Here is a 44819-nt window from a genome sequence, read left to right on the forward strand (position 1 = left end):
GGCCTTGCGCTCGGCGATCTCTTCGACCGCGGCGGCCCGCAGCTTGTCGATCTCGAGCGAGATCGCGGCCAGCTTGGCCCGCTCGGTCTCCTCCAGCTCGGCGGTCCGGCGTTCGAGCTCGGCGCGATTCTCGCCGCGCAGCCGCTCGATCTCGGCGTGTGCCTCGGCGATCTCGATCCGGGCCTTCTCCCGGGCGGCCTCGACCTCGCGCTCGACAGCTGCGCGCAGCTCACCGGCCTCGGTCTCGGCCCGCGCTATCAGCTCGGACTCGTTGCGCACCGCGGCCTGTGAGACCAGGGCGGCCTGCTCGCCGGCATCCGCGACCAACTGCTGGGCCTCGCGGCCGGCGCGGTCGACGGTCTGCTGCGCGGCTTCGCGGGACAGCCGGGCCTCCTCGAGCAGCTCGTCGGCCTCGTCCTTCAGCCGGTTCGCCTCGGCCTCGGCGCTGGCGATGCGGCGATCCGCGGCGGCCTGCGACTCGACCCGCAACCGGTCCGCCGCCGCCTGGGTCTCGCTCCGCAACTTCTCGGCCGCCGCCTCGGAGTCGGTACGGCGCTTGAACACCTCGTCAGCCACCGTGACGCGAAGCCGCTCGGCCTCCGCCTCGGAATCCGCCGTGAGTCGCTCCGCGATCGCGATGGCCTCGGCCTTGACCCGCTCCGCCTCCGCGGTCGAATCGGCCTCCAACTTGTACGCCACGTTCGCGGCATCACGCCGCACCCGCTCGGCCTCGGCGGTGGACTCGGCACGCAGTTGTTCAGCGGCTTCCTCGGCTTCGGCCCGGACTCGCTCGGCCGCGGCCACGGACTCGGTGCGGAGCTGCTCGGCGGCGCGCTCGGCGTCGTTCAGCAACCGTTGGGCCGCGGACATGGCGTCCGTGCGCTGCTTCTGCGCGGCCGCATCGGCCTCGGCTTTCAAACGTTCGCTCTCGACCCGGACCCGGTCGGCTTCCTCGCGGGCGAGGTCGTTCTCGTACTCGGCCTGCTCGCGCAGGGTGTCGGCGATCCGCTGCGCCCGCTCGAGCACGCCGCCCGCTTGCCGCACGCCGAAGGAACCGGTGTCGGCGACCGGTTCCTGGGTCAGGGGCAGACGCGGAGCGTCCATGCGACGAGATGATTCCATCCCTCGCCCCCTTTCGGACAGTCCGGGTCCCATCAGCGTGGTCACAGGGTTACAACGCGATACGTGGGTGGGAAGTAACTCGCTTCTCTTCCACACGCTGCGCAGGACTGTACGACCAACGGGGTGGCAGGGTGTAACTCAAGCGTGTCTCCCTGTACGCACATCGCCGTACGAGTACTCATCCGAAGCGGATGCGGCACCCAGTTGGCGGCCTGAACCGATGCTCGTCCCCCGACTTGTCCGAAGCCTACTTGCCCACGCCGCCCCCAGCACAGGAAACAGCATCTCCAACCACGCTCACCCGACCGCACCACGGCGGATTATCCGGCTCTTGTGTCGGATGTGTGGGTTGAGCTGTGTGGGTTGATTGGTCGCCGCTGCGCGGCGGCTGGTCCGTTTGCCGCCTGCGGGGCAGCTGTTCTGTTGCCGCCTGCGGCGGGGGCGCGGGTGGTGGATTCGCCGGCTCGTGTGGGTGTGCGCGAGGCAACTGTGGTGGCGCGGTCTCCGGGCTGCGTGATGGTGCTGGTCGCAGCTGTCCCGGAGCCGCTCACCCGAGTAGTCGCACGGGCGGGGTGTGGTCACGGGAGTGGACCGTGGTGAGGCTGACGCACTAGGTCCGTGCGGGGTGGGTGTGATCACGGGGGCGGACCGTGGTGAGGGCGGGCTGGGTCTTTCCGGAAGTAAATCTGCGGATAGCGACCAGGAAGTTCCGGAAAGACGGCGGCGGCTGTGGTGGGCGCATCGAGTCGTGGCGAGTGGTTCGGGCCGGGATATCGAGTCGTGGATATCGGCGAAACTCGCCGCCGATTCCTGACCCGGATCCACGACTCGATCACCTGAACCCGGCTCACAACTCCCAAGGGGTCCGGGGACCGCGATGACCACATCGCCGGCACCCGCTGTCACCACCCGGCTCGCGCACACCACCTGAGCACACAACAGCCATCCGCGGCCCCCGCCGAAGGCGGCAAACGGACCAGGCGCCGCGAAGCGCTGTCCGCATCAACCCACACATCCGTCACAAGAGCCGGTTATCCCCTCGTGGTGTGGGTTCTCCCCTCTAACACCAACTGAGAACCCACAATCGGCCTGGATAACCCCTGGTGTGCGACGCGGCGGAGTTGGAGAGCGCCGGCGGACGGGAGAACCTGCGGCGGACGGCAGAGGACCCCGCGCGGAGCGCGGGGTCCTCTGGTGGGTGTCGTGGTTTACGAGTCCTGCAGGCCCGAGGCGCCGCCGGCCGCGAGGTCGGTGAGCTCCAGGTCAGGAGTCGTCGACTTCGGCGTACCGGTGAAGGTGAAGTACTCGGCCAGGCCGTCGCTGTTCACCGTGCCTTCGGGTGCGGCGTCGACCAGGACGATCTGGCCAGGACGCAGCTCCCCGAACAGGATCTTCTCGGCCAGGATGTCCTCCACGTCGCGCTGCAGTGCGCGGCGCAGCGGGCGAGCACCCAGGACCGGGTCGAAGCCACGCTCGGCGACCAAAGCCTTCGCCGCCGGGGTGAGCTCGATGCCCATGTCCTTGTCCTTCAGCCGCTCCTCGACCTGAGCCAGCATCAGGTCGACGATCTTCACGATGTCTTCCTTGGTGTGCTGGTGGAAGACCACGATCTCGTCGACCCGGTTCAGGAACTCGGGACGGAAGTGCTGCTTCAGCTCGTCCGTCACCTTCGCCTTCATCTTCTCGTACGAACCGCCGGTGTCACCGACCTGCGAGAAGCCGAGGCTGACCGCCTTCGCGATGTCCTTGGTGCCCAGGTTCGTGGTCATGATGATGACGGTGTTCTTGAAGTCGACCACGCGGCCCTGGGCGTCGGTCAGACGACCCTCGTCCAGGATCTGCAGCAGCGAGTTGAAGATGTCCGGGTGGGCCTTCTCGACCTCGTCGAACAGCACCACGGAGAACGGCTTGCGGCGGACCTTCTCGGTCAGCTGCCCGCCCTCTTCGTACCCGACGTAGCCAGGAGGCGAACCGAACAGCCGGGACGCCGTGTGCTTCTCGGAGTACTCCGACATGTCGAGGCTGATCAGCGCATTCTGGTCGCCGAACAGGAACTCGGTCAGCACCTTCGACAGCTCGGTCTTACCGACACCGGACGGGCCGGCGAAGATGAACGAGCCGCTCGGGCGGCGCGGGTCCTTCAGACCTGCGCGCGTCCGCCGGATCGAGCGCGACAGCGCCTTCACCGCGTCGGTCTGGCCGATGTAGGACTTGGCCAGGACCTTCTCCATGTCGAGCAGTCGCGAGGACTCCTCCTCGGTCAGCTTGAAGACGGGGATCCCGGTCGCGGTGCTCAGCACCTCCGCGATCAGCTCCTCGTCGACCTCGGCGACGACGTCCATGTCGCCGGCCTTCCACTGCTTCTCCCGCTCGGCCTTCGCGTTGATCAACTTCTTCTCGTCGTCGCGAAGACCCGCGGCGCGCTCGAAGTCCTGCGCGTCGATGGCCGATTCCTTCTCCCGGCGAACGGTCGCGATCTTCTCGTCGAACTCGCGCAGGTCCGGCGGAGCCGTCATCCGGCGGATCCGTAGCCGGGCCCCGGCCTCGTCGATCAGGTCGATCGCCTTGTCCGGCAGGAACCGGTCCGAGATGTACCGGTCGGCCATCTGGGCGGCGTTGACCAGCGCGGCATCGGTGATCGTGACGCGGTGGTGCGCCTCGTACCGGTCGCGCAGGCCCTTGAGGATCTCGATCGTGTGCGCGATCGAGGGCTCGGCCACCTGGATCGGCTGGAACCGGCGCTCCAGCGCGGCGTCCTTCTCGACGTACTTGCGGTACTCGTCGAGGGTGGTGGCACCGATGGTCTGCAGCTCACCACGGGCCAGCATCGGCTTCAGGATGCTCGCCGCGTCGATCGCGCCCTCGGCCGCGCCGGCCCCGACGAGGGTGTGGATCTCGTCGATGAACAGCACGATGTCGCCGCGGGTGCGGATCTCCTTGAGCACCTTCTTCAGGCGCTCCTCGAAGTCACCGCGGTAGCGCGAACCGGCTACCAGGGCACCCAGGTCGAGGGAGTAGATCTGCTTGTCCTTCAGCGTCTCCGGGACGTCACCGCGGACGATCTGCTGGGCCAGACCCTCCACGATCGCCGTCTTGCCGACACCCGGCTCACCGATCAGGACAGGGTTGTTCTTGGTACGGCGGGACAGCACCTGCATGACCCGCTCGATCTCCATCTCGCGCCCGATCACCGGGTCGAGCTTGGCCTCACGAGCCGACTGCGTGTAGTTGCGTCCGAACTGGTCGAGCACCAGGGAGCTGCTGGGTGCGCCCTCGGCGGGTGCTCCCGAGGTCGTCGTCTCCTTGCCCTGGTATCCGCTCAGCAGCTGGATGACCTGCTGCCGGACCTTGTTCAGGTCCGCACCGAGCTTGACCAGGACCTGCGCTGCGACACCCTCACCCTCGCGGATGAGGCCGAGCAGGATGTGCTCGGTGCCGATGTAGTTGTGGCCCAACTGCAGGGCCTCGCGCAGGGAGAGCTCCAGCACCTTCTTGGCGCGGGGGGTGAACGGGATGTGCCCGCTCGGTGCCTGCTGCCCCTGGCCGATGATCTCCTCGACCTGGGAGCGGACGGCCTCGAGCGAGATACCCAGGCTCTCGAGAGCCTTGGCGGCGACCCCTTCACCCTCGTGGATCAGGCCGAGCAGGATGTGCTCGGTCCCGATGTAGTTGTGGCTGAGCATCCTGGCCTCTTCTTGAGCCAGGACGACTACCCGACGGGCGCGGTCCGTAAATCGTTCAAACATCGCCAAAGCGCTCCTTGCCTCAGAGGAGTCGGTTGTGCCGTGGTGGCCGACCCCCGTACATGCATGCTAGTCCCCGGTACCGACAAGCTCGCTCTGGGCGAACACGCCTTCACCGCTTCCGCGGCCGGTCCAGGTGCATCACAAGGGAACAACCTCACCGGACTCCAGCGTGTTCCCGCCTGATGGCCCACGAACAGCATGTTCGCCACCAGCGAATTCCCCGGACTACTTGTCCGGTCAGCCAACACGCCCGGCCAGATCGGTCCACAGTGTGAAACAACCGGAATGCGGACACGGGGAGTGGACCTCCCCCTGACACGCCGAAGCGAGATGGCCCGCGCTTTCGCGGACACATCTCGCCTCGAGAACTCGACTACTTGGCCTCGTTGTACGCCGCGCGCACCTCGGCGGAGATCCGTCCCCGCTCGCTCACGTCGTAGCCGTTCTCCTTGGCCCAGGCCCGGATGTCGGCCGAGTCCGAGGCCGAACGGCCGCGCCCGCGGGCCCGGCCCGCGGCACCGCGGCGGCCGGCGACCCGGCGCCCCGATCCGACATAACCCGCCAGCGCGTCCCGCAGCTTGGCGGCATTCTTCTTGGACAGGTCGATCTCGTACGTCGTGCCGTCCAGCCCGAAGGTCACGGTCTCGTCGGCCTTACCGCCGTCGAGATCGTCCTCGAGAACCACCTGCACCCTTTGTGCCATCGATGACAACCTTTCCGCGCCCGCCATCGGGCACAATCCCCCTGCCGAATTGTTTGCACCTGATTTGTACCGCACAAACCGGCTTCGTGTCATTCACCTCGCGGAATGAGACGGATAGCTGTGACCAAATCCTCGGTCCACCCCGGTTCTGATCGACACAGTGCAGCGATGGTGACCTTGCGTATTCACAGACCCCTGTTCACTGCTGGACCGGAATAAAACGACCCCGGCATTTGCCGGGGTCGTCCGTTGTGCTATGCAACTACCGTAACTACGTCGCCGCCGAATCGGCGAGAATCACTCCGGCCGGAGCAACGGGAACAGAATCGTCTCCCGGATACCGACCCCGGTGAGCAGCATGATCAGCCGGTCCAGGCCCATCCCCAGACCACCGGCCGGCGGCATCCCGAACTCCATCGCCCGGAGGAAGTCCTCGTCCAGCTCCATCGCCTCGGGATCGCCGGCGGCGGCCAGCAACGACTGCGCCACCAGGCGTTCACGCTGGATCACCGGGTCGTTCAGTTCGGAGTAGCCGGTGCCGAGCTCGACCCCGTTGACAATCAGGTCCCAGGCCTCGACCAGTCCCGGAATTTCGCGGTGCGGCTTGGCCAACGGCCGCGCCGACTCCGGATAGTCACGGACAAAGGTGGGCTGGATCAGCGTGTGCTCGACCAGCTTCTCGAACAAGTCGACCGCGATCTCACCGGCATTCCGGCCCGGCTGCAGCTCGACGTCGTGCTGCTCGGCCAACTTCGTCAACCGGGCCAGGTCGGTGCTCTCGTCGACGGTCTCACCAACCGTCGCCGAGACCAGCTCGAAAAGCGTCGCGTGCCGGAACGGCTGCTCCAGATCGATCGTCGATCCGTCGCGCGCGGTGATCGTGGTCCGGCCGACCGCACGACCGGCGTTCCGCATCAGCTCGGTGAACAGTTCGGCGATCGTGTCGTAATCGCCGTACGCCTCATACGCCTCGATCATCGAGAATTCCGCCGAGTGGGTCGAGTCCAGCCCCTCGTTGCGGAACGTACGGCCGATCTCGTAGACCCGGTCGACGCCGCCGATCATCGCGCGCTTGAGGTCCAGCTCGAGCGCGATGCGCAGCTTCATCTCCTGGTCGAACGCGTTCAGGTGCGTACTGAACGGCCGCGCCGCGGCACCGCCGTTGGTCAGCTGCAGCACCGGCGTCTCGACCTCGATGAAGTCCTTGCCGTCGAACGTCGCGCGCAAGGCCTTCAGTACGGCGGCCTTGGCCCGGACCATCTCGCGGGCCTCCTGCCGAACGATCAGGTCGACGTACCGCATCCGGACGCGTGCCTCTTCGCTCAGCGGATTGTGCTCGTTCGGCAACGGGCGCAGCGTCTTTGCGGCCATCTGCCAGGCGGTCGCCTGCACCGACAGCTCACCACGCCGGCTCGTCACGACCTCACCCTGGACGGAGAGCAGGTCGCCGATGTCGACGAGCTGCTTGAACCGGGCCAGCTCCTCCTCGCCGAGGTCGGCGAGGGACAGCATCACCTGCAGCTCGGTCCCGTCGCCTTCCCGCAGCCGGACGAAGCACAGCTTGCCGGTGTTGCGCAGGAAGATCACCCGGCCGGTGACCGCGACCTGCTCGCCGGTCTTGGTGTCGGGCTCCAGGTCCTGGCCGTCGTACGTCGCCCGCAGGTCCTTGAGCAGGTGCGTCCGCGGGACGACGATCGGGTACGGCTGCACGCCTTCGGCCAGGAGCCGCTCACGCTTCTCCAGGCGAACCCGCATCTGCTCGGGCAGGTCGTCCTGCCCGCTGTCGGGGTTCACCGGGTTCACGTGTGCGTCAGTCATACCTCAAGGCTAGTGACTGAGCACCTCTACAGCCGAATCCTTTGTCTCCAGACCCTTGACACGGAGGACCAGCGCGGTCGCGACTCCGGCACCGAGGACGCAGACGAGGCCGGCGCCGACGAAGGTCAGGCGGGGTCCGACCAGTGCGCCGACGAAGCCGCCCAGCAGGAGTGCGATCAGGCTGCAGGCTCTCGCCGTACCGCCCATGGCCGCGACCACACGGCCACGAACCGCGTCCGCCGAGCGGGTCACGACCAGCGTGCTGGTGGCGGCGTTCAGCAGACCGCCGCCGAAGCCCACCGAGATGGCACCGAGCAGCAGGGTGACGACTCCTCCGGCCAGTCCCATGAGAACGCAGGAAGCCCCGATGGCAGCCATCCCGCAGAGAACCGCCCGCGATCGCGAGGTCGCCGTCGTCAGGCGGCCACTGATCCAGGCACCGCCGATCGCCCCGGCACCCTGTGCCGCCATCACCCAGCCATAGCCGGCCGCGTTGAGCCCGATTTCGTCGGTGACCAGGAACACCTCCACCACGTTGACGGACTCGCCGACCAGGACCAACGTCCACAGACAGACGATCAAGACGCGCAGCAGAGGATCGCCGAAGAGACTGCGCAGACCCGCTGTCATCGCACCCCGCTCGCGGATCGCGCCCGGCTCCGGGCAGCGCCGGGTGATGACGAGACGGGCCACGACAGCAAGGATCAGGAACGTCGAAGCATCGGTCAGCAAGGCGCCGCGATCACCGGACCAGCTGACCAGCAGACCACCGGCGGCCGAGCCGGCGAGCGTCGCGACCCCGATCAGCGCCTGGCTGGTTCCGGTTGCGCGGCCGACCAGTTCCTCGCCGACGATGCGTGGGATCAACGCACCCCAGGCCGGACCGGCGACGGCCTGACCCAACTGCAGCACGCAGACCAGGGCGAGCGTCTCGGCCAACCCATGGCTGAAGGCGAGACCGATGCCGGCGGCGCCCTGCAGCAACCCCGACCAGACCAGGACCTTGCGCGAGTCGTAGGCGTCCACGATCCGCCCGGCGAACGGGATCATCACCACGGTCGGTACGGCGAAGGCCAGCAGCAGGGCCGTGATCGCGCCCGGTCCGCCGTCCGCGGAGACCCGCAGCATCAGCGCTACCAGGGCGATCGAATCACCGGCGTAGGACAGTGCCCGGGCGGGCAGGACCAGCCGGATGTCACGGTGGGACCAGAGCGAAGTCTGAAGGGTTTGCTTCATAGATATGAAGTTAGTGCTTCACATTTACTCGCGTCAAGGGCTTCGCTACGCTGAGGTTCGTGGCCACCAAGAAGGATCAGCAGAAGTCCCGGAACGTGCTGATCACCGATCCCCGGGCGATCCGCGCCCTGGCCCACCCGGCCCGGCAGCTGATCATCGACGAGCTCTACAGCGGGCGCGTGCTGACCGCGACCGAGTGCGCGGAGATCGCCGGTCTGACTCCGTCCGCGATCAGCTACCACCTGCGCGCCCTGGAGAAGTGGGGCATCGTCGAGCGGGCGGAGGCCTCGGGCGACGGCCGGGAGCGACCATGGCGAGCCCTGGGCACCGGTCTGCAGATCTCCTCCCAATCGACCGGGTCCGGGCGGGTGGCCGGCCAGGCGATGCTGCGAACCAACCTGGACCGCGTCGGCGATCAGTTCGAGCAGTTGGCGCCGGACGACCCGTGGGACGAGCTCAGCAAGCTCAACCGCAGCCGGCTCTGGCTGACCCGCGCGGAGACGGCCGAGCTCGGGCAGGAGCTGAGCGACGTGATCGAGAAGTTCCGCCAGGGCCGGACCGCGACCGAGCACCCGGACGGCACTCGTGCGGTCACGACGCTGATCGCCCTCGTACCGACCGGAACGCCGCCGGCCGACAGAAGAAAGCCGAACCGTTAGGTCCAGACCAGCGGATCCGGAGGTACCGTCGAAGCAGAGGTGCCGCCATGCAGTCATGGATTCTGTGGTTAATCGTCGCCGCCATCCTCGGCACGGCCGAGTTGATGACAGCGACCCTTGATCTGCTCCTGCTCGCCGTCGCCGCGCTGGCCGCAGCCGGGGCGGCCGGGCTCGGGCTCGGGATCGCCTTTCAGGTCCTCGCGTTCGCCGTCACGGCCGCCGCGATGATCGCGCTGGTCCGTCCCGTCGCGCGCCGGCACCTGACCTCGTCGTACCCGCAACTGCGGACGGGCGTGTCCGCGCTGATCGGGCGGGAGGCCGTCGTACTGACGCCCTGCGGCCGCGAGCCGGGTCGGGTCAAGATCGGCGGCGAGGAGTGGAGCGCGCGGTCCTACGACCCGCATCTGGTCATCCCGGCGGGCACCACGGTCGACGTCTTCGCCATCGAGGGCGCTACCGCCCTCGTCCATCCCCAGGAGGATCCATGGCCGAACTGATCATCGGGCTGGTCGTCGCGGTACTCGCCGTCGTCCTCGTCCTGCGGACCGTGCGGATCGTGCCGCAGGCGCGGGCCAGCAACGTCGAACGACTCGGCCGGTACCTGCGCACGCTCGAGCCCGGGCTGAACATCGTGATCCCGTTCATCGACCGGCCCCGGCAGCTGATCGATCTGCGCGAGCAGGTGGTCTCGTTCGAGCCGCGGTCCGTCATCACCGAGGACAACCTGGTCGTCGACATCGACACCGTGCTGTATTTCCAGGTCACCGATCCGCGGGCGGCGGCGTACGAGATCTTCAACTACATCCAGGCGATCGAGCAGTTGACCGTCACGACCCTGCGCAACGTGATCGGCTCGATGGACCTGGAGAAGACCCTAACCTCGCGTGAGCACATCAACTCCCAGCTCCGCGGCGTACTCGACGAAGCCTCGGGCAAGTGGGGGATCCGGGTGAACCGGGTCGAGCTGAAGGCGATCGATCCACCGCCGTCGATCAAGGAGTCGATGGAGAAGCAGATGCGGGCCGACCGGGAGAAGCGGGCCGCGATCCTCACCGCCGAGGGCCAGCGGCAGTCCCGGATCCTGACCGCGGAAGGCGACCGGCAGGCGGCGATCCTGCGGGCCGAGGGTCAGGCGAAGGCGATCGACACGGTCTTCGAGGCGATCCACCGCAACGATCCGGACCCGAAACTGCTCGCGTACCAGTACCTGCAGATGCTGCCCGAGCTGGCCAAGGGACCCGGGAACACGTTCTGGGTGATCCCGTCCGAGGTCACGTCGGCGTTGCAGAGTGTCACCAAGGCGTTCAACGGGCCGCTCGCCGACCTGACCAGGACCCAGGCCGCCGAGGTCCCCAACGGTCACGTCCCTGAGATTCCCCCCAAATAGGTGCCCGGTCACGTAACTGGTTGCCCAACGATGTCACTATGGGTGCATGGGGGAACCTTTGCTCGCGCTCGCGATCACGATCCCGACAGGGGTCGCGGTGCTGGCGTATCTCGTGGTGGGGCTGGTCATCGGTGTCGAGAGCATGGGAGTGCCGTTACCGGGTGAGACCACGCTGATCGCGGCGGCACTGCTCGCCTCGCAGGGCCACCTGCGGATCGAGTTCGTGATCGCCGCGGCGGCGGCCGGTGCGATCGTCGGCGACTCGATCGGGTACTTCATCGGCCGGAAGGCGGGCCGCAGCATCTTCGAGCGGCTCGGCCGGCGCTTCCACCACTTCTCGCCGGAGCGGATGGACAAGGCCGAGAACTACTTCCACAAGTACGGCGTCTGGACCGTGTTCTTCGGCCGGTTCGTCGCGCTGCTGCGGATCTTCGCCGGTCCGATGGCGGGCATGCTGCGGATGCACTACCCGCGGTTCCTGGCCGCCAACGCGGCCGGCGGCATCGCCTGGTCGACCACGATCGGCCTGGTCGCGTACAACATCGGCGACAACGCGGGCAAGATCTTCGGCAAGGTGTCGGTCTGGGCGCTGGTCGCGATCGCCGTCGTCGCGGTCGCGGCGTACGTCATCCACAAGCTCCGGCGGCGCCGGCACACCGCCCGCACCGAGAAGGCCGCGGACTCAGCGCACGTGTAGGGCCATCGGCTTCGTCGTGGTCCCGCTCATCGGCCGGCCCAGGAACGACGCGCCGGGGACGACGTACCGGAAGGTGAAGTCGCCCGGGGACTTCCCGGTGAGGAACGCGTACGACGCCTGGCCCTTGCGCATCGGCACTGTCTTCACGTACGTCCACTTCCGGGTCTGCGGGTTCCAGACCTGCAGGACCACGGACGTGTTCATGGCCGGGCTCACACCGACGACAGCGGTGACGCTCGTACGGACCTTCTTCGACGTCTCTCCGCCGAGGAAACCGGCCGAGGTGACCCGGGCCACCGTCTTGGTGTAGCCGAGCTTGCTGACCGACGTCCCGGTGATGAGTCCGGCCTTCGTGTACGGCGGGACGGTCGCCAGGTAGGGACGACTCGCACCAGCCGGTACGCCGATGTCGTAGTAGCCACCGCCTGAGGTGGCGCCACGTGCCACCTGGGTCCAGCGTGAGGTGGGGGTGATCTGGGTCCGTACGGTCACCGGCACACCGGCCGGAGTGGCCCGCCGGAGCGCGCACTTGGTCTCGGGGTCGCAGACGGTCTCCTGCAGGATCACGCGTCCGCGGGCCCGCATCACCACGCCGAACTGGGCCAGCGTCGGCACGATCACATTGACCGAGCTGGTCAGGCCGAGCACCTGTGCGCCGTTCCGGCTGGTCCACTCGTTCTGGGTCCGCAACTGGAACAGGTACGGCGGTTTGATGCTTTTGACCACCTGTTTGGTCGAGGTGGTGGCCGGACCGATCACCTTCATGATTTGTCCGGGCCGGCCGATCATCGGCACGTAGCTCTGCGTACGCCGGCCCTTCACGTCCAGAGGGTCGTTCGGGGTGAAGTCCTGCGGCGTCCGCGGCAGCGACCAGTTGACCTGGATACCACGGCCCTTCGGGACCGCATTGGCGGAGTTCGGCAGGATCGGGCCGTCGGTGTCGAACACCTCGGAGTGGGCCAGCTTGCTGCTGACACCGCCCTGCGACGTCCCCGTGCCCACTGCGACCTTGTAGTTCCCGTCCGGCGGGAACGCCGAGGTCGGGATCTCCCAGTGGTTCGGATCGCCGGCCGGGATGTACTTCACGTACCCCGGGCTCTCACTGAGCACGCCCTCGATGGTGACCCGGTTCGGCTGGTCGTTGTCCTTCCACGTCACCAGCACCGCAGGCCGCCCCTTCGGAGCCCAGGCGACCTTCACGTCGGTCGGCGTCGGGTCGGACGAGCAGGCGGTGAGCACAGTTGCCCCCACCAGCAACGCCAGCGCCACGGAAAGGGCGCGTCGCACCTCGACCACCTCGTCTCAGTTGCCTCACAACCGACCGGGTGAACCATACCCAGTCCCAGGCACCTGTCCAGCCGTCCCGTTGCCGGATCGGTATCCGCCCGCACGTGGCGGCAACCGATTCACGCAGGGTGATTGCGGGCGAAGGCTTGTTGCAGGCCGTGCAACGTGAGCAGGGGCTCGTGGCGGATCGTCGTCGACAGGTCGTCCGCGAGTAGCGGAGCCAGCGCGCCGGTGAGGACGACCGGGGTTTCTGCGGTGAGGGACTGTTCGGTCCGGATGCGGTCGACCAGGCCGTCGACCAGCGCGGCGAAGCCGTGGATCGCGCCGGACTGCAGGGCTTCGACGGTGTTCTTGGCGACCACCGCACGCGGCCTGACCAACTCGACCCGGCGTAGCTGGGCTGCCGCCGTACCGAGTGCGTCCGTCGAGGTTTCGATGCCTGGGGCAATCACTCCACCGATGAACGCACCGGCCGGGTTGACCACGTCGATCGTGATCGCCGTACCGACGTCGACGACGAGGCAAGGAGCGCCGTACCGGTTCACCGCCGCGAGCGCGTTCGCGATCCGGTCGGTGCCGACCTCGCGCGGATTGTCCACCAGCACAGGCAATCCGGTCTTCACGCCCGGCTCGACGACAACACTCGGCACGCTCTGGTAATACCGCGCGACCACGTCCCGTAACTCGTGCAGCACATGCGGTACGGCGGAACACACCGCGATCCCCGACACCGGTGACTCACCCGTGAGCAGCCCCTGCAACAGGACCGCCCACTCGTCCGCCGTACGACGGGGATCCGTGCCGACCCACCAATGCCGCTTCACCGTGCCCTCGAACACCAGTCCGACCAGCGTCCTGGTGTTCTCGACGGCAACGGCGAGCAGCATCAGGCCTCCCGCAGGTCCAACGCGATGTCGAGCACCGGCGCCGAATGCGTGAGCGCGCCGACCGACAGGAAGTCGACCCCGGTCTCGGCGACCTCGCGAGCACGTTCGAGCGTGAGCCCACCGGACGCCTCGAGCCGTGCCCGGCCGGCCACCTTCTCGACGGCCTCGCGCAGCATCGGGATGTCCATGTTGTCCAGCAGGATCAGGTCGGCGCCGGACTCGAGCGCGATCACCGCGTCGTCGACCGAATCCACCTCGACCTCGACCGCGATGTCCGGATAAGCCTTACGGACAAGGCGAAACGCCTCGGCGACACCACCGGCCGCGACCACATGGTTGTCCTTGATCAGCGCCGCGTCGGACAGGCCCATCCGGTGGTTCTTGCCGCCACCGCACCGAACGGCGTACTTCTCCAGCGACCGCAGCAACGGCATCGTCTTGCGGGTATCGCGGATCACCGCGCCCGTGCCCTCGACCGCCTCGACCCAGCGCCGGGTCAACGTGGCGACACCACTCAGGTGACAGAGCAGGTTGAGCGTCGTCCGCTCGGCCGTGAGCAGCTGCCGGGTCTTGCCGCGGATCGTCATCAGGATGTCGCCCGCGCGGACGAACGCGCCGTCCCTGACCGAGTACTCGAGCTCGAGCTGGTCCGGCGCCGCGACCTGCCGCAGCACCAACTCCGCAATCTCGAGCCCGGCCACGACACCATCGGCCCGGGCGACCAGCTCGGCGACCGAGATCTGCTCCGGATCGACCGTCGCGGTCGTGGTGACGTCCACACCACCGGCCAGGTCCTCCTCGATCGTGGCCCGCACGAGGTCACCGACCCACTGCCGGTCGATAGTCTCATCCATGCTGGTGGTTCTCCTCGGTTTCAAGCGGGACGAACGTCGTACGCGGTCTCGCTGATTCGCCCTCGGACGGGAGGGTCAGGTCCAGATTGCCCGACCACCGAGCGTCGTCGCGATCGGGGTGGTCCTCACGCCAGTGCGAGCCCCGGCTCTCCTCGCGCTCGGTCGCCGCGGCGATCAGCGCGGACGCCACGGTGACCAGGTTGGTCGCCTCCCAGCCCGGCGTACCCGGCTCGTCGGCCGGTTGGTCGATCAGCTTGCCGAGCGCGGCACCTGCCTCGTCGAGTCCGGCGGCGCTGCGGATCACCCCCGCACCGACCGTCATCACCCGCTGCAGCTCGGGTACGACGTCGGCGTCGACGAGACCCGGGACCCGGGTGTCCTCGGCCGGCTCCCGCAGTTCGGGCAGTTCCTTGGCCAACTGCCCGGCGATGCGCCGGGCGAAGACGAGCCCTTCGAGCAACGAGTTCGAAGCCAGCCGGTTGGCTCCGTGGACGCCGGTGCATGCGACCTCACCACAGGCGTACAGCCCGGGCACCGAGGTCTGGCCGAACAGATCGGTCCACACTCCCCCGGACGAGTAGTGACAAGCCGGTGCGACCGGGATCAGCTCGCGGACCGGATCGATACCGTGCGAACGGCAGGACGCCAGAATCGTCGGGAACCGGACCCGCCACTTCTCGTCGCCGAAGTGCCGCGCGTCCAGGTAGACATGATCCTTGCCAGTGGCAAGCATCTGCCGCATGATCGCCTTCGCCACGATGTCGCGCGGCGCGAGGTCCGCCAGCTCGTGCTGGCCCTGCATGAACCGGTTGCCCTGGTAGTCGACCAGGAACGCACCTTCGCCCCGGACGGCCTCGGACACCAACGGTTGCTGGCCTTTCGCGCTCTTGCCCAGCCACAACACCGTCGGGTGGAACTGCACGAACTCCAGGTCCCGCACCTTCGCACCCGCCCGCAACGCCAGCGCCATACCGTCGCCGGTCGACACACTCGGGTTCGTGGTCGCGGCGTACAGCTGACCGATGCCCCCGGAGGCGAGGATTACCGCACGGCTGCGGATCGCGCCGATCCCGTCGAGCTGTCCCTCACCCATCACGTGCAGGGTGACGCCCGCGACCGCGCCGTCGGCGGCGATCAGCAGGTCGATCACCAGTGCATGCTCGATCAGGCGGATGTCCGGGGCGCGCTTGACCGCGGCGACGAGCGCTCGCTCGATCTCCGCGCCGGTCGCGTCACCGCCCGAGTGCGCGATCCGGTTGCGGTGATGCCCGCCTTCGCGGGTCAGCGAAAGTTCGCCGTCCACGGTGTCGAACCGCGCGCCCAGCTCGATCAGGTCCCGAACAGCGTCCGGTCCCTCGGTCACCAGGACGCGGACGGCCTCCGGATCGCTGAGCCCCGCGCCCGCGACCAGCGTGTCCTGCAGGTGGTCCTCGGGTGAGTCCTCGGGGTCGAGGGCGGCAGCGATCCCACCCTGGGCCCACTGGGTCGAGCCGGAGGCGACGACGTCCTTCGTCACCACGAGCACGGAACCGAGCTCACGAGCCTTGAGCGCGGCGGTCAGCCCGGCGATCCCGGACCCGATCACCACCACGTCGACAGTCTCGGTCCAGCCAGGCTCCGCAGCGGCCAGGCGCTGCGGTACAGCAGGAGCAGTCATCCAGCGACCGTATCAATCGATTTCATCGCAGTGTGATGGAAATGTTGTCAATGAGACGAGTACTACCCACCCGGGCGGCGATCAGCATGCGGGCCTCGCCTGGTCCGATGACCGGACCGAGGTCGGGTGCGCGGAGGGCGAGGTAGTCGATCTGCACCGACGGGACGGCCTCGAGCTCGGCGTGCGCGGCGGCCATCACGGCGTCCGGACCGTTCATCCCGGCCTTCGCGCAAGCGGTCAACGCGCGGTAGAGCACGAGAGCCTCGTCACGCTCGGTCTCGTCGAGGTAGCGGTTGCGGGACGACAGGGCCAGCCCGTCAGGCTCGCGAACCGTCGGCACCGGCACGATGTCGACGTCCCAGTCGAGATCGCACACCATCTCGCGAATCAGCGTGATCTGCTGATAGTCCTTCTCGCCGAACAAAGCCAGGTCCGGTGCGGTCAGGTGCAGCATCTTCGCCACCACAGTCAGGACGCCGGCGAAGTGACCCGGTCGGACCGTCCCCTCGAGCTCGTCGGCCAGTGGGCCCGGATGCACGGTGATGGACGGCTCGTTCGGATAGAGCTCGTCGCGGGACGGGTTGAAGACCAGGTCGACGCCCTCGTTCTTGGCGATCGCCAGGTCACTGGCCAGCGTGCGTGGATAGCGGTCGAAGTCCTCGGCCGGTCCGAACTGCAGTGGATTCACGAAAATCGTCAGTACGACGCTGCCGTCCGGTCCGACCCGTTCACGAGCCTCGGCGAGCAATGCGGCATGCCCTTCGTGCAGGGCGCCCATCGTCATCACCACCGCCCGTGGCCGGATCGCCGCGGCCGCTCGCAGCTCCGCCTTCGTCTGGGTGAGTCTCATCGCGGTGCCTCCCCTGTCCGATCGCGCTCCAGCACCTCGCCTGCGTCCCCCGCGGGGTGCTCGCTCAGCACCTCGCCGAACCGGGCCGCCGTGTCCGGGTCCAGCCGTCCGTCCGCCGCTGCCATCTCCACGGTCGCGCGGGCCAGCTCGGCGTACGTGCTCGCCGTCCGATTCCGCAGTACCGCGAGATGTGCTGCCACCGTGTCGACATCGCCCCGGGCGATCGGCCCGGTGAGCGCATGATGACCGGATCGCAGCGTGTTGTCGAGTGTTGCGGTCAGGAGCGGCCGGAGTGTCGCGACCGGATCCGCTACGCCGGCGTCCCGCAGTACGCCGATCGCCTGCGTCAGCAACGTGGTCAAGTGGTTCGCGCCATGCACCAGACCCGCGTGATAGCGAACACGCTGCTCGTCGGCCACCCACTGCACCTGGGCTCCCAACGACTTGATGAGCCGCTCGACCAACGCCCGTGCATCGTCCGGCGCGGTCGCCGTGAACATCACCCCGTCCAGCTGGGCCACGTGCACGCCGGTGAATGTCATCGCCGGGTGCAAAGCGACCGGCACGGCAGCCACACCGGCAAGCGGTGCAAGCCCGTGCGCTCCGGACAGATGTACGACGTACTGCTCCTCGCTCAGTGGCAATGAGTGGGCCACGTCGGCGATTGCGTCATCGGGCACGGCGATCAGTACGACGTCAGCGCGGGCGGTGACCTCGTCTGGTGGCAGCACTGGCACGTGCGGAAGAAGGCCGGCGGCGCGCACGCGGGACGCGCTCGACCGAGCGCTGACTCCGACCAACCGATGCCCAGCGGCCACCAAGGCTGCTCCCAAGGCGGTCCCGGCCCGGCCGGCCCCGATCAAGCCGATCCGTTCCATCACTCAACTCTCTTCGTTCCAGTCCCGCAGGGGTACCAGACGATCTTTCAGTAAGCCTAGGCGATGAAAGGATGTCGCAGTGAACGAACGCTGGGCGGGCCGGACCGAGTTGAGCGCAATTCTGATCACAGTCCCGGAGTTGGCGCCGTACACGGATCGGTGGCGTTCGGTGTCGCGGTCGTCGGCTCGGCCGCACGTCCCGTTGAGTGAGCTGATCCCGCCGCACATCACCGTGCTGGTGCCTTGGGTCGCTGAGCCCACGGAGGCGGATGTGCAGCGGCTGACGGAGGCGGTCTCGCCGTTCAAGCCGTTCGAGCTGACCTTCCCGACCGCAGGTCAGTTTCCGAACGGGACTGCGTGGCTGAAGCCCGAGCCGTTCGGCACTGTCGTCTCGCTGCTGTTCTCGGTGTTCCAGGCCTTTCCGGAGTGCCCGCCGTACGGTGGTGAGTTCCCGGACCCCCAACCACACCTGACGATCTCGTCATCCACGCAGGGCGGTCCGGCGGTCGTGGCTGAGGCTCAGGCGCAGCTCAAGGCCACCCCAGCCCCAACTGTCGAGCTCACTGAGCTTGGGCTGTGGCGAGAGGGCGACGACGGCGTGTGGCGCCAGTTCGGCAGCGCACCGCTCGGCCACTAGCGCTACTTGGTGACCTGGAAGCCGATCGACACGATCTTCTCGCTCGGCCGCCAGTCCGTCGGTAGATCCTCGAGTGTCAGCTGGCGGACCCGCTCGACATCCGGATCGGTGAGCGCAGTGATCCGGACCGCCTGCCGGGACACCGTCTCCTCGAACAGATTCCGTACGTCGCGCCCGTTGCCGAAGGCTTCCTTCGTACGAGCGCCGTCCAGCAACCGCCCGACCCGATCCAGGACTCCGTCGGCCAGCAGGTAGCCGGCCTTGCGAGTGAGGTGGGCGAAGATCTCCTGCAGCTCCGGCAACGAGTAGTCCGGGAAGACGACCGTCGTCGGCACCCGTGACTTCAAACCGCTGTTCGCGGCGAACAACTTCTCCATCGGCTCGGTATACCCGGCCAGGACGACGACGAGATCGTCGCGATGATCCTCCATCGCCTTGATCAGCGTGGCGATCGCGTCCAGCCCGTAGTCGCTCAGATCGGCCAGGACATACGCCTCGTCGATGAACAGCACTCCGCCGAGCGCCTGGTCCACTAGCTTGCGGACAATCGGCGCGGTCTTGCCATAGCTCTCACCGACAAGCTCGTTGCCGGTGGTCTCGATCAGCTGACCCGCTCCGAGCAGACCGAGGTCGCGGTAGATCTCGGCGAGCAGCCGCGCCACGGAGGTCTTTCCGGTTCCCGGGTTGCCGACGAACATCATGTGTCGGGACCGTTCGGCCGGCGGCATCCCGGCCTTCGCCCGCAACACGTCCGCGGCAGCCTCCGCGGCGAGCCGCTCGACCGTCGCCTTCACCTCGGTCAGTCCGATCATCGAGGCGAGCTCCGCACGCGGGTTCTCATGCCGTCCCAGGTCGCCCAGACCGCCGGCGGCGACTGCGGGGATGTCGGCAAGCTCCAGACGCCGTACGTCGTCCATACTCGGCGACTCCACCGCCGCCAGCCGGACCGCCTGCTTGGTGGCGATCTGCTCCAGGTACGACCGGACCGCCCGGGCATTGCCGAACCCCGGAGCGCGCGGGATCTTCCGCAGGATCGCGAGCACGGTCTCGGAGACCTCCGGGCTCACCTCGAAACCCACGTCGGCCGCAGCCGACAGGAAGATCTGGTGCAGCTCGGTGTCGAGGAAGTCCGGGAAGTTGAGGAAGCTGCGGAACCGCGAGCGCAGTCCCGGGTTGCTGTCGAGCAGGTTGTACATCTCGTTGGGGTATCCGGCCATCACGACGACCAGATTGTCGCGGTGCGTCTCCATCAGCTTGATCAGCGTGGCGATCGCCTCGCGCCCGAAGTCGCGGCCCGATTGGTTGACCAGCGCGTACGCCTCGTCGATGAACAGGACGCCGCCCAGCGCTCGCTGCACCAGCTCGGTCACCCTCGGTCCGGTCTGGCCGATGTATTCGCCGACCAGATCGGACCGGCCGACCTCGATCAGATGACCGGACGAGAGCATGCCCAGGTCACGGTAGATCTGACCGAGCATCCGGGCGACGGTGGTCTTGCCGGTCCCCGGGTTGCCGCTGAAGACCAGGTGCCCCATGGGTTTCGGCAACCGCAGCCCGGCGTCGGCCCGGAGCTTGGCCAGCTTGGCCTCGGCAACCAGCTCGTGGACCCGGGTCTTCACCGGGCCCAGGCCGATCATCGCGTCCAACTCGGCCACTGGATCGGTGGCCACGCCAGGCTCGCCCTGCTGCTGATCAGGTCCGGCTCCGTCGGCGCCGGCCGCACTGGATCGGGACCGGTGGGCATACACGTCGCGCATCCCCCGGAGGAAGCCTCCGACCAGATGCAGCTCGCTCGACGACTTGGGCTTGTCCGGCAAACCGTTCAGGACCGCTCCGACCAGAAAATTCGCCGCGAGCCACTCCCGGGCTTCGAACGCCGCCCCGGCCTCGACCGCACGGTTGAGCCAGGCCTGCCGCCGGCGTCGCCACTCGTCCGTGTCGATCTTGGCCTTCGTCTTGTCGAGCGCTCGCTGCACTTCCGCCGTCCCGGCCGGACCCAGCACGGTGAAGGACAGACCGGCCGGCAGATCGGTGCGGCCGATCTGACGCACCAGCCCGGCGATCTCCTCGGCGAACGGTCGCTCCGACTCCGGGGTCGCGGCCGAGATCGCGTCGTACGACGTCCGCAGCCGATCCATCCCCCACACCAGCACGTCCAACGGATTGCCGGACATGTCGGGGAACGGCGCCCGCACCTCGTTGTCGGTGAACTCGTCGGACCACCGTCGCGTCAGCACACTCCGCGACTGGGTCCGGTGGGCTTCGAGAAGCTCGGGGTCGGCCAGGATGCGGTCCAGGATCGTGCTGAGCGCCGTACGCCTGGCCTCGAGGCCGGGGATGCCGGCGAGCAGGTCCATCGCCTCCCGGACGAACCTGATCACTTCCTCCTGGCCCTCACCCTTCACCAGCGCGAACGGCAGCGCGAAGGTCGCACCGGTCTCTCGCCAGTTGGTGAGGCCGTTGTCGGAGCTGATCGGCTCGAGCAGGTGGTCCTCGACGAGCAAGAGGTGCAGGTTGCGGGCGGCGCCCGTCAGAATCCCCACCGGCGGCCACAGCGTCCGGAACGCCCAGTAGAACGTGTCCACCAGGACCGGAGTGCCCTGCTTGAAGGTGGTGTTCTTCGCGGTGACCGTACTCAGGTCGGGGCGGTCGGTCAGCTCGGCGATGCGGGCCTTCGTCGCGTCCAGCCACTCCTGCGACACCACGAACGGTGGCTGCCGGCTGACGACGTCGAAGACGGCCTGCCCGGTGAAGAGGACCGCGAGCTGCTCGGGAAGGTTCGCCATGATGTCCTCATCCTAGAATCTCTTCGAGTTCATGAATGGTGCTTATGACTTTCCGGACCGCTTGGTACGACGCCCTGTACGGGCCGGACGGGTTCTACCGGCGCGAGCGACCGGCCGCACACTTCCGTACGTCGGTGCACGCGTCACCGCTGTTCGGCCAGGCGATCGCCCGACTGGCCCGTGCGGTCGCCGCTGACCAGGTGGTGGACATCGGCGCCGGATCCGGAGAGCTCGGCAAGGTCTTGCGCGATGAGGGACTCACAGTGGTCGAGATCGAGCTGGACGACGAGCTGCCTTCCACACTGAGCGGCCTGGTCATTGCCAACGAGTGGCTCGACAACGTCCCGTGCGAGCTCGTGGAGTGGGACGACGACGGCACACCGCATTATCTGTCCGCGGACCTGACGCCAGGTGACGTTGTCCAGGGCAATGACCTGGAGTGGCTGCGGCAGTGGTGGTCCGGTGAGCCTGGCGACCGGGGTGAGATCGGTCTGGCCCGGGACGAGGCGTGGGGTGAGGTAGTCGGTCGCCTAACGGACGGTGCGGTCGCGGTGGCGATCGACTACGGGCATGTGCGGGCCGGGCGTCCGCCGTACGGGACTGTGACTGGCTTTCGGGGCGGACGTGAGTGTGACCCTGTGCTGGACGGCTCGTGCGATGTGACCGCGCACGTGGCGTTGGACTCGCTGGGCGGATCGCTTGTGTCGCAGCGGGACGCCTTGCGGGCTTTGGGGGTCAGTGCGACCCGTCCGAGCCTCGAGCTGGCTCAGACGGACGCAATGCGCTACCTGGCCGAGTTGTCGTCCGCCGGCGAAGCCGCCGAGTTGCTGGACCCCTCTGGGCTCGGTGGGTTCGGCTGGGTCTGGACCGCGGTCGGCGCGGACGCCGAACGGCGTGCCTCACGCGCTCTGTCGGCCTGAGCCTGCACCAGCGCCGCAGCATCGTCCTGGTCGCGGTGCAAGGCGATCGCGTCGGTCGGTCCCAGTGGGGTGTCGACATGGACGTCAGCAAGGCGAAGGCGGCGCTGGATCGGCCCCTGCTTGAGGCGGACCGACTGAGTCTTGTGGTGCAGGACGACCGACGTACGACGATTCACCCAGCCGCGCGTGGTCACCATGACCTGGTCGTCGACGCCGTACGTCAGGTAGCGCCAGCCGATCGGACGCAGCCACTTCGCGCGTTCGGGTGCAACGTGCAGCTGGATGGCACGGAGGTCGAAGCCGGGGAGGATCTGGTTGAGGACGTACGCAACCTCTTCGCGATCGCCGACGGGGAGCAACTGCGCGCCCTCCCGCTCGTCGTCGCCGTCTTCCTTCTGGCCGGCGATGCCCGCGATGTCCAGCTCGACCCGCGCCCAGCCGAGCAGCCGCCAGATCAGCGGCTCGTTGATCAGCAGGCCCTGTACACGGCCGGGCGGAATGGTCTGTCGCTGGATGTCGAACAGGCCGCGCTTGGTCCGCAGCCCGTGGCTGGTCTCCGACAGCGTGAACCCGTGGTTGCCGACGACCTGCTTCCAGATCGGCTGCAACACACCCAGCGCGGGCACGATGCCCGCGACCAGGCCGATCTGGAAGTCGAACACCACGGCTCCGACGATCAGCCAGAACAGGGCGCCGACGCTACCGACGACTGTGGACGACAGCAGCGTCGCCCCGAGCAGCCGACCGGTCGGAACCACCAGCAGCGGCGCTGCCTCGGCCTCAGCCTGCTCCACCTGCTCGTGCTGCTCGGTCGTGGTCTCATTGCCCTTGGCCCGGACCAAGAGCGTGGTGCGCAGCCGCTGTGCCTCGTCGTATCGGAAATAGCTCAGCTTGCCGTCGCTCTTGCCACCGCCGGCCACGTCCATCCGTAGCTCGGCCATGCCGAACAGTCGCGCCACGAGCGGTTGTCCTACGTCGATCGCCTGGATCCGGTCGAACCGGATGATCCGAGTCCGGCGGAAGAGGAACCCACTGTCCACCCGGATCGCGTCGTCGGTCAGCTGCCATTTGGTGAACCACCACGACAGCGTCCCGAGCAGGATGCCGCCGATCAGGACAGCGATCAGCACGAGACCGACCAGCTTCAGGTTGTGGCGGAGGTCCGCGTCGTTCGCCAGCTGCTGAGCGCCCGCGATCGCCGCGGCGACGAACCAGCCCCAGCCCTTCACGAACGGGGTCAGCGGATGCAGCCGCGCCCCCGCCTGCTCGACGACGGCGGTCTGCCGAGAAGAGGGTCCAGGAGCCGACTCGGTCACAGGCCCCACGCCTGCGCCTGCCCGAGGGCGGAGAGCCGGTCACGCAGCCGGGCCGCCTCGTCCGGGTGCAGCCCGGGGATCTTGGCGTCCGTCGCGGGCGTCGCGGTGTGCAGCTCCACGGTCGCGATCCCGTACGCACGCTCCAGCGGTCCGGCGGCCACGTCGACGAACTGCATCCGCCCGTACGGTACGACGACCAGCTCGCGGAACAGGATGCCGTGGCTGACCATCAGCTCGTCCTCGCGTTCGGCGTACTTCCAGGACCGCTGGTTGCGGCCGATCAGGATCCAGGCCCAGGCGAAGAGGATCGCGATCACGATCACCGCGAGAACGCCGTACAGCCAGCCGAGCGTCAGCCCGAGCACGGACAGCAGCACGACCGCGGTGACGCCGGCCAGGATCGACGCGGTCACCCGGCGGACCGAGGCCAGCTGCGGCGAGACCGGCGTCCAGCTGACATCCGAGGGTGCGAAGAGGTCATCCACAGGGCCAGCCTGTCACGATAGGGGTCATGAGCGTGGAAAAGGTGGTCGGTGTCGGCGCGGGAGCGGCCGGATTCGACCCTGCCTACGAGCGGGGTGGGACCGGAGCGGGCTCCGAGCTTGCGACCTCCGACATGGTGCTCAACATCGGTCCTCAGCACCCGGCGACGCACGGCGTCCTGCGGCTGCGGCTGACGCTGGACGGCGAGCGGATCGTCGGCTGCGAGCCCATCATCGGCTACATGCACCGCGGCGCCGAGAAGCTGTTCGAGGTTCGCGACTACCGGCAGATCATCGTGCTGGCGAACCGGCACGACTGGCTGTCCGCGTTCGCCAACGAGCTCGGTGTCGTGCTCGCGGTCGAGCGGATGATGGGCCTGGAGGTCCCGGTCCGGGCTGTCTGGCTGCGCACCTTGCTGGCCGAGCTCAATCGGATCCTCAACCACCTGATGTTCCTCGGCTCGTACCCACTCGAGCTCGGCGCGATCACGCCGGTCTTCTACGCGTTCCGCGAGCGGGAGACGATCCAGGCCGGGATGGAGGAGCTGTCCGGCGGCCGGATGCACTACATGTTCAACCGGGTCGGAGGACTGAAGGAAGACCTGCCGTACGGCTGGCTCGGCCGCGCCTCCGCTGCTTCGGCCGCGGTCCGCAAACGCCTGCCCGACATCGAGAACATCATCCTGGGCAACGAGATCTTCCGCGCCCGCACGGTCGGCGTCGGCAAGCTCTCCCCCGAGCTGATCGCCCAGTACGGCGTCTCCGGCCCGATCGCCCGCGCCTCCGGCGTCGACGCGGACCTCCGCCGCGACGAGCCCTATCTCGCGTACGACGAGTTGCAGCACGACGGCGTACTCCGGATCGTCAGCCGGACCGACGGGGATTGTTTCGGGCGCTTCGCCGTACTGCTCGAGCAGGTGAAGGTCTCGCTCGACCTCGTCGACGCCTGCCTGGACAAGCTCTCCACCCTGCCGGCCGGCCCGATCAACGTCCGGCTGCCGAAGATCCTGAAGGTCCCCGAAGGCCAGACCTACGCCTGGACCGAAAGCCCCCTGGGCATCAACGGCTACTACTTGGTCTCCCGCGGCGACAAAACCCCGTGGCGCCTCAAACTCCGCTCAGCCAGCTTCAACAACATCTCGGTCCTGCCCGCCCTCCTCCCCGGCACCATGATCCCCGACATGATCGCCATCCTCGGCAGCATGTTCTTCGTCGTCGGCGACATCGACAAATAACAAGCCCCGGATCCGGCCTCCGGCGGTTAGGGGTGGGGTGGGTGGGTCAGAACGTTCTGTCTGCTACGGGTGGGCGGTGGGCGTTGTCCAGTAGGGCTTTCAGGGCGGTGGCGGCGAGGGGCTTGCCTGGGTCGTTGTGGCCGGCGGCTCGCTCCTCGGAGGTGCTGACCTTCGACATGTACGGCGTGACGTAGGCGGGCGTCTCCGCCTCGAAGCGCCAGCTCTCGGTCAACGGACCAGCGTCGACGACGTCGTACCCCAACGCGTCGATCAGGGTTGCGGCTACGGCCTTCGCGTCGGCATCGTCACCCGCGATCGGCAACGCACTCCGGTCTGCGGCATCGGTAGGCCGGGCCAAGATCGGGATCGTCTGCGCGTTGATGTTGTTGAACGCCTTGACCGTGTGGGATCGCGGCAGGTGCCGCTGCAGCAGCTCGGCCGCCGTGATCGTCTCAGCGTCAAGCTCTTCGAGCCGGCCGTCCCGGAACGGGTAGTAGTTCATCGTGTCGATCACGACCTTGCCCACCAGCGGTTCGACCGGGATCTCGGCGTACGCGAACAGCGGGATCGTGACCACGACCCAGTCCCCGGCCTCGGCTGCCTCGACGGCCGTGCCGGCCCGGACGCCCAGCTCCGCCGCTTTCTCCCGCAAGCTCTCCGGCCCGCGCGAGTTGGCGAGTACGACGTCGATCCCCGCTGCGACCGCCAGCTTGGCCAGCGCGGTCCCGATGTTCCCGCTTCCGATGATGCCCAGTGTCGCCATGCGTTCCTCCTCGAGTTAATATGTACGTTACAACCATACATATTAACTCGGACGGCGGAGATGGCGGATCTACGATTCACGACCGCGCTGCAGGCGATGCTGCTGCTGGGCAATGCCGTTCGGAAGGGCGAGCCACTGGTCAGCTCAGCGCAGTTAGGCGAGTGCCTGCGGGCCAATCCGAGCCTGATCCGTGCACTCCTCACCCCGCTGTTCCAGGCCGGGCTGATCGAGACCGTCCGCGGGCGCAACGGCGGTGTCCGGCTAGCGCGGGATGAGGCCGGGATCACCCTCTGGGATGTCTATCAGGCTTCTGGATGCGACAAACCGGTCTGGGAGTCTCGTCCGGAGGTCGGCGACCATCCCGCGGCGCTGCGGGCCAACGACTACTTCGACCGGCTGAACGACGAGGCTGCCGCCGCGATCGCCGCCGTACTCGCAGGTCAGACGCTGGCCGAAGCCCTCGACGCGGTCGTGGGTCAGAGGCCGGACTGAGCGATCAGGTCGAGGAACGGTTCGGCCAGGGCGGGGGCGGCGACGACGATGCCGCGTGAGGCTGTTGAGTGGGGAGAGCCGTCGAGGTCGAGAACCTCGAGTCCGGCCTCCCGGCAGATGGCCGCGCCGGCCATGGTGTCCCACGGTTTGTTGGAGTACAGGACCATCGCGTCCAGGAACCCGTTGGCGGCGAAGGTCAGCGCCGCGGTCGCCGCGCCGAGCATGCGCAGCCGCTGCACCCGCGGCACCAGCAGTTGGGCGAACGCGCTCCGGATCGCATTGTCCGAGGCCGCCTCGCCGACCCCGAAGTCCCCGATCGCCACGAGCGCCGAGCGAAGGTCGGTGCACTCGCTCCCACGGATCCGCTGCCCGTCCCGGAACGCGCCGAGCCCGTCGGCTCCGACGTACCTGGTCCCGAGCGCCGGGTGGTCGATCACGCCGGCCGCGGCACGGTCGTCGACGACCAACCCGAGCGAGATCGCCCACAGTGGCATGCCGTGGATGAAGTTCACCGTCCCGTCGATCGGGTCGAGCACCCACCGATCGCCTTCGGTGGCGCCGCCCTCTTCCTCGCCCTGGATGGCGATCTCCGGCGTCTCCCGGCCCAGGAACTCCCGGACGGCCCGCTCCACCGCATAGTCGACCTCGGAGGCCATGTCCCGGTCGCCCTTGAACGTGAGCTCCCCCGGGCCACGCGTATCCGTCACCGTCCGGCCACGATCGACGGCGGCTTCGGCAACCTTCAGCAGCTTCGCGAGATCCACACCCCAGAACCTACAGGGCGGCTAGGACGCGGCGAGGCCTCGCAGCTTGAGGTCCACAACTGTTGGGGCATCGGCCTGCGAATGTTTGTCGCCTGCGGCAACGACCGTGGCGACCTCTTCGTCGATCTTGTCCAGCCGGGCGTCGATCTTGTCGAGGCGGCGTTGCATCAGGTCCACGAACTCGGCGTTCTCGACCACGCGGGCGCTGGTGATGCGCGAGTACTCCTGGGCCACGTGCGCCCGCTCGTCGGAGTGGGCCAGGCGTTCGACCAGCAGCTGGTGCCGGAACAGCACCGTGGCCGCGATCGCGACCAGCACGGCGGCCACCGCGGCAGCCCTGAGAATCCAGGCGTTCTGGGTGAACAGAGCGACGCTCACACCCAGGCACACAACGATCAGCAGACCATTGGCGACGGTGAGGACGGTGGTCCTGGTTCGACGGCGGCTACCCCTTGACCCCATGGGTCGCCATGTTAGGGGGTCTCGTCGGGGTCCTCGGGAATGCGACACGCGCGTTCGAGCAACAATCCGGCCGTGACGACCAGCACCGAGACCACCGCCGCGGCACCGGCCATGATCACCCTGTTCCGCGGTCCGGACGAGCCCACCGCCTGCAGGAAGGATAACGCGAACCCTGCGTACACACCGGTACACAACGCGCCGACGAACGCGCTCGCCTTCCCGATCAGCAGCAGGAAGACCGCGCGCGACGGCTCCATCCGCTCCCGCCGGACCTGGATCCGCTGATGGGTGTTGCGGGCCGCGGCGAACAGCAGCGCGGCCAGGAATCCCCAGGCGACCAGGGTCAGCCAGGAGACCGCCGGCGCCACACCGCCGCCGGACTCGATCGCCTTGACCATGGTCACGCCGACCGCCGCACCGAGAACGCCGATCACGATCAACAGCCGGCGCGAGGTCGGCCGGACCGAGCCGGGTCGCGGCTCCTTGCCAGGCTGCCCGCCGGACCCTCTGCCTGGCTCTCTGCCCGACTCTCTGCCTGACTCTGGGCCAGGCGCCTGGCCCGGATCCGGACCGCCGGATGCCACTACTGCAGCTCGAGGTCGAGCTTGGTCACGCCGTCCGTGCCGACCTTGGCGAGCAGCTCCGTGACGGGACCGCGCCCCGGCAGCACCGCGTCGGGCTCGATGTCGAGCCACGGCGCGAGCACGAACGCACGCTCGTGCGCCCGCGGGTGCGGAACCGTCAGCTCCTCGGACTCGATCGTCTTCTGGCCGTAGGTGATCAGGTCGACGTCCAGCGTCCGCGGCGCGCCCGGCACACTGCGCTCCCGGCCGAACGCCTGCTCGATCGCGTGCGCGCGGTCCAGCAACAGGTCCACCGGCAGCGTCGTGTCAGCGAGCAGTACGACGTTCAGGTACGGACCGGACTCGTCGGGACCGCCGATCGGCTCGGTCTCGTAGATCGGCGAGACGTCGACCACCACGACATCCGGGGTGTCCCGCAGCGCATCGACCGCGCCCTGCAGGTTGGCCTCACGGTCGCCGAGATTGCTACCGAGCGACAGGATCACCTGGCGGATGGGCTTGAGGCCTCCGCTCAGGGTGTCCGCGTCGATGACGTGGGGACTTGGGGTCTCAGTCACGAGGATTCTCCGGCTCTGCGCTGCACGGTCAGGACAACGTCGTCGAACGGCACCTTGATCGGTGCCGAGGGTTTGTGGATCGTCACCGCGGTCGCGGTCACCCGCCGGTCGGCGAGGCACACGTCCGCGATGCGCTGGGCGAGGGTCTCGATCAGGTCGACCGGATCGTTCTCGATCGCGGCGTGCACCTGCTCGGCCACCACCCCGTAGTTCACGGTGTCGGCCAGGTCGTCGGAGGCCGCAGCGGACCGGGTGTCCAGCTCGAGGCGAACGTCGACGATGAACTCCTGCCCGTCGGTGCGCTCGTGCTCGAAGACGCCATGACGCCCGAAACCCCGGATACCCCGGATCTCGATCACGTCAGAGGTCGTTGCGGGACCGGTCATTCCGCCTCCTCCTGTCGGCCCCCAGACGACAGTACCGGGGAGGCATGGTGGATCCACAACCGCCAGCCGGAGGAAGTTCTGCGGAAAACGTTCGTGGCCAGCGCCTTGCCACCCGCGAATCCCTCTTCGGGCGCACCCTCACCCGACGACAGGACATTCTCCGTACACGTGACGTATGCCACGTCTTCATCCACACGGACCTGCACATCGGTCAGGAAGAACTGGATGTACGGCGTGTTCGCGAAGATCATCGCCCAGGCCCGCATCATCTCGGCGTACCCGGAGATCGCCGCGTTGCCCGGATGGATGCAGACCGGGTCGGGCTCCGGCAGCCAGACCGCCGCCATCAGATCCAGGTCACCGGCCTCGAAGGCGTTGTAGAACGCGGTGTTCGCGATCAGCACGACGTCCTCGACCGTGGCGTGACCCGTCATACCTCTCCCCATCTCTTCGCCACCCGGACCGCGTCCGCATGGGGCGCCACCGCGTGGGCCCGGACACACCAGGCTCCCGCCGCGGCGGCCAGGGCGGATACGGCCGCGCTCGCGTCATCTCGTCGTACGGCCGGCCTGGGTTCACCGGTCTGCTCGTCGGCGAGCAGCCTACCGAGGAACGTCTTCCGGGACGCACCGATCAACAACGGCCGTTCCAGTACGGCGAATTCCCGCAACCTGCGCAGGATCTCCCAGTTGTGGCCGGCGTTCTTCGCGAAACCGAGTCCTGGGTCGATCGCGACCTTCTGCAGATCCACACCGGCAGCGCTGATCGCCTCGAGGCGTGCACCGAGCTCGGCGATCACCTCGGCGACCACGTCGTCGTACTCGGCCCTGTTCTGCATGTCGATCGAGTGTCCGCGCCAGTGCATGCACAGATACGGCGTACGGCGTTCTGCCACGAGCGCAAGCATGTCCGGATCGGCCTGGCCGCCGGAGACGTCGTTGATCATCGTCGCGCCGGCGTCGAGGGCGAGCTCGGCGACGCCGGACCGCATGGTGTCGACCGAGATCAGCGCGCCTTCGGCGGCGAGCGTCTCGATCACCGGGAGAACGCGGCGGATCTCCTCCGCGGGCGCGGGCCGCTCGGCACCCGGCCGCGTCGACTCCCCGCCGACGTCGAGCAAATCGGCGCCCTCGGCCAGCAGTTCACGCCCGTGTTTGATCGCCGCGGACGGCTCGAACCACTCACCACCATCGGAGAACGAGTCCGGAGTCACGTTGACAACACCCATCACGAGACACCGATCCAGCACCGGCAGCCCGTCCACGTGACCCCACGCCCCAACATTCACCCGACCACCGTAGTGGCCCCCACCCCCAACCCACCCCCTGCCCCAACCAACCCGCCACTCACCGCCCGACCGGACAACCCCGATTTGCCTGGCCGCCCCACCAAATCGGGGGTGTGTGACCCACGTCCCGGGTCACAAACCCCTAACTGCATGGGTGGACCAGCCAAATTGGTGGGTCAGCCAACCAAATCGGCGAGGTGGGCTGGGAGTGTGCGGGGAGGGAGGGGATCAGTTGCTGAGGATGAGGCGGGAGCCGGTGCCTTGGAGGGCTTCGGCGATGGGCTGGGCGTAGGACTCGTTGGTCTGACCGGACTTCTCCAGGCACTGGCCGTTGATGAGCGCCGCACCACTGGTGATGCCCTCGGCGTAGTTGCCGGTCATGTTGGCGCCACCGGAGTCACCGGCCTCGACACACGCGGTGTGCTGGAACAGCCCGCGGACGATCCGGTTGTTGCCGTAGTTGACCGTCACATTCCGGGCGACGATCTTCCCGCAGGTCCAGCCGGTGCTCTTGCCCGACTTGCACAGCTCGGAACCAACCGTCTGGTTCGCAAGCCCCTTGACCGCGATGTTCCCGGCTCCCCAACCCTCGACATACCCCTGCTGGTCCCAGCCCTCGATCACACCGACCGCCCCGAAGTCGTGACCCGGGAAGCTCGAACTGTAGGTGTTGCCGAGCACATAACCGTTCCGGGAGAACGACGGCTTGCCCGCCGTGCAATGTCCGGCGGTGAGGAAGATCGGGTTGCCCTTGGTGGTCCGCGCGTTGAAGCCGAGCGAGCAGATGTATCCGGTGTTCTTGTCGACCTGGACTCCGCCGCGCAGGCTGAAGTCGTCAGCGGTCGTCGTCACCCTGCCCACGACCCTGCGGACGCTCACCTTGTCGCCCTTGGCCTCGGCGCGGGCCAGGAACCGCCGGGTGATCGAGTCGTCGGCCCCCCTGGGCACAGAGACGACCACAGTGCCCGAGACGGGATCGACGTACCAGGACCGGACCTTGCCGGCGCTGGAGTCCTTGGCCAGGTTGTTCAGCTCGTCCTGTACGGCGTTCAGCTGGCTGATCGTGAAGCGGACCAGTCGCGGGATCGCGCCGGCCTGGCGGACCAGCTCAGCGGCCGCAGAGTCCGACACCGAGACGACCAGGGCACCGGAGTCGTCGTAGTAGCTCCCGACCACACCCGCATCCGATCCGAGCCGCGTCTCCAGCGCCTCTGCGACCAGTGGCGACCGCCCGGTCACCTTCCCAACCGCTCCGGACTGCTGCCCAGTCGTCTGCTGGCCAGTTGATTTCTGGCCAGTGGCCTTCTGCTGGGTCGTCTTGGTCCGCGTGTCCGCGGTGGCCCAATTGGCCGCTACCAAACCACCGGTCGTCAGCACGACGACCCCGGCTAGTGCGGCTCCGACCCGGAAACGCCCCGACATCCCTGTCCTCCTCACGTCGGCGCTCGGTCCCCGTCGACCGACCACCACTACGGAAAGTAAACGCTCAGCGACAGAATGTCCACAGTTGTTTTCTCTCAAACGTCAACGACGTCACCAGGCCCGGGGCTACGGCCAGGGTGTGTCTAACCCACGATCAGGCTCATCGCCTCCGCGCGGGTCGCCGGATTCCGGAGCTGACCCCGGACCGTGGAAGTGATGGTCCGGGCGCCCGGTTTGCGGACGCCACGCATGGTCATGCAGAGGTGTTCGCACTCGATCACGACGATCACGCCGCGAGGTTCGAGCAGCTCGACCAGCGAATCCGCGACCTGAGTGGTCAATCGTTCCTGGACCTGCGGCCGTTTCGCGTACACGTCGACCAGCCTGGCCAGCTTCGACAGCCCGGTGATCCGGCCGTCCCGGCTGGGGATGTACCCGACGTGCGCGACCCCGGTGAACGGGACCAGATGGTGCTCACACAGGCTCCAGACCTCGATGTCCTTCACCAGGACCATCTCGTCGTGCCCGATGTCGAACGTCGAGGTGAGGACGTCCTCGGCCCGCTGCCCCAGTCCCCCGGCCATTTCGGCGTACGCACGGGCCACGCGAGCCGGAGTGTCCCGCAGCCCGTCGCGGTCGGGGTCCTCCCCGATAGCGATCAGCAGCTCGCGGACGGCCCGCTCAGCCCGCGCGTAGTCGAAGTTCGGCGACGTCATCTCGCCACTGTAGGAGACCACTTACCAAAAGCGCCGCCACCCGGGTGGGGTGGCGGCGCTTCGGTCAGCGTCAGTCGTTCGTCAGTCGTTCGAGGCGGGCGGCGTCGGGCCGCTGCCGTAGTTCGGCGGCTTGATGGACTCGTCCGGGCCGACCACGCCGCCCGGCAGTACGTCCTGGAGCGACCCGTTCTGCTCGGCCCGCGTCGGCACCGGCATCACCGGCGGCTGGTCCGACGGCACCCGGGTGGACGAACCCGTCCAGGCCGGCCGCCGGTCCCGCATGATCACGGGCTCGAAGATCCGGGCGATCTGGTTCTTGTCCAGGGTCTCCTTCTCCAGGAGCTCCTCGACCAAGTGATCCAGCACCACGCGGTTGTCGACCAGGATGTCGAAGGCCTCCTGGTGCGCGTTCAGGATCAGCTTGCCGACCTCCTCGTCGACCGCGGCCGCGATCTCCTCGGAGTAGTTCCGCTGGCTGCCGAAGTCACGGCCCAGGAACGGCTCGCTGCCGTCCGAGCCGAACTTGATCGCGCCCAGCCGCTCGGTCATGCCGTACTGCGTGACCATCGCCCGGGCCAGCGCCGACGCCTTCTCGATGTCGTTGCTCGCACCCGTGGTCGGGTCGTGGAAGACCATCTCCTCGGCGGCGCGGCCACCGAGCATGTAGGCCAGCTTGTCCAGCATCTCCGACCGGGTGGTCGAGTACTTGTCCTCGTCCGGCATCACCATCGTGTAGCCGAGCGCCCGGCCACGCGGCAGGATCGTCACCTTCTGCACCGGGTCGGAGTGCGGCAGCGCGGCCGCGACCAGGGCGTGGCCGCCCTCGTGGTACGCGGTGAGCACCTTCTCCTTGTCCGACATCAGCCGGGTCCGGCGCTGCGGGCCGGCGATGACGCGGTCGATCGCCTCGTCGAGCATGTGGTTGTCGATCATCTGCAGGTTCGACCGGGCGGTCAGCAGGGCCGCCTCGTTCAGCACGTTGGCCAGGTCGGCACCGGTGAAGCCCGGCGTACGACGGGCCACGGCGCGCAGGTCGACGTCCTGGGACATCGGCTTGCCGCGGGCGTGCACCTTCAGGATCTGCTCGCGACCCGGCAGGTCCGGCGCGTCGACCGCGATCTGCCGGTCGAAGCGGCCCGGCCGCAGCAGGGCGGGGTCGAGCACGTCGGGCCGGTTGGTGGCGGCGATCAGGATGACACCGCCGCGAACGTCGAAGCCGTCCATCTCGACCAGCAGCTGGTTCAGCGTCTGCTCGCGCTCGTCGTGACCACCGCCGAGGCCCGCACCACGGTGGCGGCCGACGGCGTCGATCTCGTCGATGAACACGATCGCCGGGGCATTCGTCTTGGCCTGCTCGAACAGGTCCCGGACCCGGGAGGCACCGACACCGACGAACATCTCGACGAAGTCCGAACCGGAGATCGAGTAGAACGGCACACCGGCCTCACCGGCGACCGCACGGGCCAGCAGGGTCTTACCGGTACCGGGCTGGCCGTAGAGCAGGACGCCCTTCGGGATCTTCGCCCCGACCGCCTGGAACTTGCCCGGCTCCTGCAGAAACTCCTTGATCTCGCCGAGCTCCTCGATCGCCTCGTCGCACCCGGCGACATCGGCGAACGTCGTCTTCGGCGTGTCCTTGGTGATCAGCTTGGCCTTGGACTTCGCGAAGCTCATCACCCGCGATCCACCGCCTTGCATGGAATTCATCAAGAAGATGAACACGACCGCGATCAGCAGGAACGGGATCAGCGTCGAGAAGACCTGCCCGATGAAGCTGGGCTTGGGGTTCTGGACGTCGTACCGCTCGATCTTGCCGCTCTGGAAGAGGTCCTGCAGGGAGGTGCCGAGGGTGTTGCCCTGGCCGTCCACCCAATTCGCCCGGACCTTGGTCCCGTCGGTTTTCTCGATCCGGATCTCTTGGTCGGGGTCGATCAGCGTGACCGTCTTGATGACCTTCTCACCGGCCGGCGCGTCCGTCGCTTGCTTGATCAGCTGGACGACCTGGCCGGTGGGCTCGGTCTTGTACCCGGTCGAGCCGGTCAGGAGCTGTCCGATCACCAGTACGCCCAGGAAGGCGATGACAATCCAGAACAGGGGTCCGCGGAAGATGCGCTTCACGTCCATGATCGAGGCCTACGCCCCGTCCCTCCTAGCTCGGCAGGCCCGGGAATGCGGGCTTGAGACGGTAACACCAGTCCAAGTGTCTCGTGTCGCACAAGACAACACAGCACGAGGGTCACGAATGGACGGTACGACCCGTTGTACAGGCTGTCACCAAGTCTGCCCGAAGGTCCGGATCACAGAGGTCTTAGGAGTAGACGTGTGGCGCCAGCGTGGCTACGCAGCGCAGGTTGCGGTACTTCTCCGCGTAGTCGAGCCCGTAGCCGACCACGAACTCGTCCGGCAGGTCGAGCCCGACGTACTTCACCGGGACCCGCATCTTGGCCGCGCCCGGCTTCACGAACGCCGTGCAGAGCTCCAGCGAGGCGGGCATCCGTGACTCCAGGTTGCTGACCAGCCAGCTCAGCGTGAGCCCGGTGTCGATGATGTCCTCGACGATCAGCACGTGCCGGTTGGTGATGTCGGTGTCCAGGTCCTTCTGGATCCGGACCACGCCCGACGACTTGGTGCCCGAGCCGTACGACGAGATGGCCATCCAGTCCATCTCGACGTGCCGGCTGAACATCCTGGCCAGGTCGGCCATCACCATCACCGCACCCCGCAGCACGCCGACCAGCAGGAGGTCCTTGCCCTCGTAGTCCTGCTCGATCCGCCCGGCCAGCTCCTGCAGCTTCGCCAGGATCTGGTCCTCGGTGTAATGGACCTTGGTCAAGTCCTTCTCGATGTCCGCGGCATCCACGTGCTCAGCCTGACACATCAGAGCCGAAGACGATGCATTCGCCTCGGCGTGCGGCTCGGATCCCTTGTGGTAGGTCGATCCAGCGCTGGCCGCGCCAGTCCGTCACCAGCGCGTCGACGGCGGCGATGTGTCCGGCGGTCAGGTCGGTGGCCCGGCAGCCCGCCTCCAGCGCGGCCTGCCGCAGGACCCTGGTCCGTACGGCGTCAGGCTCGGCCTCGACCATCCCGATGTCACAGAGCACGTCGTCCTCGGTACGACGGAGCGCGGTCTCGGCGAGGTCCGCAGCGAGCATGTCGAGCGCATCCGCGTCCGCCCGCAGCAATCCCGCCGTACGGGCCAGTGCTTCGACCACTCCGGGGCCGAGCGCCTCTTCGAGCACCGGGATCACCTCATGCCGCACGCGGACCCGCGTGTACTGCGGGTCGTCGTTGTGTGGGTCGTGCCACGGCCGGAGCCCCGAGGCGATGCAGGCGGCGGCTGTGGTGGCGCGCGGGGTTTCCAGAAAGGGACGTCGGAGGAGTCCGGCCACGGGAGCCATCCCGGCCAGCGACCGAGCCCCTGAACCGCGCCCGAGCCCGAGCAGAACAGTCTCGGCCTGGTCGTCCCGAGTGTGCGCCAGCAGTACGACGTCCGCCCCGAGCTCATCGGCTGCGTCGCGGAGAGCGTCGTACCGGGCTGATCGGGCAGCGCCTTCCGGACCGCCTTCGGAGCCAACCTCAACGGCGCGCACCAGGACCGGATCGAGTCCGAGCTTCCGGCACTGCACTGCAGCCGTCTCCGCGACTTGCGCGGACTCAGCCTGCAGACCGTGGTCGACGATGACCGCACCGGCTCGCAGGCCCAGCTTGGGCGCTTCGAACGCGGTCGCCGCGGCCAGTGCGAGCGAATCCGTGCCACCCGAGCAGGCGACCAGGACAGTCGTACCTTTCGGCAGCTCGGTGAGCATGCCGCGGACCGCCTCGCGCGTCCGCGCGACAGCAGGGTGCAGCTTGCCTCTCCGGTCCTCCACGAGCTCGTCCGCGGTGCGCTTGGTCGGCTGCTCCACCTCGGCAGCCTGGCCCGCAGCCTCAGCCATGGAGTCGGGCGACCCAGGCATCCGGGTTGGCGATCTCGTTCTTGGTCGGCAACGTGTTCGGCCCGGTCCACACCCGGTTGAACCCGTCCATGCCGACCTGGTCCACGACGCGGCGGACGAACGCGGCGCCGTCCTTGTACTGCCGCAGCTTCGCGTCCAGTCCGAGCAAACGCTTGAGCAGCTGGTCCACCGGGTTGCCGCTCTGACGCCGTGAGGTGAACTTGGACCGGATGTGCTCCACCGACGGAATCACCGACGGCCCGACCCCGTCCATCACGAAGTCCGCATGGCCCTCCAGCAACGACATCACCGCGGTCAGCCGGTCGAGCACCGCGCGCTGCTCCGGCGACTGCATCAGGTCCATCAGGCTCAGCTCGACCTCACCGCGCACCGACCGGCCCAGCCGCTGCACCGCCTCGCGGAACATGGCCGCGTACGCCGAAGCGTCCAGCTCGGCCTGGTCCAGGAAGAGCGCGATCTCCGACCGCAGGTGGTCGCGCAACCACGGGACGGCGGTGAACTGCACGCGGTGCGTCTCCTCGTGCAGGCAGACCCACAACCTGAAGTCCCGCGGTACGACGCCCAGCTCGGACTCGACCTGCATCACGTTCGGCGCCACCAGCAGGAGCCGGCCGGTCAGGCCAGGGCGATCCGGGTCCGGCTCAGCCGGGTAGAACGGGTCGAACTGACCCAGCACGCGAGAAGACAGGAAAGCGAGCAGTGCGCCGGCCTCGATCGCCGTCACGCGTGAACCGACTGCCGACGACAGCCCAGCGGTCCGCTCTGCCTTCTCCCGCAGCTTGTCGGCGAGCGGCTGCAGCACGGTCCGGAAGCCGTCCGCGTTCGCCTGCACCCAACCGGGCCGGTCCACGATCACCACCGGCGCTGTGGCCGAGGTGGCCTGCAGTCCGGTGAACTCTCGTACGTGCTGCTCGGAGTCCGCGGCGAACTGCCGCAGCTCAGCCACCACCTGGTCAGCCTCGGAGCGGCTGACCGCGGGGCCGGGGCGCAGCAACTTCCGCGCCACTCCGGTCGCCAGCTGCCAGTCGACCATCTCGGTCATGACTCGGCCTTCAGTCCCACCGTCCGCCGTACTCATATCCCGACCCTAGTCGCATGTCACAACCTGCGCGCCCTGTCAGCACAGATCCAGGGCAGGTCAGCCGCTGCAGCCGCAGTTCGCGAGGATCGCAGTAGCCCGGTCGAGGGTGGCTCTGGCATTGAGAGTCTGCGGGACCAGGACGCTGTCGGTCATCACGGCGAACACCAGCAGTGTGCCGGTGCGGTCACGGGCCAGTCCGGCCAGGCTGTGCACGTTCGTGAGCGTTCCGGTCTTCGCGCGGACCAGTCCGGTGCCCGTGCTGGTACCAGCAGCCGTGAAGCGCTCTTCCAGGCTGCCTGAGAACCCAGCGATCGGCAGACCGGTCAGCAGGTGCCGTAGCTCCGGGTGCTCGGGTGACGCCGCCACTCTGATCGCACCGGCCAGCAGGTCCGGCGGGACGTGGTTGGCTCGCGTCAGGCCGCTACCGTCGAAGATCTTCGCCTTGCTGACGTCCAGGCCGAGTTTGGTGAGGGTCTCGCGGACGCCGGCGACTCCACCGGCGAACGAACCGCCGTTCTTGGTCGCGATGCCGACGTGCCGCTGCAGGACCTCGGCACCGTCGTTGTCGCTGTGCAGGTTCACGTACTCGACGATCTGCCCGACTGTCGGCGACTTCACCTGGGCGACGGGCGTGGCCGTGGAGCGAGCGAGCGCAGGCGCCACGGTCGGCGCCACCTTGATACCGAGCGCGCGTAGTTGGGTGGCAAAGGCAGTGGCCGCGGCCTGTGCCGGCGAGGTCGCCCGCTTGGCCATACCCGGCGCAATGCGTCCTTCGTTCACCCACAACGCGGACGTGGGTGCGGCGATGCCTTCGGGGACGTAATTCGCTTCCCAGTTCTTGTTGATCGCCGGTCCGGTGAAGAGGGAGGCGTCGTACCCGAGAGTGACTGCGCTCACGCCCTGCGCCTTCAGGGCCTTCGCCGTACTCGCTGCGAGGTCCTGAAGCGATGCCCGGGTCGGATAGTCGTTGGGATTGCTCGACCGCTGGGCGGTGAGCAGTGGGTCGCCGCCGCCGACCAGAATGAGCGAGCCCTTGGCTGCGCTCACCGTCTTCGTGGTGAACGTGTGCTCCGGGCCGAGCGTCTCCAAAGCCGACACCGTCGTCAGGAGCTTGAGTGTGGAGGCGGGGACGTACGTCGAGGCGCCACCGACGGACAACACCACCTTGCCGCGGGAGGCGTCGTACACATAGACAGCGCGGTGCTTGCCGAGGGACGCGTCCTTCAGAATCGCGGTCAGCGCTTTCTGGAGGCCGGCCGGGGTGGGGGCGACTCCCTCGGCCTTGGCGGGGGGCAGCACGACTGGAGCCTGCGGGGCTGTCTGTAGTGATCCGGGTACGGCGCGTGCACCGCTCACCAGGCTCGTACAGAGAACCGTGGCGAGCAGCGTGACGAACACCGCACGGGGAGGACGAGCCACCTGCTTGCTCCTGTCATTCGGTCGGTCGGAACCGTGACAGTATCTGCCGTATGGAGTTCGACGTCTTCATCGAGATCCCCAAGGGCACCCGCAACAAGTACGAGGTGGACCACAAGTCGGGCCGGTTGCGGCTGGACCGGACCCTCTTCACGTCCACCCAGTACCCGTCCGACTACGGCTTCATCGAGGACACCCTGGGCCAGGACGGCGACCCCCTGGACGCACTGGTCCTGCTCCCGGAGCCGACGTTCCCCGGCTGCCTGATCCGCGCCCGCGCGATCGGCATGTTCCGGATGACCGACGAGAAGGGCCCGGACGACAAGGTCCTCTGCGTCCCCGCCGGCGACCCGCGCCAGGAGCACCTGCGCGACATCCACCACGTCCCGGAGTTCGACCGCCTCGAGATCCAGCACTTCTTCGAGGTCTACAAGGACCTGGAGCCCGGCAAGTCCGTCGAAGGCGCCACCTGGGTAGGCCGCTCCGACGCCGAAGCCGAAATCACCGCCTCCTTCGAACGCCTGATCAAGTCCGAAACCCACCAGGACTAACCACAAACCAAGCGCACTCTTCAGCCGACTTCGAAGGCAGAGAGCGGGCTGGGTGCCTGGCGGGGGTCAGCGTCATGGTGGCGACGGGCATTCAAAGCAGCCGCGCCCCGACCGCCAGGCCATCACAATCGTCGCCCAGCAGGCGAGTCACGCCTAACCGCAACCGGCACCCTGGATTGTGATGGCCTGGCGACCTGCTCACGCAATGACTGGTCCTCGGCAGCCCCGATCCCTCTCTGAATCCTCTCTTTCTCTGTTCCTTCTCTTATCCGCTCGGGGAGAGTCGGTTGAGGAGGTCGAGTAGCGTTTTGCGCTCGTCGGCGTCCAGGGGTTCGAGGAGTTCTTCTTCGGCTGCGTGGATCAAAAGGTCCATTGCGGCCACCTGCTTTTCGCCGGCCGGGGTGATGGCGACTATCTTGCGGCGGCGGTCGGTGGGGTCGACCCGGCGTTCGACGTACTTCAGTTCCTCGAGCTCGTCCAGCAGCGTGACCAGATCGCTGCGATCCAGCGCGATGCGATCGGCGAGCGTGGCCTGAGCCCCTTCGCCGTCGTCGGCCAGGCTCACCAGGACGTGGTAGTGCAGGGTCCGCACGCCGGCCGCCGTCATGTGCTGCCGGATCAGCCGCATCGACTGCTGGCTGGTCCGCCCCAGCGCCCACAGCACCCGGTCGGACAGACGATGCGTCGGTGACTTCTTCACCCGATCAACTCTATTGGCAGTGACCCCGGCATGAATTATCGTGGGACTTACCCATTATTTGTTACACCCACGAACTCATGGAGACACGTATGCGCGCAGTGCGCTTCCACCAGCACGGTGGCCCCGAGGTTCTCAGACTCGACGACGTACCCGTCCCCGAACCCGCCGACGGCCAGGTCCTGATCGAGGCCGAAGCGATCGGTGCCAACGCCATCGACACCGTGCTGCGCCGCGGCGGATCCGCCTGGGACCGTCCGCTGCCCGGCACGCTGACCGGAGATGTCGTCGGCCGGATCGTCAAGGTCGGTCCCGGCGTACCGCCCGGCATCGAGGTCGGCCGACGAGTTTCGGCCCTGACCGAGGACGCTTTCGCCGACTTCGCCGTCGCCGACGCCGCCTTCCTCGCTCCGATCCCGGAGGACGCCGACCCCGGCGAAGCCTCGATGATGTCGCTGACCGCCCCGCTCGCCCTCCGCCTGCTCACAGCGGGCCGGGTACCGGCCGGCGGCAGCGTCCTGATCCAGTCCGCGGCCGGCACCGTCGGCCACCTCGCCGTCCAACTGGCCAAGTCCTTCGCGCCGAAGACGATCATCGGTACGGCGTCCTCCCCGCACCGACTCGACTTCATCCGCGACCTCGGCGCCGAAGCCGTCGACCTGACCGACCCCGCCTGGCCCGCCCGCGTCAACGAACTCGCCCCCGACGGCGTCGACACGATCCTTGATTCGGTCGGCGGCAAGGTCTTCAACGAAGGTCTGGACCTGCTCGCACCCCTCGGCACGATGGTCACGTACGGCGCGATCTCCACCGAGCTGCCCGTGGTCCCCGCGATGCGGCTCTTCGGCCTCAAATCCGTCATCGGTGTCTCGTGGAACGGCTGGCAGCAGGCCCGCCCGGACGGAGCTCGCGCCGACATTGCCGAGGTCACCCGCCGCTGGCAGAACGGCGAACTCCGGCCGATCGTCGACGCCACCTATCCACTCGCCGAGGTCGCCCGCATCCACGAAACACTCGATGCCCGCAGCAACCTCGGCCGCCTCGTCGCTACCCCCTGAATCCGGCATCCGCCGGATAACATCGGCGGGTGGAGCTGAGGCAGATGCGGTACTTCGTGAGCGTGGCGGAAGAGCTCCATTTCAGCCGCGCCGCGGAGCGCCTCTACATCTCCACCCCGACCCTCAGTCAGCAGATCAAACAGCTCGAACGCGAGGTCGGTACGACGCTCTTGATCCGGCACAGCCGCGGTGTCGAGCTCACCCCGGCCGGACAGGTCTTCCTGGCCAGAGCACGGGAGACGATCCAGGCGGCCGGCCTGGCGCTGAAGGACACGCGCCGGGCCGCCGGCCTGGACGAACCCGTTCTCCGCCTCGGCCTCCTCAACGGCATCCCCGGCTGGCTTCCCGCCGCCCTCGAGCAACTCGCCACCGAACGCTTCCCGAACAGCACAGTGACGCTCGAGGCCGGCACCACGACCGACCAACTCCGGATGCTCACCGCCGGCGAGATCGACCTCGGTCTGGTCCGCACACCCTTGACGTTGCCCCCAGCAATCACCTCCGAGCACCTCGCCGCCGAGGAGCTCGGCGTACTCCTCACTGCGACCCATCCCCTCGCGGCCAGCACCGAGCTCACCCTCGACGACCTGGCCGGACTCGAGCTGATCTGGATCCCTCGCGCCGCGGCACCGGAGTTCCATGACGAGACCCTCAGCCGCCTCGGCAGCGGCATCCAGCTCAGCGAGATCAGCATGAGCCACTCCCAGCTCCGCTCCGCGCTCCTCGTCCGCCGGTCCGCGATCAGCCTCGGCTCACGCCGCGCGGCCACCCCCGACATCGTCTGGCGCGCCTTGAAGGGCCAGCCCCTGATCGCCCGGTACGCCGCGGTCTGGCGGACCGACTCTCGCAACCCGGTGCTCCGGGCCATGACTGTTAGCCCCGGACTAACGGTGGTTAGGCAACAAGTCGTGGCGGACTGACCTCCCCGGTGATTGGCTCGAAACACCAATCACACAAGGAGTTTCTCAGTGCACGTAGTCATCGTCGGCGGCAGCTCCGGCATGGGCCGGGCCTTGGCCGCCGAACTGGTTGCCCAAGGCAGCGAAGTGACGATTGCCGGACGCTCGACGGCCAAACTCGACACAGTTCACCGCGAGCTCGGCGTACGAACCGTTGCCATGGACATCGGTATCGAGAGCGACATCGAGCGCCTCTTCGCGACCACCGGCAAGGTCAGCCACATCGTCACCACCGCCGCCGACGTCGGCGGCGCCTACCAGCCGATCAGCGAGTACGACGTGAACGCGGCCCGATCCGCGGTCGAGTCCAAACTGTTCGGCCCGCTCTTACTGGCCAAACACGGCGCATCGCTGCTGGAGCCCGGCGGCTCGATCGTGTTCACGTCCGGGATCGCGGCGTACCGGCCGGGTCCGCGCGCATCGTTGCTCGCGGCACTCAACGGCGGCCTCGCGTCGCTCGCCGCGGCACTCGCGGTCGAGCTGGCACCGATCCGGGTCAACGTCGTGTCACCCGGCTGGGTGGACACGCCGATCTGGCAGGACGTCGCCGGCGACGCGACCGCGGACACCCTGGCCGCGATGGCGGCCCGCCTCCCGGCCGGCCGGATCGGCCGGACCCAGGACATCGCGGACGCGATCATCGCCTTGCTACGCAACGGATTCATCACTGGCACGGTCCTCCACGCCGACGGCGGACACCGGCTCGTTTAGCTTTGGCGGGTTGACGACCCAGGCAACTCGACGGCTCAGGGGCGGCCGAAGAAGTTCGGTGGGATCCAGTAGTAGACGCTGTCGATCTGGACCGGCTTGCCGGTCCGGGGCGCGTGAATCATCCGCCCGCCGCCGATGTACATCGCGACGTGGTGGATGGTCGCCGGGTCGTTCGGATCGAGCGCCCAGAAGATGAGGTCGCCGGGCCGGAGGTCGTCCTCCTGGATGTGCCGGATCTGCTCGTACTGCGCGGCGCTGTAGTGCGGCAGCTGGACTCCGGCCCGCTTCCACGCGCCCATCATCAGTCCCGAGCAGTCCCAGCGTGAAGGTCCGGTGCCGCCCCACAGATACATGTCGCCGAGCTGCGACAGCGCGAAGTCGACCGCGGCCGAGCCGCTGTGTCCACTGCTCGAGCCACCACTGTTGTTGCCGTTGTCGTTGCCGTTGTCACGGTCCGGCGTGTGGCGCTTCGGCGGCTTGCCGTGGTTCTTCTTCGCCTGGTCACGGGCTTCTTGCTCCTCGCGCGCCCGCTCGGCCGCCTCCGCGGCCTCCCGCGCGGCGATCCGCCGTTTCAGCTCCGCGGCCTTCCGGGCGGCGAGTTCGGCGGCTCGTTGTCGCGCAAGCTCCTCGAGCCCCCGTTGCCGCTGGTCGGCCACCTGAATCGACGTGTTCTGCAGTACGGCGAGTTGGGCGATCGACTTCTGTCGTTGCGCGGCCATCGCCGTCACCGCGGCAGCCTGAGCGGCCTCGGCCTCCTCGGCCGCCTTCTTCGCCTTGGCGGCCTCGTCGGTCGCTTGCTTCACCTTGACCAATGCCTGGTTGGCCTGGATCTTGAACAGGTTCGTGACCACCTGCGTCGCCGTGTAGCGCAGGTACGACGCCTGCATCGCGGTCGACACCGTGTGTTCCGTGCCGGCCGAGTCCAGCATCTGCTGCGGTCCGTCCGCGGTGATCAGCGGCGCGACCCTCGCCAGCTCGCCACCCCCTTGGAACGACGCCGCCGCGAACCGGCCGATCTGCTGCTGCTGCGTAGTCAGGGTCTCCTGCGCCTTGGCCGCCCGCGACGCCGCGTCGGCCGCCGCGATCTTTGCCTGCTGCAACTTGTAGACCGCGCCGTTGTAGGCCTCGTCCGCGATACCGGACTGGATTCCGAGCTGCTCGAGTCGCGCGTTCGCCGCGGCCAACTGTTGCTCGATCGCGGCAACCTGCCCTGCCTTCGACAGCGCGGCCTGCTTGGCCCGCTCGACGGCGGCCTTGGAGGGGATGACCGGGGGCTTCGGCTTGGCCGCGTCGGCCTGGATCGGTTGGACGGCAATGGAGCCGGCCAAACAGACCGCGAGCACTCCGGAGAGCAACACTCTGCCGGTCTTCCCCGTGCTCCCGATCCGTCCGCCGGATGTAGCCCGCGAGGGGGTCCGCATCGGAATCGTTTCCTTCCGCCGATCACGAACCCCTTCCCCAGGGTTCGTGGTGCTTTTGGTCCTCGTGGACCACATACGTGACACTAGTTGCCCTCAGCCCCATTGGGAACACTATTCCCACAAGTAACTTTGTTGCACCTGCGTGTCGACTTGACAAACTACAAGCTTGTAATTCCCGACCCCCAGAATCCACACCCAACCGAACACCGCTCCGCGGTGCCCGTCCCTCGCCGCCTACACCGGGACGAAGACCACAGCCCCGCCCCTCAGCCGGTCCGCACAGAACGACTGCGGTTGCGGCCGGACCTCGCGGAAGGACTGTGGTGTCGCGGGCGCAACGGACCCCGCTTCGCGGCAGCTGTCTTGTCGCCGCCTCCG

At 67.9% G+C, this 44819-nt stretch carries 42 protein-coding genes and 1 pseudogene (1 of these 43 running past the window's edge); 12 read left to right on the forward strand and 31 right to left on the reverse strand.

Annotation, left to right across the window (positions count from 1 at the left end):
• The 5 genes from ACWF4Z_RS16705 to ACWF4Z_RS16725 form a co-directional block, all read right to left on the reverse strand.
• Nucleotides 1–1104, reverse strand: the 5' portion of a protein-coding gene (locus ACWF4Z_RS16705; RefSeq protein WP_452243931.1) for a kinetoplast-associated-like protein. The gene continues 879 nt to the left of window position 1, outside the view; only the first 1104 of its 1983 coding nucleotides appear in the window; the start codon lies at nt 1102–1104; the stop codon falls past the left edge of the window.
• Between the two features lie 1226 nt (nt 1105–2330).
• Nucleotides 2331–4868, reverse strand: coding sequence for an ATP-dependent Clp protease ATP-binding subunit (locus ACWF4Z_RS16710; protein WP_452243932.1), 2538 nt, complete (start codon nt 4866–4868; stop codon nt 2331–2333).
• Nucleotides 4869–5241: 373 nt separating this feature from the next.
• Nucleotides 5242–5571: a histone-like nucleoid-structuring protein Lsr2 gene (locus ACWF4Z_RS16715; RefSeq protein ID WP_452243933.1), complete on the reverse strand. Its 330-nt coding sequence runs from the start codon at nt 5569–5571 to the stop codon at nt 5242–5244.
• A 297-nt stretch (nt 5572–5868) separates the two neighbouring features.
• Nucleotides 5869–7389 (reverse strand): lysine--tRNA ligase, encoded by a 1521-nt coding sequence (lysS, locus tag ACWF4Z_RS16720; protein ID WP_452243934.1) that lies wholly within the window; start codon nt 7387–7389, stop codon nt 5869–5871.
• A gap of 9 nt (nt 7390–7398) precedes the next feature.
• A complete protein-coding gene (locus ACWF4Z_RS16725; RefSeq protein ID WP_452243935.1) occupies nt 7399–8625 on the reverse strand; it encodes an MFS transporter in 1227 nt (408 codons plus the stop codon).
• A gap of 59 nt (nt 8626–8684) precedes the next feature.
• On the opposite strand from ACWF4Z_RS16725, the gene ACWF4Z_RS16730 reads away from it, so the two are divergent.
• Genes ACWF4Z_RS16730 through ACWF4Z_RS16745 form a run of 4 tightly spaced genes read left to right on the forward strand, consistent with a single transcriptional unit; the run spans nt 8685 to nt 11368 of the window.
• A complete protein-coding gene (locus ACWF4Z_RS16730) occupies nt 8685–9284 on the forward strand; it encodes an ArsR/SmtB family transcription factor (RefSeq protein WP_452243936.1) in 600 nt (199 codons plus the stop codon).
• A 47-nt stretch (nt 9285–9331) separates the two neighbouring features.
• Nucleotides 9332–9781, forward strand: a complete 450-nt coding sequence (locus ACWF4Z_RS16735) for an NfeD family protein (RefSeq protein WP_452243937.1) — start codon at nt 9332–9334, stop codon at nt 9779–9781.
• Nucleotides 9769–10671 carry an SPFH domain-containing protein gene (locus tag ACWF4Z_RS16740; RefSeq protein ID WP_452243938.1) on the forward strand — a complete coding sequence of 301 codons (903 nt, stop codon included), beginning with the start codon at nt 9769–9771 and terminating at the stop codon, nt 10669–10671. Before ACWF4Z_RS16735 ends, ACWF4Z_RS16740 begins: the two co-directional genes overlap by 13 nt.
• Before the next feature lie 46 nt (nt 10672–10717).
• The gene (locus tag ACWF4Z_RS16745; RefSeq protein ID WP_452243939.1) at nt 10718–11368 is read left to right on the forward strand and encodes a DedA family protein; all 651 of its coding nucleotides are present in this window, start codon (nt 10718–10720) and stop codon (nt 11366–11368) included.
• Here the strand turns inward: ACWF4Z_RS16745 and ACWF4Z_RS16750 are convergent.
• The 6 genes from ACWF4Z_RS16750 to ACWF4Z_RS16775 all read right to left on the reverse strand — a co-directional run bounded on the left by ACWF4Z_RS16750 (nt 11354) and on the right by ACWF4Z_RS16775 (nt 17781).
• Nucleotides 11354–12655: a hypothetical protein gene (locus tag ACWF4Z_RS16750; RefSeq protein ID WP_452243940.1), complete on the reverse strand. Its 1302-nt coding sequence runs from the start codon at nt 12653–12655 to the stop codon at nt 11354–11356. The genes ACWF4Z_RS16745 and ACWF4Z_RS16750 overlap by 15 nt on opposite strands.
• Before the next feature lie 119 nt (nt 12656–12774).
• The gene (locus ACWF4Z_RS16755) at nt 12775–13542 is read right to left on the reverse strand and encodes a type III pantothenate kinase (protein WP_452243941.1); all 768 of its coding nucleotides are present in this window, start codon (nt 13540–13542) and stop codon (nt 12775–12777) included.
• Nucleotides 13542–14396 carry a carboxylating nicotinate-nucleotide diphosphorylase gene (gene nadC, locus ACWF4Z_RS16760; RefSeq protein WP_452243942.1) on the reverse strand — a complete coding sequence of 285 codons (855 nt, stop codon included), beginning with the start codon at nt 14394–14396 and terminating at the stop codon, nt 13542–13544. Before nadC ends, ACWF4Z_RS16755 begins: the two co-directional genes overlap by 1 nt.
• Complete coding sequence (locus ACWF4Z_RS16765; RefSeq protein WP_452243943.1) at nt 14389–16053, reverse strand: L-aspartate oxidase; 1665 nt, start codon at nt 16051–16053, stop codon at nt 14389–14391. The genes nadC and ACWF4Z_RS16765 overlap by 8 nt, the downstream gene beginning before the upstream one ends.
• Nucleotides 16054–16075: 22 nt before the next feature.
• A complete protein-coding gene (gene panC, locus ACWF4Z_RS16770) occupies nt 16076–16903 on the reverse strand; it encodes a pantoate--beta-alanine ligase (protein WP_452243944.1) in 828 nt (275 codons plus the stop codon).
• A complete protein-coding gene (locus ACWF4Z_RS16775) occupies nt 16900–17781 on the reverse strand; it encodes a Rossmann-like and DUF2520 domain-containing protein (RefSeq protein ID WP_452243945.1) in 882 nt (293 codons plus the stop codon). Before ACWF4Z_RS16775 ends, panC begins: the two co-directional genes overlap by 4 nt.
• A gap of 79 nt (nt 17782–17860) precedes the next feature.
• Between ACWF4Z_RS16775 and ACWF4Z_RS16780 the strand changes: the two genes are divergently transcribed.
• Complete coding sequence (locus ACWF4Z_RS16780) at nt 17861–18418, forward strand: 2'-5' RNA ligase family protein (protein WP_452243946.1); 558 nt, start codon at nt 17861–17863, stop codon at nt 18416–18418.
• A 2-nt stretch (nt 18419–18420) separates the two neighbouring features.
• Here the strand turns inward: ACWF4Z_RS16780 and ACWF4Z_RS16785 are convergent, their stop codons facing one another.
• Nucleotides 18421–21204, reverse strand: a complete 2784-nt coding sequence (locus tag ACWF4Z_RS16785; RefSeq protein ID WP_452243947.1) for an AAA family ATPase — start codon at nt 21202–21204, stop codon at nt 18421–18423.
• A gap of 44 nt (nt 21205–21248) precedes the next feature.
• Here ACWF4Z_RS16785 and ACWF4Z_RS16790 point away from each other — a divergent pair.
• Nucleotides 21249–21881 (forward strand): annotated as a pseudogene (locus ACWF4Z_RS16790) (SAM-dependent methyltransferase); the annotation flags it as partial.
• A 107-nt stretch (nt 21882–21988) separates the two neighbouring features.
• Here the strand turns inward: ACWF4Z_RS16790 and ACWF4Z_RS16795 are convergent.
• Nucleotides 21989–23440: a PH domain-containing protein gene (locus ACWF4Z_RS16795; protein ID WP_452243948.1), complete on the reverse strand. Its 1452-nt coding sequence runs from the start codon at nt 23438–23440 to the stop codon at nt 21989–21991.
• A complete protein-coding gene (locus tag ACWF4Z_RS16800; RefSeq protein WP_452243949.1) occupies nt 23437–23925 on the reverse strand; it encodes a PH domain-containing protein in 489 nt (162 codons plus the stop codon). The genes ACWF4Z_RS16795 and ACWF4Z_RS16800 overlap by 4 nt, the downstream gene beginning before the upstream one ends.
• A gap of 26 nt (nt 23926–23951) precedes the next feature.
• On the opposite strand from ACWF4Z_RS16800, the gene ACWF4Z_RS16805 reads away from it, so the two are divergent.
• Nucleotides 23952–25157, forward strand: a complete 1206-nt coding sequence (locus ACWF4Z_RS16805) for an NADH-quinone oxidoreductase subunit D (RefSeq protein WP_452243950.1) — start codon at nt 23952–23954, stop codon at nt 25155–25157.
• A gap of 46 nt (nt 25158–25203) precedes the next feature.
• Here ACWF4Z_RS16805 and ACWF4Z_RS16810 read toward each other — a convergent pair whose 3' ends face one another.
• On the reverse strand, nt 25204–25920 hold the full coding sequence (locus ACWF4Z_RS16810) for an NADPH-dependent F420 reductase (protein ID WP_452243951.1): 717 nt from the start codon (nt 25918–25920) through the stop codon (nt 25204–25206).
• 60 nt (nt 25921–25980) lie between these two features.
• Between ACWF4Z_RS16810 and ACWF4Z_RS16815 the strand changes: the two genes are divergently transcribed.
• Nucleotides 25981–26412: an Rrf2 family transcriptional regulator gene (locus ACWF4Z_RS16815; protein WP_452243952.1), complete on the forward strand. Its 432-nt coding sequence runs from the start codon at nt 25981–25983 to the stop codon at nt 26410–26412.
• Here ACWF4Z_RS16815 and ACWF4Z_RS16820 read toward each other — a convergent pair.
• From ACWF4Z_RS16820 to dacB, 14 genes are all read right to left on the reverse strand, one after another.
• Entirely contained in the window at nt 26397–27176 is a 780-nt protein-coding gene (locus tag ACWF4Z_RS16820) for an inositol monophosphatase family protein (RefSeq protein WP_452243953.1), read from the reverse strand. The two genes, ACWF4Z_RS16815 and ACWF4Z_RS16820, sit on opposite strands and share 16 nt — an antisense overlap.
• A gap of 21 nt (nt 27177–27197) precedes the next feature.
• Nucleotides 27198–27554 carry a hypothetical protein gene (locus tag ACWF4Z_RS16825; RefSeq protein ID WP_452243954.1) on the reverse strand — a complete coding sequence of 119 codons (357 nt, stop codon included), beginning with the start codon at nt 27552–27554 and terminating at the stop codon, nt 27198–27200.
• 95 nt (nt 27555–27649) lie between these two features.
• Nucleotides 27650–28072 (reverse strand): DUF3180 domain-containing protein, encoded by a 423-nt coding sequence (locus ACWF4Z_RS16830; protein ID WP_452243955.1) that lies wholly within the window; start codon nt 28070–28072, stop codon nt 27650–27652.
• Nucleotides 28073–28221: 149 nt separating this feature from the next.
• Entirely contained in the window at nt 28222–28779 is a 558-nt protein-coding gene (gene folK / locus ACWF4Z_RS16835) for a 2-amino-4-hydroxy-6-hydroxymethyldihydropteridine diphosphokinase (protein ID WP_452243956.1), read from the reverse strand.
• Nucleotides 28776–29165: a dihydroneopterin aldolase gene (gene folB / locus ACWF4Z_RS16840; protein ID WP_452243957.1), complete on the reverse strand. Its 390-nt coding sequence runs from the start codon at nt 29163–29165 to the stop codon at nt 28776–28778. Before folB ends, folK begins: the two co-directional genes overlap by 4 nt.
• The gene (locus tag ACWF4Z_RS16845) at nt 29162–29599 is read right to left on the reverse strand and encodes a nuclear transport factor 2 family protein (protein WP_452243958.1); all 438 of its coding nucleotides are present in this window, start codon (nt 29597–29599) and stop codon (nt 29162–29164) included. The genes folB and ACWF4Z_RS16845 overlap by 4 nt, the downstream gene beginning before the upstream one ends.
• Nucleotides 29596–30393, reverse strand: a complete 798-nt coding sequence (gene folP / locus ACWF4Z_RS16850; protein WP_452244148.1) for a dihydropteroate synthase — start codon at nt 30391–30393, stop codon at nt 29596–29598. The genes ACWF4Z_RS16845 and folP overlap by 4 nt, the downstream gene beginning before the upstream one ends.
• 288 nt (nt 30394–30681) lie before the next feature.
• Nucleotides 30682–31875, reverse strand: coding sequence for a S1 family peptidase (locus ACWF4Z_RS16855; RefSeq protein ID WP_452243959.1), 1194 nt, complete (start codon nt 31873–31875; stop codon nt 30682–30684).
• Nucleotides 31876–32018: 143 nt separating this feature from the next.
• A complete protein-coding gene (gene folE, locus ACWF4Z_RS16860; protein ID WP_452243960.1) occupies nt 32019–32591 on the reverse strand; it encodes a GTP cyclohydrolase I FolE in 573 nt (190 codons plus the stop codon).
• 81 nt (nt 32592–32672) lie between these two features.
• A complete protein-coding gene (gene ftsH / locus ACWF4Z_RS16865; RefSeq protein WP_452243961.1) occupies nt 32673–34715 on the reverse strand; it encodes an ATP-dependent zinc metalloprotease FtsH in 2043 nt (680 codons plus the stop codon).
• Between the two features lie 184 nt (nt 34716–34899).
• Nucleotides 34900–35451: a hypoxanthine phosphoribosyltransferase gene (gene hpt, locus ACWF4Z_RS16870; protein WP_452243962.1), complete on the reverse strand. Its 552-nt coding sequence runs from the start codon at nt 35449–35451 to the stop codon at nt 34900–34902.
• 4 nt (nt 35452–35455) lie between these two features.
• Nucleotides 35456–36526 (reverse strand): tRNA lysidine(34) synthetase TilS, encoded by a 1071-nt coding sequence (gene tilS / locus ACWF4Z_RS16875; protein WP_452243963.1) that lies wholly within the window; start codon nt 36524–36526, stop codon nt 35456–35458.
• Nucleotides 36519–37625, reverse strand: a complete 1107-nt coding sequence (locus ACWF4Z_RS16880; RefSeq protein WP_452243964.1) for a zinc-dependent metalloprotease — start codon at nt 37623–37625, stop codon at nt 36519–36521. The genes tilS and ACWF4Z_RS16880 overlap by 8 nt, the downstream gene beginning before the upstream one ends.
• Before the next feature lie 60 nt (nt 37626–37685).
• The gene (gene dacB, locus ACWF4Z_RS16885; protein ID WP_452243965.1) at nt 37686–39047 is read right to left on the reverse strand and encodes a D-alanyl-D-alanine carboxypeptidase/D-alanyl-D-alanine endopeptidase; all 1362 of its coding nucleotides are present in this window, start codon (nt 39045–39047) and stop codon (nt 37686–37688) included.
• Nucleotides 39048–39097: 50 nt separating this feature from the next.
• On the opposite strand from dacB, the gene ACWF4Z_RS16890 reads away from it, so the two are divergent.
• Nucleotides 39098–39595 carry an inorganic diphosphatase gene (locus ACWF4Z_RS16890; RefSeq protein ID WP_452243966.1) on the forward strand — a complete coding sequence of 166 codons (498 nt, stop codon included), beginning with the start codon at nt 39098–39100 and terminating at the stop codon, nt 39593–39595.
• Nucleotides 39596–39860: 265 nt separating this feature from the next.
• Here ACWF4Z_RS16890 and ACWF4Z_RS16895 read toward each other — a convergent pair whose 3' ends face one another.
• Nucleotides 39861–40295, reverse strand: coding sequence for a MarR family winged helix-turn-helix transcriptional regulator (locus ACWF4Z_RS16895; protein ID WP_452243967.1), 435 nt, complete (start codon nt 40293–40295; stop codon nt 39861–39863).
• Nucleotides 40296–40384: 89 nt separating this feature from the next.
• Between ACWF4Z_RS16895 and ACWF4Z_RS16900 the strand changes: the two genes are divergently transcribed.
• From ACWF4Z_RS16900 to ACWF4Z_RS16910, 3 genes are read left to right on the forward strand one after another with little or no spacing between them, the layout of a single operon-like run.
• The gene (locus ACWF4Z_RS16900) at nt 40385–41350 is read left to right on the forward strand and encodes a quinone oxidoreductase family protein (protein WP_452243968.1); all 966 of its coding nucleotides are present in this window, start codon (nt 40385–40387) and stop codon (nt 41348–41350) included.
• Nucleotides 41351–41379: 29 nt separating this feature from the next.
• Nucleotides 41380–42270, forward strand: a complete 891-nt coding sequence (locus tag ACWF4Z_RS16905) for a LysR family transcriptional regulator (protein ID WP_452243969.1) — start codon at nt 41380–41382, stop codon at nt 42268–42270.
• Between the two features lie 48 nt (nt 42271–42318).
• A complete protein-coding gene (locus ACWF4Z_RS16910) occupies nt 42319–43020 on the forward strand; it encodes an SDR family oxidoreductase (protein ID WP_452243970.1) in 702 nt (233 codons plus the stop codon).
• A 35-nt stretch (nt 43021–43055) separates the two neighbouring features.
• Here ACWF4Z_RS16910 and ACWF4Z_RS16915 read toward each other — a convergent pair whose 3' ends face one another.
• The gene (locus tag ACWF4Z_RS16915) at nt 43056–44441 is read right to left on the reverse strand and encodes a C40 family peptidase (RefSeq protein WP_452243971.1); all 1386 of its coding nucleotides are present in this window, start codon (nt 44439–44441) and stop codon (nt 43056–43058) included.
• Nucleotides 44442–44819: the final 378 nt, after the last annotated feature.

This window comes from Kribbella sp. NPDC055071 (genome assembly GCF_053608045.1).

Coding starts and splice junctions, on each gene's coding strand:
- ACWF4Z_RS16710 (WP_452243932.1), bottom strand. CDS start 4,868: ATGTTTGAACGATTTACGGACCGCGCCCGTCGGGTAGTCGTCCTGGCT.
- ACWF4Z_RS16715 (WP_452243933.1), bottom strand. CDS start 5,571: ATGGCACAAAGGGTGCAGGTGGTTCTCGAGGACGATCTCGACGGCGGT.
- lysS (WP_452243934.1), bottom strand. CDS start 7,389: ATGACTGACGCACACGTGAACCCGGTGAACCCCGACAGCGGGCAGGAC.
- ACWF4Z_RS16725 (WP_452243935.1), bottom strand. CDS start 8,625: ATGAAGCAAACCCTTCAGACTTCGCTCTGGTCCCACCGTGACATCCGG.
- ACWF4Z_RS16735 (WP_452243937.1), top strand. CDS start 9,332: ATGCAGTCATGGATTCTGTGGTTAATCGTCGCCGCCATCCTCGGCACG.
- ACWF4Z_RS16740 (WP_452243938.1), top strand. CDS start 9,769: ATGGCCGAACTGATCATCGGGCTGGTCGTCGCGGTACTCGCCGTCGTC.
- ACWF4Z_RS16745 (WP_452243939.1), top strand. CDS start 10,718: ATGGGGGAACCTTTGCTCGCGCTCGCGATCACGATCCCGACAGGGGTC.
- ACWF4Z_RS16755 (WP_452243941.1), bottom strand. CDS start 13,542: ATGCTGCTCGCCGTTGCCGTCGAGAACACCAGGACGCTGGTCGGACTG.
- nadC (WP_452243942.1), bottom strand. CDS start 14,396: ATGGATGAGACTATCGACCGGCAGTGGGTCGGTGACCTCGTGCGGGCC.
- ACWF4Z_RS16765 (WP_452243943.1), bottom strand. CDS start 16,053: ATGACTGCTCCTGCTGTACCGCAGCGCCTGGCCGCTGCGGAGCCTGGC.
- panC (WP_452243944.1), bottom strand. CDS start 16,903: ATGAGACTCACCCAGACGAAGGCGGAGCTGCGAGCGGCCGCGGCGATC.
- ACWF4Z_RS16775 (WP_452243945.1), bottom strand. CDS start 17,781: ATGGAACGGATCGGCTTGATCGGGGCCGGCCGGGCCGGGACCGCCTTG.
- ACWF4Z_RS16785 (WP_452243947.1), bottom strand. CDS start 21,204: ATGGCGAACCTTCCCGAGCAGCTCGCGGTCCTCTTCACCGGGCAGGCC.
- ACWF4Z_RS16805 (WP_452243950.1), top strand. CDS start 23,952: ATGAGCGTGGAAAAGGTGGTCGGTGTCGGCGCGGGAGCGGCCGGATTC.
- ACWF4Z_RS16810 (WP_452243951.1), bottom strand. CDS start 25,920: ATGGCGACACTGGGCATCATCGGAAGCGGGAACATCGGGACCGCGCTG.
- ACWF4Z_RS16815 (WP_452243952.1), top strand. CDS start 25,981: ATGGCGGATCTACGATTCACGACCGCGCTGCAGGCGATGCTGCTGCTG.
- folB (WP_452243957.1), bottom strand. CDS start 29,165: ATGACCGGTCCCGCAACGACCTCTGACGTGATCGAGATCCGGGGTATC.
- ACWF4Z_RS16845 (WP_452243958.1), bottom strand. CDS start 29,599: ATGACGGGTCACGCCACGGTCGAGGACGTCGTGCTGATCGCGAACACC.
- folP (WP_452244148.1), bottom strand. CDS start 30,393: ATGGGTGTTGTCAACGTGACTCCGGACTCGTTCTCCGATGGTGGTGAG.
- ACWF4Z_RS16855 (WP_452243959.1), bottom strand. CDS start 31,875: ATGTCGGGGCGTTTCCGGGTCGGAGCCGCACTAGCCGGGGTCGTCGTG.
- folE (WP_452243960.1), bottom strand. CDS start 32,591: ATGACGTCGCCGAACTTCGACTACGCGCGGGCTGAGCGGGCCGTCCGC.
- ftsH (WP_452243961.1), bottom strand. CDS start 34,715: ATGGACGTGAAGCGCATCTTCCGCGGACCCCTGTTCTGGATTGTCATC.
- tilS (WP_452243963.1), bottom strand. CDS start 36,526: ATGGCTGAGGCTGCGGGCCAGGCTGCCGAGGTGGAGCAGCCGACCAAG.
- ACWF4Z_RS16880 (WP_452243964.1), bottom strand. CDS start 37,625: ATGAGTACGGCGGACGGTGGGACTGAAGGCCGAGTCATGACCGAGATG.
- ACWF4Z_RS16890 (WP_452243966.1), top strand. CDS start 39,098: ATGGAGTTCGACGTCTTCATCGAGATCCCCAAGGGCACCCGCAACAAG.
- ACWF4Z_RS16900 (WP_452243968.1), top strand. CDS start 40,385: ATGCGCGCAGTGCGCTTCCACCAGCACGGTGGCCCCGAGGTTCTCAGA.
- ACWF4Z_RS16915 (WP_452243971.1), bottom strand. CDS start 44,441: ATGCGGACCCCCTCGCGGGCTACATCCGGCGGACGGATCGGGAGCACG.